The sequence below is a fragment of the uncultured Helicobacter sp. genome (genome assembly GCF_937906905.1).
GTDB lineage: Bacteria > Campylobacterota > Campylobacteria > Campylobacterales > Helicobacteraceae > Helicobacter_B.
Window position 1 is genome coordinate 1 of sequence record NZ_CALERY010000011.1, and the last position, 57,671, is coordinate 57,671.

55 protein-coding genes and 1 pseudogene (1 of these 56 running past the window's edge) are annotated in these 57,671 nt (G+C 47.6%); 43 read left to right on the plus strand and 13 right to left on the minus strand.

The annotated features are described in order from the left end of the window. Positions 1-204 precede the first annotated feature (204 nt). The 3 genes from Q0171_RS02670 to lptB all read right to left on the minus strand — a co-directional run bounded on the left by Q0171_RS02670 (position 205) and on the right by lptB (position 8,528). Complete coding sequence (locus tag Q0171_RS02670) at positions 205-6,252, minus strand: S6 family peptidase (protein WP_299326491.1); 6,048 nt, start codon at positions 6,250-6,252, stop codon at positions 205-207. Positions 6,253-6,473: 221 nt separating this feature from the next. Next, complete coding sequence (locus tag Q0171_RS02675; RefSeq protein WP_299326494.1) at positions 6,474-7,793, minus strand: RNA polymerase factor sigma-54; 1,320 nt, start codon at positions 7,791-7,793, stop codon at positions 6,474-6,476. An 18-nt stretch (positions 7,794-7,811) separates the two neighbouring features. Beyond that, on the minus strand, positions 7,812-8,528 hold the full coding sequence (gene lptB, locus Q0171_RS02680) for an LPS export ABC transporter ATP-binding protein (protein WP_299326754.1): 717 nt from the start codon (positions 8,526-8,528) through the stop codon (positions 7,812-7,814). Between the two features lie 391 nt (positions 8,529-8,919). On the opposite strand from lptB, the gene Q0171_RS02685 reads away from it, so the two are divergent. Then, positions 8,920-9,639, plus strand: coding sequence for a glycosyltransferase family 25 protein (locus Q0171_RS02685; protein ID WP_299326497.1), 720 nt, complete (start codon positions 8,920-8,922; stop codon positions 9,637-9,639). A 104-nt stretch (positions 9,640-9,743) separates the two neighbouring features. On the opposite strand, the gene Q0171_RS02690 is transcribed toward Q0171_RS02685, so the two are convergent. The 3 genes from Q0171_RS02690 to Q0171_RS02700 form a co-directional block, all read right to left on the minus strand. Next, positions 9,744-10,286, minus strand: coding sequence for a tRNA (adenosine(37)-N6)-threonylcarbamoyltransferase complex ATPase subunit type 1 TsaE (locus tag Q0171_RS02690; RefSeq protein ID WP_299326500.1), 543 nt, complete (start codon positions 10,284-10,286; stop codon positions 9,744-9,746). Next, on the minus strand, positions 10,276-12,528 hold the full coding sequence (locus Q0171_RS02695) for a DNA polymerase III subunit gamma/tau (RefSeq protein ID WP_299326505.1): 2,253 nt from the start codon (positions 12,526-12,528) through the stop codon (positions 10,276-10,278). Before Q0171_RS02695 ends, Q0171_RS02690 begins: the two co-directional genes overlap by 11 nt. Before the next feature lie 137 nt (positions 12,529-12,665). After that, positions 12,666-13,136: a c-type cytochrome gene (locus Q0171_RS02700; protein ID WP_317279202.1), complete on the minus strand. Its 471-nt coding sequence runs from the start codon at positions 13,134-13,136 to the stop codon at positions 12,666-12,668. Positions 13,137-13,197: 61 nt separating this feature from the next. Here Q0171_RS02700 and folD point away from each other — a divergent pair, with 61 nt between their 5' ends. The 9 genes from folD (at position 13,198) to ychF (ending at position 20,610) form a co-directional block, all read left to right on the plus strand. Continuing rightward, positions 13,198-14,055 (plus strand): bifunctional methylenetetrahydrofolate dehydrogenase/methenyltetrahydrofolate cyclohydrolase FolD, encoded by an 858-nt coding sequence (folD, locus tag Q0171_RS02705; RefSeq protein WP_299326507.1) that lies wholly within the window; start codon positions 13,198-13,200, stop codon positions 14,053-14,055. Positions 14,056-14,176: 121 nt separating this feature from the next. Continuing rightward, the gene (gene lepB / locus Q0171_RS02710; protein WP_299326510.1) at positions 14,177-15,106 is read left to right on the plus strand and encodes a signal peptidase I; all 930 of its coding nucleotides are present in this window, start codon (positions 14,177-14,179) and stop codon (positions 15,104-15,106) included. A gap of 37 nt (positions 15,107-15,143) precedes the next feature. Next, a complete protein-coding gene (locus Q0171_RS02715) occupies positions 15,144-15,809 on the plus strand; it encodes a site-2 protease family protein (protein ID WP_299326513.1) in 666 nt (221 codons plus the stop codon). Between the two features lie 8 nt (positions 15,810-15,817). Continuing rightward, positions 15,818-16,321, plus strand: coding sequence for an RpiB/LacA/LacB family sugar-phosphate isomerase (locus tag Q0171_RS02720; protein ID WP_299326516.1), 504 nt, complete (start codon positions 15,818-15,820; stop codon positions 16,319-16,321). 3 nt (positions 16,322-16,324) lie between these two features. Continuing rightward, the gene (locus Q0171_RS02725) at positions 16,325-16,663 is read left to right on the plus strand and encodes a hypothetical protein (RefSeq protein ID WP_299326519.1); all 339 of its coding nucleotides are present in this window, start codon (positions 16,325-16,327) and stop codon (positions 16,661-16,663) included. Between the two features lie 35 nt (positions 16,664-16,698). Beyond that, on the plus strand, positions 16,699-17,253 hold the full coding sequence (gene apt / locus Q0171_RS02730; RefSeq protein ID WP_299326522.1) for an adenine phosphoribosyltransferase: 555 nt from the start codon (positions 16,699-16,701) through the stop codon (positions 17,251-17,253). Then, positions 17,254-18,009 carry a DedA family protein gene (locus tag Q0171_RS02735; RefSeq protein WP_299326525.1) on the plus strand — a complete coding sequence of 252 codons (756 nt, stop codon included), beginning with the start codon at positions 17,254-17,256 and terminating at the stop codon, positions 18,007-18,009. It abuts the gene before it with no gap. Next, a complete protein-coding gene (locus tag Q0171_RS02740) occupies positions 18,003-19,508 on the plus strand; it encodes a leucyl aminopeptidase (protein ID WP_299326528.1) in 1,506 nt (501 codons plus the stop codon). The genes Q0171_RS02735 and Q0171_RS02740 overlap by 7 nt, the downstream gene beginning before the upstream one ends. Position 19,509: 1 nt before the next feature. Next, complete coding sequence (gene ychF / locus Q0171_RS02745) at positions 19,510-20,610, plus strand: redox-regulated ATPase YchF (RefSeq protein WP_299326531.1); 1,101 nt, start codon at positions 19,510-19,512, stop codon at positions 20,608-20,610. Between the two features lie 44 nt (positions 20,611-20,654). Here ychF and Q0171_RS02750 read toward each other — a convergent pair whose 3' ends face one another. The 3 genes from Q0171_RS02750 to Q0171_RS02760 all read right to left on the minus strand — a co-directional run bounded on the left by Q0171_RS02750 (position 20,655) and on the right by Q0171_RS02760 (position 23,504). Next, positions 20,655-21,374 carry a hypothetical protein gene (locus tag Q0171_RS02750; RefSeq protein WP_299326534.1) on the minus strand — a complete coding sequence of 240 codons (720 nt, stop codon included), beginning with the start codon at positions 21,372-21,374 and terminating at the stop codon, positions 20,655-20,657. Positions 21,375-21,813: 439 nt separating this feature from the next. Further along, positions 21,814-22,005 carry a hypothetical protein gene (locus Q0171_RS02755; RefSeq protein WP_299326536.1) on the minus strand — a complete coding sequence of 64 codons (192 nt, stop codon included), beginning with the start codon at positions 22,003-22,005 and terminating at the stop codon, positions 21,814-21,816. A 26-nt stretch (positions 22,006-22,031) separates the two neighbouring features. Then, positions 22,032-23,504: a sodium-dependent transporter gene (locus Q0171_RS02760; protein WP_299326538.1), complete on the minus strand. Its 1,473-nt coding sequence runs from the start codon at positions 23,502-23,504 to the stop codon at positions 22,032-22,034. A 205-nt stretch (positions 23,505-23,709) separates the two neighbouring features. On the opposite strand from Q0171_RS02760, the gene Q0171_RS02765 reads away from it, so the two are divergent. From Q0171_RS02765 to Q0171_RS02800, 8 genes are all read left to right on the plus strand, one after another. Then, positions 23,710-24,780: a tyrosine-type recombinase/integrase gene (locus tag Q0171_RS02765; protein WP_299326540.1), complete on the plus strand. Its 1,071-nt coding sequence runs from the start codon at positions 23,710-23,712 to the stop codon at positions 24,778-24,780. A gap of 209 nt (positions 24,781-24,989) precedes the next feature. Then, positions 24,990-26,183, plus strand: coding sequence for an acetate kinase (locus Q0171_RS02770; protein WP_299326543.1), 1,194 nt, complete (start codon positions 24,990-24,992; stop codon positions 26,181-26,183). Positions 26,184-26,195: 12 nt separating this feature from the next. Continuing rightward, a complete protein-coding gene (locus Q0171_RS02775) occupies positions 26,196-26,834 on the plus strand; it encodes an isochorismatase family protein (protein WP_299326546.1) in 639 nt (212 codons plus the stop codon). 150 nt (positions 26,835-26,984) lie between these two features. Next, entirely contained in the window at positions 26,985-28,055 is a 1,071-nt protein-coding gene (locus Q0171_RS02780; protein WP_299326549.1) for a Cj0069 family protein, read from the plus strand. Between the two features lie 100 nt (positions 28,056-28,155). After that, the gene (locus Q0171_RS02785; protein ID WP_299326552.1) at positions 28,156-28,278 is read left to right on the plus strand and encodes a hypothetical protein; all 123 of its coding nucleotides are present in this window, start codon (positions 28,156-28,158) and stop codon (positions 28,276-28,278) included. Positions 28,279-28,365: 87 nt separating this feature from the next. Beyond that, positions 28,366-29,652, plus strand: a complete 1,287-nt coding sequence (locus Q0171_RS02790; protein WP_299326555.1) for a glycosyltransferase — start codon at positions 28,366-28,368, stop codon at positions 29,650-29,652. Between the two features lie 74 nt (positions 29,653-29,726). Next, the gene (locus Q0171_RS02795; protein WP_299326558.1) at positions 29,727-30,587 is read left to right on the plus strand and encodes a glycosyltransferase; all 861 of its coding nucleotides are present in this window, start codon (positions 29,727-29,729) and stop codon (positions 30,585-30,587) included. 11 nt (positions 30,588-30,598) lie between these two features. Further along, positions 30,599-30,730, plus strand: a complete 132-nt coding sequence (locus Q0171_RS02800; protein WP_299326561.1) for a hypothetical protein — start codon at positions 30,599-30,601, stop codon at positions 30,728-30,730. Between the two features lie 83 nt (positions 30,731-30,813). Here Q0171_RS02800 and Q0171_RS02805 read toward each other — a convergent pair whose 3' ends face one another. The 3 genes from Q0171_RS02805 to Q0171_RS02815 all read right to left on the minus strand — a co-directional run bounded on the left by Q0171_RS02805 (position 30,814) and on the right by Q0171_RS02815 (position 33,997). Continuing rightward, positions 30,814-31,752: a hypothetical protein gene (locus Q0171_RS02805; RefSeq protein ID WP_299326564.1), complete on the minus strand. Its 939-nt coding sequence runs from the start codon at positions 31,750-31,752 to the stop codon at positions 30,814-30,816. A 116-nt stretch (positions 31,753-31,868) separates the two neighbouring features. Continuing rightward, on the minus strand, positions 31,869-32,711 hold the full coding sequence (locus Q0171_RS02810; protein WP_299326566.1) for an HDOD domain-containing protein: 843 nt from the start codon (positions 32,709-32,711) through the stop codon (positions 31,869-31,871). 131 nt (positions 32,712-32,842) lie between these two features. Then, a complete protein-coding gene (locus tag Q0171_RS02815) occupies positions 32,843-33,997 on the minus strand; it encodes an FkbM family methyltransferase (protein ID WP_299326569.1) in 1,155 nt (384 codons plus the stop codon). A 197-nt stretch (positions 33,998-34,194) separates the two neighbouring features. Between Q0171_RS02815 and dnaB the strand changes: the two genes are divergently transcribed. From dnaB to cutA, 17 genes and pseudogenes are all read left to right on the plus strand, one after another. Next, positions 34,195-35,703 carry a replicative DNA helicase gene (gene dnaB, locus Q0171_RS02820; protein ID WP_299326572.1) on the plus strand — a complete coding sequence of 503 codons (1,509 nt, stop codon included), beginning with the start codon at positions 34,195-34,197 and terminating at the stop codon, positions 35,701-35,703. Positions 35,704-35,802: 99 nt separating this feature from the next. Further along, positions 35,803-37,227 (plus strand): ComEC/Rec2 family competence protein, encoded by a 1,425-nt coding sequence (locus Q0171_RS02825; protein ID WP_299326575.1) that lies wholly within the window; start codon positions 35,803-35,805, stop codon positions 37,225-37,227. Further along, positions 37,224-37,976, plus strand: coding sequence for a hypothetical protein (locus tag Q0171_RS02830; RefSeq protein ID WP_299326578.1), 753 nt, complete (start codon positions 37,224-37,226; stop codon positions 37,974-37,976). The genes Q0171_RS02825 and Q0171_RS02830 overlap by 4 nt, the downstream gene beginning before the upstream one ends. Positions 37,977-38,153: 177 nt before the next feature. Continuing rightward, a complete protein-coding gene (locus tag Q0171_RS02835; RefSeq protein ID WP_299326581.1) occupies positions 38,154-39,863 on the plus strand; it encodes a DUF5644 domain-containing protein in 1,710 nt (569 codons plus the stop codon). A gap of 41 nt (positions 39,864-39,904) precedes the next feature. Next, positions 39,905-40,216, plus strand: coding sequence for a hypothetical protein (locus Q0171_RS02840; protein ID WP_299326584.1), 312 nt, complete (start codon positions 39,905-39,907; stop codon positions 40,214-40,216). A 22-nt stretch (positions 40,217-40,238) separates the two neighbouring features. Next, positions 40,239-41,336, plus strand: coding sequence for a TerB family tellurite resistance protein (locus Q0171_RS02845; RefSeq protein WP_299326587.1), 1,098 nt, complete (start codon positions 40,239-40,241; stop codon positions 41,334-41,336). Positions 41,337-41,362: 26 nt separating this feature from the next. Then, on the plus strand, positions 41,363-42,241 hold the full coding sequence (glyQ, locus tag Q0171_RS02850) for a glycine--tRNA ligase subunit alpha (protein ID WP_299326589.1): 879 nt from the start codon (positions 41,363-41,365) through the stop codon (positions 42,239-42,241). After that, positions 42,235-42,987 (plus strand): Nif3-like dinuclear metal center hexameric protein, encoded by a 753-nt coding sequence (locus Q0171_RS02855; protein ID WP_299326592.1) that lies wholly within the window; start codon positions 42,235-42,237, stop codon positions 42,985-42,987. The genes glyQ and Q0171_RS02855 overlap by 7 nt, the downstream gene beginning before the upstream one ends. 8 nt (positions 42,988-42,995) lie before the next feature. Next, on the plus strand, positions 42,996-43,700 hold the full coding sequence (locus tag Q0171_RS02860; RefSeq protein ID WP_299326595.1) for a C4-type zinc ribbon domain-containing protein: 705 nt from the start codon (positions 42,996-42,998) through the stop codon (positions 43,698-43,700). A gap of 6 nt (positions 43,701-43,706) precedes the next feature. Beyond that, positions 43,707-45,371 carry a glycosyltransferase N-terminal domain-containing protein gene (locus Q0171_RS02865; protein ID WP_299326597.1) on the plus strand — a complete coding sequence of 555 codons (1,665 nt, stop codon included), beginning with the start codon at positions 43,707-43,709 and terminating at the stop codon, positions 45,369-45,371. Between the two features lie 4 nt (positions 45,372-45,375). Beyond that, positions 45,376-46,101, plus strand: coding sequence for an RluA family pseudouridine synthase (locus Q0171_RS02870; RefSeq protein ID WP_299326599.1), 726 nt, complete (start codon positions 45,376-45,378; stop codon positions 46,099-46,101). Next, entirely contained in the window at positions 46,067-46,630 is a 564-nt protein-coding gene (locus Q0171_RS02875) for a hypothetical protein (protein ID WP_299326601.1), read from the plus strand. The genes Q0171_RS02870 and Q0171_RS02875 overlap by 35 nt, the downstream gene beginning before the upstream one ends. Further along, positions 46,602-47,078: a hypothetical protein gene (locus Q0171_RS02880; protein WP_299326603.1), complete on the plus strand. Its 477-nt coding sequence runs from the start codon at positions 46,602-46,604 to the stop codon at positions 47,076-47,078. Before Q0171_RS02875 ends, Q0171_RS02880 begins: the two co-directional genes overlap by 29 nt. Further along, a complete protein-coding gene (gene lgt / locus Q0171_RS02885) occupies positions 47,065-47,961 on the plus strand; it encodes a prolipoprotein diacylglyceryl transferase (protein WP_299326606.1) in 897 nt (298 codons plus the stop codon). Before Q0171_RS02880 ends, lgt begins: the two co-directional genes overlap by 14 nt. Further along, a pseudogene (locus Q0171_RS02890) lies at positions 47,942-48,220 on the plus strand (SMR family transporter); the annotation flags it as partial. The gene lgt and the pseudogene Q0171_RS02890, both read left to right, overlap by 20 nt. 414 nt (positions 48,221-48,634) lie before the next feature. Further along, positions 48,635-48,952, plus strand: a complete 318-nt coding sequence (locus tag Q0171_RS02895) for an SMR family transporter (protein WP_115012309.1) — start codon at positions 48,635-48,637, stop codon at positions 48,950-48,952. Positions 48,953-48,960: 8 nt separating this feature from the next. Then, entirely contained in the window at positions 48,961-49,302 is a 342-nt protein-coding gene (gene cutA, locus Q0171_RS02900) for a divalent-cation tolerance protein CutA (protein ID WP_299326609.1), read from the plus strand. Here the strand turns inward: cutA and Q0171_RS02905 are convergent. Further along, positions 49,299-50,084: a hypothetical protein gene (locus Q0171_RS02905; RefSeq protein ID WP_299326612.1), complete on the minus strand. Its 786-nt coding sequence runs from the start codon at positions 50,082-50,084 to the stop codon at positions 49,299-49,301. The two genes, cutA and Q0171_RS02905, sit on opposite strands and share 4 nt — an antisense overlap. Before the next feature lie 269 nt (positions 50,085-50,353). Here Q0171_RS02905 and hisD point away from each other — a divergent pair, with 269 nt between their 5' ends. The 8 genes in view from hisD to hemC are tightly spaced (at most 34 nt apart) and all read left to right on the plus strand, a layout consistent with a single transcriptional unit that may run on beyond the window. Next, positions 50,354-51,685, plus strand: a complete 1,332-nt coding sequence (hisD, locus tag Q0171_RS02910; protein WP_299326614.1) for a histidinol dehydrogenase — start codon at positions 50,354-50,356, stop codon at positions 51,683-51,685. A 34-nt stretch (positions 51,686-51,719) separates the two neighbouring features. Beyond that, positions 51,720-51,983 carry a DUF2018 family protein gene (locus tag Q0171_RS02915; protein WP_299326618.1) on the plus strand — a complete coding sequence of 88 codons (264 nt, stop codon included), beginning with the start codon at positions 51,720-51,722 and terminating at the stop codon, positions 51,981-51,983. Next, complete coding sequence (locus Q0171_RS02920; RefSeq protein WP_299326621.1) at positions 51,976-52,416, plus strand: hypothetical protein; 441 nt, start codon at positions 51,976-51,978, stop codon at positions 52,414-52,416. Before Q0171_RS02915 ends, Q0171_RS02920 begins: the two co-directional genes overlap by 8 nt. A gap of 22 nt (positions 52,417-52,438) precedes the next feature. Beyond that, positions 52,439-53,461 carry a polyprenyl synthetase family protein gene (locus Q0171_RS02925; RefSeq protein WP_299326624.1) on the plus strand — a complete coding sequence of 341 codons (1,023 nt, stop codon included), beginning with the start codon at positions 52,439-52,441 and terminating at the stop codon, positions 53,459-53,461. A 1-nt stretch (position 53,462) separates the two neighbouring features. Beyond that, positions 53,463-54,884, plus strand: a complete 1,422-nt coding sequence (hemA, locus tag Q0171_RS02930; RefSeq protein WP_299326627.1) for a glutamyl-tRNA reductase — start codon at positions 53,463-53,465, stop codon at positions 54,882-54,884. 9 nt (positions 54,885-54,893) lie between these two features. Further along, positions 54,894-56,759, plus strand: coding sequence for a proline--tRNA ligase (locus Q0171_RS02935; RefSeq protein ID WP_299326630.1), 1,866 nt, complete (start codon positions 54,894-54,896; stop codon positions 56,757-56,759). Beyond that, entirely contained in the window at positions 56,714-57,244 is a 531-nt protein-coding gene (locus Q0171_RS02940) for an FxsA family protein (RefSeq protein ID WP_299326632.1), read from the plus strand. Before Q0171_RS02935 ends, Q0171_RS02940 begins: the two co-directional genes overlap by 46 nt. Beyond that, positions 57,241-57,671: the 5' end (the start) of a hydroxymethylbilane synthase gene (hemC, locus tag Q0171_RS02945; RefSeq protein WP_299326634.1), read on the plus strand. The gene runs 619 nt beyond the window's last position; 431 of the gene's 1,050 nt are visible here — the first part of the coding sequence; its start codon is at positions 57,241-57,243; the stop codon falls past the right edge of the window. The genes Q0171_RS02940 and hemC overlap by 4 nt, the downstream gene beginning before the upstream one ends.

Sequence of the window (57,671 nt, forward strand, 5' to 3'; positions counted from 1 at the left end):
TGTTTTACTTCCGCCTACCGCTCACTCACATTTTGGGATTTTCTAGTGTTTGATTCATGGATTACTTCGCAACCGCTATCGCGCTTGCTCGCAAGTGAGAGAAAACGCTGCTAGTGTAAAACGAGGATTCTAGGCTTGTGCTTTGTGTTGTATATTGTGTAGATTGCCAAAGAAGCCACGCTTTGCCGCTCGGTGCAAGCCAAGCTAGAATTTATACTCTAGCTTGACATCTGCCTTGCCACCATAGCCGCCCTTGATGTCTGCCACGCCAGCTAGCCCATATTGCAGGGTAAATCCACGCCCCAGCTGCGCGCTGCCCACCAAGCCTAGCTGGAAAGTGAGATTGATAGGATTTAGCTCATAGCCGATAGAGTTTTGCGCATTGCTAAGGCTTACAAAGATTTGATTTGCGGAGCTATAGACATTCTGCCTAGCAAGGAAAGAGAGCGTATAGGACTGCTTCCTGCCAAGTAGGGCGTATTCTACCCCAGCTCCTAGCCCTAGATTAAAGGCGTTTAGTGCGTGCTGCTTGTAGTTTGTCCCTGTGTATGCGCCTATACCATTGTATCCCACACTTAGCAGCCCCACAGGCTTTAGTATAGAGTCAAATCTCTCGCCCTTTTTGAGCACGAAGCGGTATTTGTAGTAGGTGTGTGAGAGCAGCCCTAGTGAGTCTGCCTTGAGACTCTCGCTCCCTAGCACGCCGCTTAGAGCGCGCTCGCCCATAATCATACTAAAAGATAGGTTGCTTTGGATTTCATTGCCGCCTTTTTGGTAGAGCCCATAGAGTCCTAGATTCACAACCTTGGCGATGTCATTAAGCGTTTGGGCATAGTAGTTTGAGCCGCCAAACCCAGCCATAGCCCCGATAATCAAGCTATCATCACCAAAGCTAAATGTCCTATCATAGCCCACATTTGTGCCATAAAATCCCATAGCCGCCTTGCTCTCCCCACCTTTGGCAAAGCCCCCTCCAGCCACACTTAGCCACGCGCCGTTTTTCTTTCTCGCTTCTTTGGCGGCTTGGGCAGCTTCTTGGGCAGATTTTAGAGCTAGGGCGATATCTTTGCTATCATTGCTGGCAAGGCGCGCGAGCCCAGCTAGAGGCGTAGCATTGAAGCGGCTTTGCGCGTATTGGACTTGGGCGATTCTGGCGTTTATACTCTGGTCATTGGCGAGCAAGATTTGATCGCTTAAGCCTAGCTCGCTGTGGTGTGCTATCTCGCCTAAGTCATTATCGATACGCGCTAGATACCCATCTAGCTCTTTGTGCTGGTTTGCCGTGCCTGCCATTTGGATAAAGTCGTCTTTGGGGTTATGCTGGATTAGGATTTCTAGCAGCTTATCATCGCTGATATAGTTTTTTAGCTCATCGTAGCTACTTGGATCTTGCGTGGTAAATTTGACTTTGATCTCGCCATTTTCCACAAGCGTTACCCAGTAGAGCGGCGTGCTACCCTCCGCAAAGCTAAAGTAGATTCTCTTATCTGTGCGATTATCCGTAATGCTCCCGGCAGAAATAAGCGTGTAGTATTTATTGAGCTGGAAGTCGCCGGGCTTGTCGCCACTAGAATCTGCCTTGATACTTTGATCAAGCTTGACATCAATGCGCGTGCCATTTTCTAGGGTGAGATTTTTGCCCGTGTTTTGCACTTCGCCGCCTTGCATAGTGTTGCCCTCTAGCTTTAGCGCGTGGAATCTATCATCACTCGTGCCAGCTTGTGCTTGTAGCTTTAGCGGATCGGAGTTAGATTCTACTTGATTGGTGGGCGTGGGGGCTTGCTCGCTTGTGATTTCTCTAGTCATCATATTTGTAGCTGTGCCACTTGGCGCGGCTTTGTTCCCGGCACTTGCTGTAAGCTTGCCGACATTCTCTAGGCTTAGGTGCTGGGAGATAGAGAGATTTGCCTTGATGGGCTGGGCGATGTAGTTTGCCTGTGCCATATCGTGCTTTAGTGTCCCAAAGTGGATTCTAGAATTCTCATCAGTAGTTAGGCTTGTCTTACCATTATCAAACCCAGCGCGATTCATATCCCAGCTATTGACATAGACATTGCTGCCATTTTGGGCTTCAATGCTGAAGTTTTTCTGCTGGCTTGCGGGCTTTTGCGCGCTAGAGTCCTTTTCCACTTTGTCCAAATCTAGCGCGATGATTACCTTGCTTCCGCCTTGGGCTAGGAGCTTGCTAATCTCTAGCTTTGAGCCTATTTCTGTTTGGATTATGGTATCTCCGCTTTCATTCACGCCCAGAGTCCCATTGCCGCCAGCTATGCTAAAGCTAGATTCTCCGCCGATTGAGAGCTTTTTGCCCCCGCTTAGTATCGCTTCATTTGGCGTGGTGCTAAAGGTGGATTTGCTATCGATGTAGAGATTGTGATTAAGCGTGCCTCCATTTGCAAGCGTTACTTGCGCGCTCTCTTGTAGCCAGACATTTTGCCCATAGAATTGATTACTGCTGACATTTCCGCCTTTAAACACGAAGTTTGTAACATTAAACTTCGATTCACTTCCCACGCTTAGAGCAAGGCTTTTCAAGCTCTCCGCGATAATCGTGCCGACATTAAGGGCAGTATCTTTGCCATCTAGCTTAATGCTGTTGAAAGTATCTTTGAGCGTTAGGATTCCGCTGGTTGTGAGCTTCGCGCCGTTTTTTAGATCCACGCTTGCGGTGATATTGCTTAGGGTAGAATCTATTTGCGAGTCATCTGCGGTGATTTTGCCCTGATACTGCGAGGCTTCTAGGGCTTGCTCAAAGGCTTTAGAATCCTTTGCCAAAGATTCTTTAGCGTGCGCACTTAGCGTGATGTGGCTTTTCTGCTTGGCGGTGATGTCAAACTCCTGCTGCTTTGCTCCGCCTAGCTCGAAGTTTAATGCCACGCTTGAAGCATTAGATTCCAAAGTTTTGCCACTGCCCAAAAAGCTAGAATCCTTATCCACATCGACATTGAGCTGTAAATTTGTCGCCTTAAGGCTAGAGTCTAGCTTGCCTCCGGTGCTTAGCACGATATTGCTAACCTTGCCCTGCATAGTTTTATCAGCAAAGCAGCCCACGCCAGACTTGCCATTTTCGCAAGCTTGATTGAGTCCGCGCTGCGTTGTGCCTTGTAGCTCTATGCCGTCTGTGGCTTTCAGGGTCGCGGAATGCACCACTTCTTGCCTTTGCCCCTCTACTCTATCGCGTGTGCCACCGGCTGTGGTCTCTCTAAATCCACTGACGACAATCAGCGTATCATCTTGGGCTTGTGAGCTAATCTTGCCGCTCACACTTAGGCTAGAGTTTTTGCCATCTACGAGAATAGAGTTTTTATGCTTGCTAGATTCTGGGGTGGATTGTGCTTGTGTAGATTCTGCCCCCGTTGTCGTGCTAATATCTTTCAGCGTTATGGACTTAAGGCTAAGGGTAGATTTACCCATCACGCCGACATTGCCAGTGATGTCTGTGCTATCTCCTGTGATCTTGGAGCTATCTTTGACAAAAATATCGTAGTTTGTGGGCTTTGTGAAGCTACTTCCACCAATAGAGCTAAGATTTTTCAAATCAAAAGTCGATTTCTCAAAGCCTAGAGATTCTGTAACCTTAAGGCTCGAGCTGCCTGTGATATTTATGATGTCATTCGCAGCGCCATTAAGCCCTTTGAAAATAAGATTTTTCACATTTGCACTGCTGTTATCAAGCTTTAAAATCGCGCCGTTTGCGTGCGCCTCTCTATCAAGCGTTAGAAAATCTGCATTAAGCTTCGCGCTATTTTTCAAATCAAGCTTGGCGTTGAAGTCATAAATGTGTGAGTTTATTGTCGTGCCTGTGGCGTCAATGCTGCCTTTGAAGTGGATAGTTTGATTGGCAAGCTTCTGCGTTGCTTCTTTTAGCTTATTCTTACTCACTTCTTGCTGGTATTCAAAGCCATTGCCCGTGGTGTTTTCGCCGTCCTTTTTATCGATGTAGTGGTCTATATCTCCGCCAAAGTTAATCGCCGAGCTAGAATCTGCCTTGATTTTACCCTCCAAAGTCGCCTCACGCCCTATATCAAGCCTTGAGCTTTGCAAGTTAATCTCACCGATTTTAAACACTCTGTGATCCCAGTCGGGCTGCTCTAGTGTGCTTGGGCGACTTAGGTCCATCCAGTCGGGCAGTTTGCTGCCCTCGGCTTTTATAACGAGTTTTAAAAAATTCTTTTTTCCCAAGTTTGTCGTTATATCTTGATTTCGTATATACGCGTGGGTTGTGGGGTGTCCTTGTAGCACGACTTTGCCGCTATCTACCTGCAAGCCCTTGGCATTGACATTGCCGTCAAAGACGAGTGCGGCTTTGTTTTCATCAGTAGCAGCTTTCTCATCGCCTTTATAGACAAGATTTAGATTCCCATTTGTGCTTGAGTTGTCTTGTTTAGAATCTGTGCTTTGCCCAAAGCTCGCGTGGATAATGGTGTCAGCTTTGCTTTGCGTTTTATTTTTCTCCTTATCGTAGCCCAAGCCCTCGATAGTCATCGTGCTTGTGTGTTTCTCATCAGTGTTGATGATATTCGCGCGCGCGTCATTGCTAGAGATAGCATTGAGCGTGAGGCTATTGCCCTTTAGGTCGAGATTCCCACCACCATTGCCAAAGTAGATTCCTAGCTTATCTCTATGCTCTTGGTTTAGTATGAAGTGATTTGGGAGCGTAGAATCTAGCTGTGAAGTATCTTTAATCGCGCCAAAGGCTTGCGCCTTGCCATTTACCAGCTCCAAAGTCCCGCGCCCACTTGTGAGATACACGCCATTAAAGGCTTGAGACTCTGTATCAAACACCACTTTCCCATCGCCCACGCGCAAGTAGCCATACTTGCCATCATCTGGCGGCGTATCATACTTTGTGGTTATGACCAATGTGCCTTTGCCCACTTTATGCAGGGCGTCATTGACACCCCTTTTATCGCCAGTGCCATTACCCTTGATAAAGCCTAGCCCCCACTCTACTTTGACATTTTCTTCAATATCTAGCCCAGAGCCATTAAAGCCAAAGGGTTTATTGCCATTTGTGCTATTTGTGCCACTACTTGTGATTTTATAGATTGTTTCATTGCTACCATTATTTTGTTTAGCTTTAAACACAAGCCCACCCACACTACTCACAAGCAAATCCATATCCGCTTTTACATCAATACTCCCACCACCGCTAAAGACTACATCTTTATTTGTTTGCAGCTCTTTTTCGTTACTCCCATTTTTTTTAAATTTCGCAGTCTCTCCGTGTTTTTTCTCATAGCTCCAATTTTGATCTCCCTCTAAATCAAGCTCCCATTCATTTTCCTTTTTAAACTTCTCAAAATCCGCCTTTGTCGCCACTGCCACTGCACCCCCACCACCCGCTACCAAATCCGCCTTAGAAGTTACGCCAAGTAGTAGCCATTTTTGCTTCGTCTTATCATAGATGTAGAATCCACTTCCGCTATCGCCTGGAGTAATAAAATTTACCCAATCAAGATCGGTAAATTCTATAAGCTGTATGCCCCTAGCATTGATATTTTCATTTGCCTTTGAGTCTTCATAGGTGATTCCACCATTGATATCAACAGGGCGGCTGAAGCTCCCGCCACGCGTCCCGGTAATCGCAGCGATCCCAGCGTCTTTAAACCCTCCGCCTGGCGCATTAAAAAGCCCCAATTTCCCAGAGCCTGCTTGAAACACGATAAGATTGCCATTAGAGTCTGTCGCATGCTCCTTTAGATATTTCTTTAGATTTTGTAGATTCTGCTGCTCTTTTTGTTTGTCGATATTGCCAGAAGTATAATTTGCATCGGATTGCAGTCCCGCGTCAAAGATTTCTGTCTCGCCCTCTACGATATATTTATTAAACCGAGCGAAAGTTACATCATAGCCATAATTGTTGGATTTATTGTTTGCACTCATACTATAAGTTGTCTGCCCCCAGCGTCTTAGCTCCGGATTTTGTGCATTAACAAGTGGATTATTACTATCACCACTACTGCCTGCGACATGCGTGGCGGTGATGACGAAGTTGCGTCCAAGGGAAGTGGTATTGCCGTTATTGCTTCTGGCGGATTGATCGATGATAGGGGCTTCAAAGCGCACAGAGACGCCGGGCTGCTTGCTGGACTCTATCACCACGCCTTGTGCCCCAGCGGCAAACGCCCCCTTATTCTGCCCTAGGTCCAAAAAATCGCGGTAGAAAAAGGTATCGATATAGATATTTTGAGCTTGTGTCTGGGCTAAAAGCAGGGCGGATAGTGCTATGGAAATACGCAAGCCTCTCACTCATCTCTCCTTGTCTCTGTGCGGATATTTGCCACAAAATCGCGGTAGTGCCTTGAATGCCTTAAAAATTGCGCGATTATACAAAAAAAAAAAAAAAACGCTTTACAATAAAGGCGATTCCATAGAGTGGCAAGTAGATTCTGGTAGATTCTGGTAGATTCTGGTAGCGGGGCTGCTCCTTTGTAAGCGTGGCAAAGCAATCCACAATAAAAGCAGATCGCCTACACGCTTATCTCATAGAGCCTTTTGCGCTCGCTTGAGCTGGCGATATTGAGCTGCTGGCGATATTTGGTAATCGTGCGGCGCACAATTTTTAGCCCAAATCGCTCCTCAATCATGGAGAGAATCTTAATATCGCTTAAAGGCTTTTTGCGATTCTCGTTTTTGATGATTTCTAGGAGAAAATCTTTGATCGACGCATTGCTGACATCTCCGTCAATCGCCGTAGTGAAAAAGCTTTTAATCGCAAACACCCCGCGACCGCACTCTAAGTATTTATTCGAAATCGCGCGTGAAATCGTGCTTGGCGCGTAGCCTAGCTCCTGGGCGATGTCTTTTAGCTTCATGGGCTTCATCTCCCCGCCCATGAAAAACTCATACTGATAATCCACAATCATAAGCCCCACTTTTTTAATCGTAGCCTTGCGCATTTCTAGCGCGTCGATTAGGTCTTTTGCTTCTTTGACTTTGGATTTGATATAGGCTTGCGCGTCGCTGGAGTGCTTGTTTGGAGTAAATTCACCATCTAGCAGTCTCTGCTCTATCGCACTTCTATCAAGCTCGATTATCGGGTAGCACTCATCATTGGTGCGCACGATGATACTTCCCTCTTCCTCATGGACGAAAATATCTGGAATCTTGTAGGCGTCCTCATGCGCGAAGTCCAGTGCTGGGGGGTTTTTGAAGCTGCGGATTGTGTGCATGGCTTCATTGTAGCGGGGGTGTTTTTTAAATTTATGGTGCATATCAAGCTCGGCGATGATTTTCTGGCAGAGGGCGTAGGTCTCGTTATCTACTTCGCTGGATTCTAGCTGGAAGTAAAAGCTCTCAATCACATCGCGCGCGCCCACACCACGCGGCTCTAAGAAGCAAAACCGCTTACGCACTTTCTCATACTCTTGCTCGCTTATCTCCAGTCGCCTAGCAGCTTGCGCACTATCATCTTGAAAATACCCATCTGCGCCAATCCCCTCGATAATATCAAATGCAATCACCCTGCTAAGCTCTGTTGGGAAAAGTGGCGGAGCGATTTGGCGATACAAATGCTCATACAAGCTCTCCTCTGCGATTGTGAGCTGCTCGATTTTGTCCGTGATCCCAGCTTTTGGTAGATTGTTTCTAGGCAGGGAGCGAAATGTCGAGCTAAAGTCCTTGCTAAGTGGCGATTGAAGCGAGAGGAATGGGTTCTCTTTGGCATAGTCTTTTAAGATGTCTTCTACCTCGAGCAAATCGCTTTGCAGAATCGGTAGCCAGCTTTTTAGCGTGGTGGAGAGCTTGCCTTTGAGATTTTGCCGAAGTCGCGCACCACCTGCTACTGCCATACTGCCCTACACTTTTACCTATGCTTTGAAATGTTCGCCTAGGTAGTATTTTCGCACCAGGGCATTTTCATAGATTTCTTGCGCATTTCCGCTAGCTAGCAGTGTGCCAGACTTGATCACATACGCGCGATCGCACACAGAGAGTGTCTCGCGGACATTATGATCAGTGATAAGCACGCCAATCCCCATGCCTGTGAGGGTTTGAATGATTTTTTGTATATCAATCACCGCGATTGGATCCACCCCGGCAAATGGCTCATCTAGCAAAATAAACTTTGGCTCTTTGATAAGCGCGCGCGCAATCTCCACACGCCGCCGCTCCCCGCCAGAGAGGCTTAGCCCCTTTCTCGCGCGGATTGGCTCGATGTTAAAGGCTTCTAGCATTTGCTCGATTTTGTGTGTTTGGGCTTTTTTAGAGGGGAATGTCGCTTCGGCTGCGAGAAAGAGATTGTCCTCCACGCTTAGATCTTTAAAGATACTTGACTCTTGTGGCAGGTAGCCTATCCCCATGTTGGAGCGCTTGTGTAGAGGCTGCTTTGCAAGGCTCTTGCCATCAAGCAGCACCTCACCGCTACTTGGCTGCAATAATCCGCAAATCATGTAGAATGTCGTCGTTTTCCCCGCGCCATTTGGTCCCAGCAGCCCTACGACCTCGCCGCTTTTGACTTCTATGGAGACATCATTGACGATTTTGGTTTTTTTGATGTGTTTGGCAAGGTGTCTAGCCTCAAGCACATGAGTCAAAGGGCGATCAACACCAGCTTGTGGCGTATGGTTTGCTGCTTCTGGTGGGGTTTGGGATTTTGACACTTTGCTTCCTTGGACTAAGATTTAGAGATTCTGCTTTGGACACTTGCTATACCGCTCATCATGCGCGTGATTTTGCGCAATCTTATACTCTTATGACTTAAATTTCAAACCAGCGTGCAATCTATCAGCAAACCCTAGAATCCACTTTTTTTATGGATTGCTTCACTACACTTACAAGCGATAGAAAAAGAGCCCACCCTAGAATCCACTTTGCAAGCGATCCGCCCCATGCGCCTACACAAAATCAGCTATAATGGCGCTTCGCTAAATAGCCCCAATCCAGTAGAGCAACACACAAACGCACCAAGGAGCGCACATGAAGCTATTTGTCATCAATCTCGCTCGCTCTGCAACTCGCCGCAAACGCATGCAAGCGCGCCTAGAAGCCCTAGCACGCAATCCGCTTTTCACAGAGCTTGGACTGGAGTGGGAGTTTTTCGCTGCGAGTGATTCTAGGAGTGAAGAGTTTTGGCGCTACAAGCAGAAATTTAGCGCGCGCAAATGCTTTCTCTGGCATGGCAGAATCCTCATCGATAGCGAAATCGCCTGCTATGCCTCGCACTATCGATTGTGGCAGGAGTGTGCGGAGCGCGATGAGCCAATCATCGTGCTAGAAGATGATGTATGCTTCGCGCCGCATTTCTTAAGTGCGCTACAAGATATTACGCGCACAGATTTTGGGCTCGTGCGCTTCTATACACTTGATAGGAAGCGCGATAAATATATCTATCAAATCAGCAATTCTCCCTACCACTACTCTCTAAAAAACACCAATGGCACACAAGGCTACTACATCACACCGCACGCAGCTCGTGCATTTCTCGCGCAAGAGTGCTGGGATAGTCCTGTGGATATTTTTATGGAGTTTGTCGCGCGTCATGGTGTGGATAATATCATCTACAAGCCCTTTATCATCACCGAGGACGAAGCTACCTCGAGCGCCTCGACAATCACAAACCCCGATGGAAGTGCCAGGACGATTAACAAAGAGCCGGTAAGGGGGGGGCAGCCATACCTACTAGCTGGAGGCTTTTAAAACCTCTGTATAGAAACTCTATCCAGCTACGCCGCGCACTTTTCAAGCTCACCTACACACCGCCCAAACTCACATACCGCGCGTGAAACAAGCGCAAAATGAGCTTATAGATAGAGTTCGTAGATTCTAGATTCTCCAGAATCTTGCTTGCTAAATTCCCCCCTAGAATCCAGGCTAGATTCTAGGGTCAAAATCTTTACCACCATACACGAAAACCCGCTCTCTAAGAGCATATCCACTAGATTCTCGCCCCACTCGATACAATGCAGTCCCTTTTCACCAAGCCAGTCTAAAAGCCCAAGCTGCAGCACTTCTTCGCTTGTGCGGTGGTATAAGTCATAATGATACATTCCGCCATAGTCGTGCATTAGGCTAAAAGTGGGTGAAGTAGCACTCGCACTAGAATCTAGACTTAGAGACTCTGGGCTGGATTGCGCGTTAGATTCTCTATGGGATTGCGTGCTGGGCTTTGCTGCGGACTCTCGTGCGCGCAGGCAGGTAAGCAGTGCTTGGGTGAGCGTTGTTTTGCCACTGCCTACTTCGCCACTTAGGATAATGATAGGGCGATTGCAGTCCAAAATATCGCGCGCGATAGATTCTAGCTCGCCTTGCCCTGCGCATAGACGCGCATGCAGTTTATGCGCCATTATGCTCCACTCGCATGCTTGTAGCACCAAAATGCTGCTTGATACCTTGGATAAGAGCGTGGTTTTCTTGCTTGAAAGTATCGTTTGTGGAGCTGGTAGATTCTGGGCTTGGCGCAGAAGGATTGGCATAAGCCCCGCTATCCGCGCCACCAGCTGGAGTTTGGGCTGGATTTTGAGCGGGAGTTTGGACGAGCTTGTCGCGACTCCATGGCACTTCGTTCAAAATCTCTGGGGCAATATGATCTGGGCGGATTTCTTGCATGCTGTGGAGAATGAGATCTTTTTGCGTGATAGGCGCTTGACTTGGAGGATTGGTGGGCTCTCCAGAATCTAGCGCGGAATCTCTGGGGCTTGGCACACTAGATTCTGGGGTGCTAAATTTGGCTATGCTAGATTCTGGCGCGGGCTGTGGGGCTTGCGTTTGTGCAGGGGCTTGCGTGTGATCTTGTGCGTGATCTTGCGTAGAGATAGGTGTGGCGATATTTGGCGCAGAATCTACACTAGGCGCTGCGCTTGATTCTGGCTTGGACTCTGTTTTGGATTCTGGCTGGAGATTTTTTATCACAAGCTCTGTATCTGGCGCGAAGACTTCTTTGGCAAACTCGCGTATAAGCCCGAAATACTGCCGTAGCACAGCGCGATCTGCCTCATCTCCATTGCTACACCAATACAATGTGCTAGGAGTATTGGGCGTAGGTGCTGGGACAAACTGCCCAAAATGCACCGAACGCTTAAACGCCTCTCCAAGCTCATAGGAGCGATCAGCGATTTTTGCCACAAGTGTGGCAAATGCCTGCTGATAAATCGCCTGTGAGCTCGCTTGATGGGCGCTGTTTCCGCTAGGGCTTTGGGGCGAATTTGTATGGAAGTCCTCTTGTGCTTGGGGTTGTGGGGCATGGGTTTTAAGCGCACTTGACTCCGGGGCAGTTGTAGCCGCGGGCGCTGTGCTACTAGAATCCAAAGCCCCTGCACTCGCGCCAGAATCTAGCGCACCAGCCACTTGCGCAGAATCTGGCGCGTCAAAGCCCCTTGACTCCGCCTCGCTAGATTCTGCTTTACTCGATTCTGTATTGCTAGATTTTGCACTAGACTCTAGCACGCCCAAACCACCGCCTGCATTGCTAGCACCCAGAGAATCCACACCAGAATCCACACCAGCATTTGGCGCAGTAAAAATCCCGGGCGTAGATTCTAGGCGCGCGATGACATCGCTAATATCTTTTAGCTTCATAGCTTCGCGCATTTTTAGACTTATGAGCAGCAGGACAAAAGCACCATCGGGATTTAGGTGCAGGAGAGATTTCGCCTGACTCAAAATCCCCAAAAACCTATCGATAAGCAATAGCGGGAAATCTTTGGACTTGCTAAGTAGCATGTCTTTAAGAAAAATCAGCATTTCATCAATAATCATCTCGCACTCATACTCGCCAAGAACCTCAAGGCAGCGCACAATCGCTTGCTCATCATCGTGCATAATACTTGCGAAAAAATCTTGGAGATTTTTAGGATCTACAATCCCTAGCATTTGCGTTACTTGGGGGATTGTCAGGTATTTGTCGCAGTAGTTTATCGCCTGGTCAGTGAGTGTTAGCGTATCGCGCAGGCTACCCCCGCCGCTGCGTGCGATAATATCAAGCGCGCCAGGCTCAAACCCCACGCCCTCTTTTTCTAAAATCATCTCCAAATGCGCGATGACGGCTTTGTGCGGGATTTTTTTAAAGCGAAAATGCTGCGTGCGGCTTAGGATTGTGGCAGGAAGCTTTAGTGGATCGGTGGTAGCTAGGATAAACTTCACATACGCTGGAGGCTCTTCAAGTGTCTTTAGCAGCGCATTAAAGGCTTCTTTGGTGAGCATATGCACTTCATCGATGATAAAAACCTTGAAACGCGACATGGTGGGGGCATATTTGGTCTGCTCGATGAGATCGCGGATACTATCAATACTGCGATTTGACGCCGCGTCCATCTCCATGATATCGATATTTCTCCCCTCCAGCGTGGCTTTGCAAATATCGCACTCCCCGCAAGGCGTGCTTGTGGGTCCCTGCTCACACTCTAAGGCGCGCGCGAAGATTCTAGCCGAGCTTGTCTTCCCGCTACCGCGCAGTCCGCTAAACAAATACGCATGCACGACGCGGTCTTTATCCAGTGCCATGGAGAGCGTTTGAGATACGGCTTCTTGCCCGACAAGATCGCAAAATCGCTTGGGGCGGTATTTCAGTGCTAGTGCTAGGGAGCTCATGATTATTTCCTTATGTGTTACCCATTAAACTTGGCATTGTATAACAAGATTCCATAGCTAGATATTAAGCACTAGTCTTTACAATTTATCGCGCAAGACTAAATCCCCCAAGCCAGAGAGCCCAACGCGAAGTCATGCTAGCGAAAAGTCTTGTTGCGCGAGGTGATGTAAAGGTAGATTGCATTTATTTCTTCATCAGTGAGATTGTAGCGGGGCATGACGCCATTATCCTTGCTTAGAGCGATTTTGAACGCAGGAAAAGTAAGGTTGTTGATACGCGGAGCGATGATGTGCTTTTGCTTGCCTTTGTGGGTGTAGGAGGCAAGCAGATTCTCCTCGCCATCGCGCCCGTGGCATTTCACGCAGCCTATCCCGCGCGGATTCTCATAGAGATTTGCACCATATTCTTGCGGTGTGATGAAACTATCATCGTGCAGGCTAGATTCTATCTCCTCGCGCTGCTCTGGCGTGTATTGCTCTTGCTGTGCGAAAATGAGACTAGGAAACATGGCAAACGCACATATATGCAAAAAAACTCCAAGACGCAAGAACACTCTAAAGCGATTGTAGATTCTGGGGCGTTTGGCTGTGTGGCTTTCTGCTCGCATATTTTGCCTTTAAGGTTTTGCGGGTATAATAGCACACTTTTAGCACAAGTGAAAGGCGCTTATGACCCTACTAGATGGCAAATCCCTCTCCCTCCAAATCCAAGATACACTCCAATCCATCATAACCAAGCTCCCAAGCGCACCGAAGCTTGTGGTGCTGCTTGTGGGCGATGACCCAGCCTCGCATGCCTATGTAGGTATGAAAGCCAAAGCTTGCGAGCGAGTGGGGATTGTAGGCGAGGTGCTGCGGTTTTCTCATGATGTAGAGGAGAGTGAGATTCTAGCGCACATAGAGCGGCTAAATCACGATATAAGTGTGCATGGCTTGCTCGTCCAGCTCCCCTTACCCTCTCATATCAACACTACCAAAATCCTAGAATCCATCTCGCCCCATAAAGATGTCGATGGATTCCACCCGCTCAATGTCGGTAGAATCCAGTGCAACACCGAGATAGATCGCGCATTCGCACCTGCTACGCCGCTTGGAGTCATGCGACTACTCGAGCATTATCATATCGATGTCAAGGGCAAAAATGTCGCAATCATCGGTGCGAGCAATATCGTAGGCAAACCGCTTGCCGCGCTCATGAACAATGCTTGTGCGACAACAAGTCTCTGCCATATCCACACAAAAGATATCAGCACCTACACGCGCGCAGCAGACATTATCTGTGTGGGCGTGGGCAAGCCAAATCTCATTAGCGCAGATATGGTGCAAGAGGGGGCAATTGTCATTGACATTGGGATAAACCGCCTAGAATCTGGTGCGCTGGTAGGAGATGTGGAGTTTGAAGCAGTCGCGCCAAAGTGCAGCTTCATCACGCCTGTGCCAGGAGGTGTGGGACCTATGACAATAGCAAGCTTGCTAGAAAACACGCTAAAAGCCTATCGCCTGCTAGAATCTAGCGCAACCCCTTAAAAATCCCACATGGAGATTCTGGGGTAGGTTTTCCCAAGCACGCTGCAAATATGCTAAATATTGGCGTGCTAGTATGTTGGGGAGATTGATCCCAGAATCCACTAAATCATAAAGGATACAAATGAAAGCCTTTTTCAACGCATTACTACGCTTTAGCTCGAGCTGGACGGGGACGATTGTCATCGTGCTAGGTCTCATTTTTTTCGTCGCACAAGCCTTTACAATCCCATCGCGTTCTATGGTCGGCACACTCTATGAGGGAGATTTTCTCTTTGTGAAAAAGTTCAGCTACGGAATCCCAATCCCCAGAATCCCATGGATTGAGCTGCCTGTTTTTCCCGACTTTAAAGGCAATGGACATGTAATCGAGGGGGCTCGCCCTGAACGAGGGGATATCGTAGTGTTTATCCCCCCACATGTAGAGAAGACCTATTTCGTCAAGCGTGTGTTCGCCACGGGTGGCGATGAAGTGCTTTTCACGCCAAATGGTCTCTATCTCCACCCTAAAGAGGGCAATGACTATGTGCGCGAGCATTTTGGTGATAGGCAGATTCTGGAGATGGGCGGCAAGCTTTTCGCGCTCGATCCATTTGCGGCTATGCATCATGGAATCAATACCGATGAGGGCTCTTCAGCTTTCTTGGAGATGGTGCAGCGCTACACAGGCGCGCTCATCGCCAATCGCTCGCCCTATGACTACACGCAAAATGACCGCGCCATCGCCATGGAGCCTAGAATCAAAAATGGGCAGATTGGATATTTCTACAAGCAGATTCCAGAAGATGAGTCATTTATGATAGGTGATAATCGCAATAACAGCGAGGACTCTCGATTCTGGGGGAGTGTGGGGTATAAAAACATCATCGGTCAGCCATGGTTTATCTATTTTAGTATGAATCTCACAGGCAGCCTTGAAGCCGATGCGCCAAACAACCCAAAGCAGCGATATAGCGTGCGCTGGGAGCGAATGTTTAAAGGTATGGATTCTATCGAGGAGCAAGCAAGAGCGCGCAAATCCAACTCAATCGATCAAGAATACTCCAAACAATGATTGTGCAAATACCACAGAGTAGCTAGGAAATAATCCCATGGGCGATATACTAAGCACACAAGAGCTGATAAAACTTTGCTGCATGATCATTGCTCTGCTTATCAGTATCATAGGGCATGAGATTATGCATGGGCTTGTGGCGTATCACTATGGAGACTCTAGCGCCAAAGATGCCAAGCGCCTAAGCCCAAACCCTCTGCGCCATATCGATCTTTTTGGCTCGATTATCCTGCCAGGAGTGCTTTATCTCACTCAAGCGCCCTTTCTCTTTGGCTGGGCGAAGCCTGTGCCTGTGGATATCGAGCATATTATACGCACGCGCGGATTTTCTGCTGCCACAGGCGTGGCACTTGCGGGCGTGGCATATAATCTAGCCCTGGCTTTTGCCTGCTCACTAGTGCTTACAAGCGGAATCATCGAGCTTGATAGCAATGCAGGCGCAATCGCTACACTGCTGCTACTCTATCTCGTGCAGTATAATATTTTGCTTTTTGTGTTTAATCTCCTGCCTATTCCGCCACTTGATGGTTCGCGCGCGCTGCTTTTTGTCGCACTGAAATTTGGCTGGCTCAAGCTAGCGAGACTCCTAGAATCTATCGCGCCTTTTGGGATATTTATTATTTTTATCCTATTATTTATCCCGGGTTTATCGAGAATTTTATTTTATCCTGTTACAATGCTTTTGCAATTTTTACTAGGCTAGGTGCAGAAATGATCTTTATCGCTTCAGATCATGCGGGGTTTATACTTAAAGGTTTTGTGAAGCAGTGGCTAGAGGCACACGGATATGAAGTCTGTGATCTAGGCGTGGAGAGTGAGTCGCGCGTAGATTATCCAGACTACGCCAAGCTACTTTGCCAAAAGCTCCTTGAAGCCAATGCAAAATCCAAGCTAGATTCTAGGACAGAATCTAGCACTACACCTGCTACGAGCCCAGAATCCAATCAAGGGATTCTCATCTGTGGTAGTGGGATAGGCATGAGCATGAGCGCTAATCGCTTCCCTGGTATCCGCGCTGCTCTTTGCACAAGCGCCTACATGGCACATATCACCAGAGCACACAATGATGCCAATGTCCTCTGCCTTGGCGCTCGTATCAGCGGGGAAGGCGAGGTAGAATCCATGCTTGAAGCGTTTTTCACCACGGAGTTTGAAGGCGGGCGACACAGCTGCCGTGTCGGGAAAATCGAAGCGGAGATAATCAAAAAGGACTAGGCAATGGATTTGGCGCTAAAGTGGTTTGCTGGCACGATTTTTGTTCTTTTTGTCCTCTATATGGTGGCTAAAACCATGTTCTATAAATCTGTCGCACAAAAAGAGGAGCGCAATGCCGCAGCGATGAAACTCACGCTCCAAGAGGCTGAAATCCTTATCCAAAAGCACCAGCTTCAGCTTCAGCGTGCGCTGGGGAATATCGATATCCTAACCCAAGAGATGAATTCCCTGCGCAATGAGATTAAAACGCTCAAACAGCGTAATTCCCAATATCGTGTCGAGACAGATAAATACCGCGCGCGCATCAAGGATCTCGAGCAAAAAATCGAAGCCCTACTCTAAAGCGATCAATATCAATCAAACTCAAAGGAGCCAGCATGACCCCCACACTTCAGGCACTTTCCGCGCAGCTACGCGAGAATCTACGCGAAATCCCAGACTACCCAAAGCCCGGAATTTTGTTCTATGACATTACCACGATTTTGGAGAATGCCAGCTGCTTGCATAATATTATTAGCTTCTGGCACGAGCGCTATAAAGATGAGCATATCACACATGTCGTAGGCATAGAATCTAGGGGTTTCATCTTTGGTGCAGCGCTCGCGTATGCGCTTGGCGTTGGGCTTGTCCCCGTGCGCAAAAAGGGTAAGCTCCCTTACAAAACATTCTCGCAAGACTATGCCCTAGAATATGGCACCGACACGCTAGAAATCCACCAAGACGCCTTTGCTAGCACGCTAGCTAAAGGCGAGAAGCCTCGTGTCGTGCTCGTAGATGATCTACTAGCTACAGGTGGGACTGCGCGAGCGAGCGTGGAGCTTATCAAGCAAGCTGGTGGCGAATGTATTGAGGCATGCTTCCTTGTCCGCTTACTCGAGCTTCATGGCGAAAAAAATCTCACAACAAATTTCATTGCTATTTTGGACTGCTAAATGCTCTTTATCAAAAAACACGCCAAAATGCTGCTTACATGGGGGATTCTAGGCGGAATCATTATCGCGCTTATCTACTACATGGCAAGCACAGATTTCTCACTTGAAGAAGCCATCATCACGCTCTGGGATACCTATGTCGCAGATTGGGGCTATGTGATTTTGTTTTGCTGGAGTATTTTAGAGGGTGAGCTTGGGCTGATATTTGCCGGTATCGCTAGTCATACTGGGCATCTTAATGTGTGGATTGCGATTTTTGTCGCAGGGCTTGGGGGATTTGTAGGCGATCAAATTTATTTCTACATTGGGCGATTTAATCGCAACTATATCCAAACCCGACTTGCCAGCCAGCGTCGCAAGCTAGCCCTAGCGCATTTGCTCTTGCAAAAATACGGCTGGAGTATTATTTTTATCCAGCGCTATATGTATGGCATGCGCACCATTATCCCCATAAGCATAGGGATTACCCGCTACTCTGCGCTGAAGTTTGCGATCATCAATCTCATTAGCGCGTGGGTGTGGGCAGCCATTACGATTCTGCTAGCGTGGATATTGGGCGATAAGATTCTTGAGCTCTTGCAGCTTTTCAAATCCCACCCCTACATCTTTATCATTTTTGCCTGCGCGCTTATTGGCACGGCGTGGTGGTTTCTCTCATCGCGCACGCAAAAAATCGACAAAAGGATCGACAAGCTCCAAACCCAGCTCAAAACCAAATCCACTAAACCAATCGCTACAAAGGACACATCATGCTAAAATTCTCCACCCACAAAGACTCACTAGCACATATCGAAGCTGACATCACGCTTGTGTTTATTATCGATAAAAACTTCAAGCATAAGTGGATTGACAAAAGCTTCCTAGAATCTCTCGCCTACAAAGCAGATATGCCACTTCTCCACCAAGAGGCAAAAACGCTCTATCTCCCAATAAAACAGCTCGATAAAGACTGCGTGCGCGAAGCTGGGGCACAGGCTGTGCGCTACCTTAGGTCATATCCTTTCAAAAAAGCAAAGATTGGCTTTTATACCCCAGAATCTAGCAAAGAATCCAAGAAGCAAGGAATCCCCAATGCTAGCGCAAAGACTGCTATAATGGCGGAATTTGCGCTAGGAGCAATGCTAGGGGCGTATTGCTATGATACCTTTAAAGCAGACAAGCAGTCTCTAAGCCTGTGCCACATCGCCATAAGCCTAGAGACTGCAGAATCTAAGCAGCAAGACCACGCAAAGCAGCTCGCCCAAGCACTGGAAGCCGCCATTGAAGAAGCTAAGATTCTCGCAGAATCTGTAAATATCGCGCGTGATCTTGTCAATACTCCACCACAAATAGCCACGCCAAAATACATCGCCCACACTGCAATAGACCACGCCCAAGCCCTGCAAATCTCGTGCAAAATCCTAAAAAAAGACGCGCTCAAAAAAGAAAAAATGGGCGCATATCTCGCAGTGGCAAAAGCCTCAAATAAATCCCCACGCCTTATCCACCTAAGCTACGCGCCCAAAAATGCCAAGCAAAAAGTCGTGCTAGTGGGCAAAGGACTCACCTATGATAGCGGGGGGCTAAGCCTCAAACCAGCAGACTACATGGTAACAATGAAAGCCGATAAAAGTGGGGCATGCGCGGTGCTAGGGATTATGAATGCCATAGCCAAGCTAAAGCTCCCCATAGAAGTGCATGGGATCATGGGTATGGCAGAAAATATGATTGGCGGGAATGCGTATAAGCCTGATGATGTGCTTATCTCGCGGGAGGGCAAAAGTATCGAAGTGCGCAACACCGATGCGGAAGGGCGACTCGTGCTTGCAGACTGCCTAAGCTACGCACAGGATTTAAAGCCCGATATTTTGATTGACTTTGCTACGCTCACAGGTGCGTGTGTCGTGGGGCTTGGCGAATACACAAGCGGGATTATGGGGTATAATCAAGCCCTACAAGAAGCATTTGAGCAGAGCGCACTAGAGTCTGGCGAGCTCGTCGCCAGACTGCCTTTCAACCGCCATATCAAAAAACTCATAGAATCCAAAATCGCTGATGTAAGCAATGTTAGCACCTCGCGCTATGGTGGCGCGATAAGTGCTGGAATGTTCTTAGGGGAGTTTATCCGCGAGGAGTATAAGGAGAAATGGCTACATATCGATATCGCTGGTCCTGCATTTGTCGAAAAAGAGTGGGATATCAACCCCTATGGTGCGAGCGGAGCGGGTGTGCGTGCTGGTGTGCAGTTCTTGCGCGACTTAGTGAGCAGGGGTTAGCATGGGGCTTTCAATTGGGATTGTAGGGCTACCAAATGTAGGCAAATCCACGACATTTAACGCGCTCACAAAGGCGCAAAATGCAGAGGCAGCAAACTATCCTTTCTGCACCATTGAGCCAAACAAAGCCATCGTGCCTGTGCCAGATTCTAGGCTTAACGAGCTTGCCAAAATCGTGCAGCCAGAGCGTATTCAGCACTCTGTGGTTGAGTTTGTGGATATCGCAGGGCTTGTGCGTGGGGCAAGCAAAGGCGAGGGGCTAGGCAATCAATTTTTAGCAAACATTAAAGAAGCGGATATGATTTTGCATATTGTGCGCTGCTTTGAGGACTCTAATATCACGCATGTGGAGGGGCGCATTGATCCAATCGGTGATATTGAAATCATCGAGCTTGAGCTTCTCTTTGCTGATATGGCAAGTTTGCAAAAACGCATTGAAAAGCTAGAGCGAGAATCTAAAGCCCAAAAGGGCGCAAATGCCCAGCTAGCAATCGCCAAAGAACTGCTCGCGCATTTGGAATCCAATGCACCTGTGAAAACCTTTAGCAAGCGCGAAGATGAGGCATTTATCACCTTAAATAGAGAGCTGCGCTTTCTCACAAACAAAGAAATCATCTATGGCGCGAATGTGAGCGAAGAGGAGCTAGAAGCTGATAATGCCTTTGTGGCAAAAGTGCGCGAACACGCTAGCAAAACAGGGGCGATTGCCATTAAGCTTTGTGCAAAAATTGAAGAAGAAATGGTGGGGCTTGAAGAGCAAGAGCGAGCGGAATTTCTCGCAAGTCTTGGTGTAAAAGAGAGCGGGCTAGAGCAGATTATAAGAGAGGGCTTTGCGAGACTTGGGCTTATTAGCTATTTTACCGCTGGGGTGAAAGAAGTGCGCGCATGGACGATTCGAAAGGGTGATAGCGCGCCAAAAGCCGCAGGCGTGATTCACAAAGACTTTGAAAAAGGCTTTATCCGTGCAGAGACTATCGCCTATGAAGACTTTATCAAATACGGAGGCGAGACAAAAGCCAAAGAAGCTGGCGCTATGCGCACCGAGGGGAAAGACTACATCGTCCAAGATGGCGATGTAATGCACTTCCGGTTTAATGTGTAGGGATACATTCTGGATTCCCACTTTTGAGACAAACTTTTAGCCATCTATCTTACATACAATAGCTCTGCTCTAGCTATGGAAATCACTCGCTCCTTGTAATACCACAGCAGCTCGTAGCGCCCATTCTCTAGCGGAGGCTTGATGATAAGAGGCTTGGCTTGCTTGGCTGCTTCGCGATAGATTAAATCGCTCATATCAAGCCCCCTGGAATCTCCGCCATGATAGCGCACACAATCAGCCCCAGAAAAACGCGCGACACACTTCATCGCCCCCTCGCGCACAAACTCCGCCACAAGCCCAAGCTTGCTTGCATTTTTTGCAACAAACTCCGCCTCACTAGAATCCTCATAACTCACCACAAGCCCAGCTCCAGAAGCTTGCGCGCCCAAAATCACTCCAAGCATATCTTCCATACTATCAATCCCACTCACGCGATATACAAGTGAGTTTATGGGGACATACGCAATGAGATATGCACAATACTGCTCGCCACTTGCGCACTCATGCGTGAGCTTAAACTCATGCTCGCGATGATAGACATAGCTTTTAGCCTTTTGAAGTGCGGCTTTTAGAGCTTCTACTCTCGTGGATTCTTGGGTGGATTCTGGCTGCAGCTGTGCGATAAGACGCTTAAATCTCTGCTCGATAATACTTTGAGAGAATTGTTTTTCTGGCTGTATTTGGGTAGCTTGCACAAACTGCCAAAGGAAATTTCGCCCGCCAATCTTGCGCGAGAATCCATTGCTAGCATGCCCGCTTGGCACTTTGATGATAGCATATCCTGCATACGCGCAAACTCTGTCCCTAGCAGGTAAAATGCCCTGCCCTTTATGCTAATGTGTGAAACCGCGGGAGAGTCCAGCGCGCCTTTTACACGAGCGAGATTCTCTTCTATAATAGCATTGCTAAAGGCACTTTTAGCGATGAAGTGAAAATTACACAAAAAGCCATGCTGGGATTTGGCACTAGATTCTAGCTCATCAAATGAGTCTAGCAGCAGAAGCATAGGCTGAGAATCCTTGTGGATTTGGCGCAGGAACATAGACACACTAAGCTGGGGGACATACCGCCCCACGCGCAAAAATACAAAAAGCACGAGCTTCTCACGCCATGTGAAAAAATCCCCAAAGCTATATCGTCGCAGGATTTTAGCGATGAGCTCAAAATTATGCGCCATACCCCCTCCAGCGCGCATGCTTGATTCTAAAAGCTTGGTAAATAACACTTGAGATTGGGGGTTTTCGATAATATGGCGCATTTTGTTGTAGAAGTTTTTTCTTTTTTAGAGAAAGAGCCTCGAGCACCCTGCTGCAAGAGCTTGGCAAACTCAAGCGCACGCTCTATAAGTGCTTCATGCTCTTTGTTTGTCATGGATTCTAAGGGTTTTTTGGACATTGCGCGCCTTACTTAGGCTTGACTACTCAAGCATGGGAGACTTGAGCCATTTGCGTAGCTTGAGAAGATTGAGCAGGCTTGGGCTTAGATTCTGGCTTGATGTCTAAAAGTCCGCCGATGAAAATCGCAATAATAAGCACCGGGATACAATAGCGCACATAGTAAAACCAGCCTTTAAGCAACCAGCGCGGGGCAGAAGTGCCATTTGATAGCTCTTCAATCGCTTCATCTTTGAGCACAAAGCCCACAAAAATACTCGCTAGAAGTGCAGTTAGCACAAATAAAATATTCCCGCTGATAAAGTCAAAAAAGTCAAACACACTTTTGCCAGCGATACTTACATCGCCAAGCAGCGAGGAGCTAAGCGCACATGGGATATTCCCCAGCACAAAAACCCCCAATAGCGTATAATTTATAGCCTTTTTACTAGGAAGTTTATATTTCTCTTCAAGCACGGCGATGATGACTTGATAAATCGTAATCGAAGTGGTGAGCGCAGCAATTAGCAGCAAGGTAAAAAACACAATAGCAAAGAGATTCCCAAAATGCATGTGTGAAAATGCGATTGGCAAAACTTTAAACACCAATGATGGACCAGAATCTGGCGCAAGATTAGCACTAAAGAGTGAGGGGAAAATCATAAACCCAGCCAGCACGGCGATGAAAGTGTTGATCACACCTGTGAAAAGCGAGGTTTTGATAAGGTTTTCTTGCTTATCAAGGTGCGAAGAAAGGGTGATCATCACGCCAAATCCAAGTGAAAGTGCGAAAAACACCTGACCAATGACATACAAAAATAGCTCTGGGCTAATAGCACTAAAATCTGGGACAAGATAGAATTTCACGCCCTCCATCGCACCCTCTAGCGTGAGATTGCGCGCGACCATAAGCAGCAAGCAGAGCAAAAGTAAGGGCATAAGATATTTGACAGATCGTTCAATCCCATCAATAACCCCCTTGCGCAGGATAAGCCAATTTATCGCGACAAAAACCAGCGTATAGAGCGTGATTTGCCACGGAGTGTTATTGATATGAGACTCATAAAAATCCAGCGCCGCAGCCTTTTGTAGTGGCATGCTTAAATCAAGCCCACCAGACAAACCACCATCAGCAACAGCACCCACCACACCCCGCACAATATGCGCGATATAGGAGATAACCCACCCGCCAATCACCATATAATACGCTAGAATCCCAAACGCCCCGAGCACCCCCATATAACCACAGATCTTCCAGAATCCTGCGATTCGCCCCTTATGCTTACCCTGCACACCAAAGGCATCGATTGAATTTGTATGCGCACGGCGACCGATGACATTTTCCACAAGGATAATAGGAATCCCCACAAACAGCATTGCCAGCACAAACACCGCCACATACGCGCCTCCGCCATGCTCGCCCACAAGATATGGGAAGCGCCAAGTCGCGCCAAAGCCTATCGTCGCGCCTGCCACGGTAAGAATATATGTGAGTCGATTTGACCAGATTTGTCGCCTCATCGCTCCAGCTCCTTTGTATAGTATAAAATCACACAACCTCGCACAAGCAAGATCCCATGCAAAATCTTAAAGTCAATCTAGGGATTCTACTTTTTTAAAGCTTTTAGTTTTATTGTGTCTGCAATATATTTGCACAAATGCTATAATTTACATCGTTTTCTGCGGTTTCCTGCGACAGATATGAGCTTCTCCCAAAAGGCGGTGCATGACCTATCCCCTGCAATCCCACTCCACACTGCTTGGCAATTATGTCTTCTGGCTTAGCAAGTTTTTTATCCATAAAATCACCACACTTTCAAACCGCCATATCCATGACTCCAGCGCCCTACACCAAGCCATAGAATCTATCCGCGATGCACGCTCTCTCCACCAGCTCGCAGAAGCCATCAAGCACTCCCGCAACAGCGGCATGACAGGGATCAATACCTACGCACTCCCACTGCTTGGGCTTGGGGAATTTCTAGCAGATTCTAGAATCTGTGATTTAGAAGAAATCGATGAAAGCTTGCTTGCAGAGTTTATCACCCTGCGCACCGCGCGTCTCTCCAATGCCACTAAGCGCAATTATCGTATCGCGCTGCTTGGGTTTTTTGGCTTTATCGACAAGCACAACGAAGATGAAAGCGGCAAATCCTATATCTTTAATATCGAGCTAAAAAATCTCGCAGGCACACGCGGACAGAGTGGCGTCAAGCTCCCGACATTTCTCAAAACCGATGAGCTAGAGCGTTTCTTGCAGTCAATCGACACCACCCCACTAAGCCCCAAAATGCAAGCGCGCGATCGATTGATTGTGAAATTTATCATCTATACTGGAATCCGCGTAAGCGAGGCAATCAATCTCCAAGCCCAAAAAATCATCAAAGAAAACAATATCTACATGCTCACAATCCAAGGCAAAGGCGACAAATACCGCGTAGTGATGATAAAATCTAACCATATCCAAAGCCAGCTAGAATCTTGGCTTCACATACGCCATACAATCCCAAATATCCAAAACAACCTGCTTTTTTGCAACAAAAACGGCAAGCCCCTAAGCCAGCCCTATGTCTATGGAATCGTGCGCAAAATGCTCCTAAACATCGGGATAAAAAAGGAAAAAATGGGCGCGCACATGCTACGCCACTCCTTTGCCACCCTGCTCTACCAAAAGCATAAAGACCTAGTCCTCGTCCAAGAAGCCCTGGGGCATGCGGATTTAAATACAAGTAGGATTTATACACATTTTGATAAAGACCGATTGATAAAAGCAGCAAATCTCATGGATAATCTTTAAAATCTAGTGCGTATTAGTTTCTAGGCTTTAGAGATTTAGCCCTTGCATAGCAGAATCAGTGTAGAATCTAAACATCTCCACATTTTCTAAAATGTGTTAAAACTACACAAAAAGCCAAATGCCCGCACAAAATTTATACACCTTAAGTTTAAATCCCCTACACTAGCTAGTGATTGCTTCATGCCAATACACCACAACAAGGAGAGTAAATGAAAGTTTTAGTCATCAATTGCGGGAGCTCATCGCTGAAATTTCAACTCATAGAGACAAAGAGCGACAAGGTGCTTGCTTCTGGAATGTGCGATAGGATAGGGATTGAAGGGAGCGAGATAAACTACAAAAATGAGCAAGGCGAGAAATCCACCACCGCCACGCCTATCCCCACTCATGCCAAAGCCATAGCACTTGTGCTATCGCACCTACAAGAGAAAAACGCCGTAAGCTCGCTTAGTGAGATTTCAGCTGTGGGACATAGGGTCGTGCATGGCGGGGAGTTTTTCAAAGAATCTGTGCTTATTGATGAAAATGTGCTTAGTGAGATCAGCGAATGCGCCACTCTCGCCCCCTTGCACAATCCAGCCAATCTCATCGGTATCCGCTCCTGCCAAGAGCTCATGCCAGAAACACCTATGGTCGCAGTGTTTGACACAGCATTCCACCAAAGCATGCCTGCTAGAGCCTACATGTATGGCGTGCCTTATGAATGGTATGAGAAACACAAAGTGCGTCGATATGGATTCCATGGCACAAGCCACAAATATGTCTCTCGCAGGACAGCGGAGTTTCTCGGGCTTGATTATCATAACTCCAAAATCATCGTCTGCCACCTTGGCAATGGCTCATCAATCTGTGCGGTAAAAAACGGCAAATGTATCGATACGAGCATGGGGCTAACCCCACTAGAGGGACTTATCATGGGCACGCGAAGCGGGGATCTAGATCCTGCGATTCTCGAATACATCGCAGATCGAGAGAAACTTAGCGCAAAAGAAATCGTCAATATCCTTAACAAAAAATCCGGTGTGCTGGGGATTTCTGGGCTTTCAAGCGATTTTCGCGACTTGCTTGATGCAGATCTCAAAGGCGATGAGCGTGCTAAACTCGCGCGCGCAGCGTTTGCTTACCGCGTGCTTAAGTATATCGGCTCCTACTGCGCGGTGCTCATTGGCGTAGATGCGATAAGCTTCTGCGCAGGTGTAGGTGAGAATGCCAAATTTATCCGCGGCATGATTGTGGAGCATTTGGAGTTCCTAGGCGTGAAGCTCGATGTAGAAGCGAACAATGCCTGCGGGCAAGAAGCAATCATCTCTACAAAAGACTCCAAAGTCAAGGTCTGCGTAATCCCCACAAATGAAGAGCTCGTCATCGCCCAAGATACTCAAGCAATCGTCTCTAAACTCTAGCAAGGGGTGCTTATGCAGGCATTTTCCCACGGGCTTTTTACACCAGAATCCGCACTGCTTGTAGTCATCGATATCCAGGAGCGACTGCTACCTGCGATGAGCAAGCAAGAGCAGCTTATCCATAAATCCTGCACACTTATCAAAGGTGCGCGCGCATTAGAAATCCCTATCATCATCACCGAGCAGTATCCAAAAGGGCTTGGCAAGACCGATGAGCGCATACTCTCTGCACTGGATTTTGGCAATCCGCAATCCACTTCAGGCTCTCTAGGGATAGATTCTCGCGCGCCAAATCCCTACGAGCCAGCTAGAAGTGGGGTGCAGATTTTCGAGAAAGTCAGCTTTAGTATCTTTGGCGATGAAAACATCACCAAAGCGATTGCGCAGCACAACGCAGCCACGCTTATGATTTGCGGGATTGAAAGCCATGTATGTGTGCTCCAGAGTGTGCTGCATGCCAGGAAGCTTGGGATTGATGTCTGGGTCGCCCAAGATGCGCTTAGCTCGCGCAGCCGTGATAACCACCTAAACGCTCTGGATCTCATGGCGGCTTCTGGCGCACACATTAGCAATGTAGAATCCCTCCTGTTTGGCGCCATGCACACCGCCAAGCACAAAAGCTTCAAAACTATCAGCGCACTTATCAAATAGCTCCACACTAAAGCCACAAAGCCAGAATCCAAACATAGCGCTCACCACCCTGTTTAAGCGTGGCTATACCTATCCACAGCCACGGGGTGCTTATGGCGTTTTTGGCGGTTTTGTGGTATGCTTTGGGCTATCTTTCTATAAGGAGTTGTGATGAAAAAGAACATCGTGTTTTTCGAGGCAAAAGGCGGGAGCGACAAGGGTCCTGATGGATATAGAAAAGACACTATGCCAATGGTCAATGCCCTAAAGGCAAAGGGCTGGAACGCTGAAGTGGTGTTTTTCACCGATGATATTTTGCGCAATGAGAGCGAGCGCAATGCGATTTATGAGCGTGTCAAAGCAAGCGCAGATGGCTATGTATCGCGCGTTAATCCGGGGAATTTGAAAGAGGAGAAGCTCTACTTTGATGTGCTACGCAAGCTCTGTGATGATGGGCTTGTGGGTATGTCCCACCCTGATGCGATGATTGGCTATGGGGCAAAGGACGCGCTTACAAAGCTAGCTAGCACAGATCTTGTGCCTGATGATACTTATGCCTACTATGATATTGCGACTTTTAAAAGCACTTTCCCAAAAAGCCTAGCCAAAGGCGAGCGCGTGCTGAAGCAAAATCGCGGCTCCACAGGGGAGGGGATCTGGCGTGTGCGCCTAGAATCTGCAAGCGATTATGGCAGGGTAGAATCTCTCCCGCTAGATACCACAATCATCTGCACAGAGGCTAAAGATAATCACACTGAAATACGCAAGCTTGGGGAGTTTATGGACTTTTGCGAGCAATATATCATCGGTGATAATGGAATGCTTGTGGATATGTCGTTCTTGCCGCGCATTAAAGAGGGCGAGATTAGAATCCTAATGCTCTATAAAACGCCTGTATATGTCGTGCATAAAAAGCCAGCTGAAGGGGGCGATGCTTTTTCTGCGACACTCTTTAGTGGTGCGAAATACCGCTATGATGAGCCAAAAGACTGGCAATCGCTCATTGATTGGTTTTTGGTGCAATTACCAGAGATCCGCTCAAAGCTTGGCAACTATGATCTGCCATTGATTTGGACAGCAGACTTTATCCTAGATACTGATGCAAATGGCAAGGACAAATATGTGCTAGGTGAGATCAACTGCTCTTGTGTGGGCTTCACAAGTCCAGCGGAGTTTATGGAGAAAATTGCCGTAATGGTGGGCGATAATATCGTAGAAATTGTGAGTAGCAAAAAGGCGTAATTTACGCGCAAGCCACCACAAGTGGTTTGCGCTTTCACTCACTACATCAATGCTTACTTTTGAGAAATTGGCGAGCGGTGGTAGCCCCTCATTGCGAGCTTTGCGGTCCGCAAAGCTCGCAATCCACAAGCTAGAATCTAGTGCAAAAGTGGATTCTAGGATTTTGAGGCTAGAATTGTGGCTTTGCGAGTGCGTGCAAGGGCGCATACTAGAGCGTATGTAACCGCAGCACGCGCGAAGCAATCCGCGATTCTAGCCCAAAAGCCGAATCCCACCAGCGCAAAAATCCACCAAACACAAAGGAGACCCAATGAAAACCCTTGCCATAATTATCCCTATCTATAATGTAGAGCAGTATTTGCTAGAGTGCTTAGAGTCCTTAAGTGCGCAGAGCTATGGGGAGTTTATAGCGATATGTGTCGATGATGGCAGCAGCGATTCTAGCGCGCAGATTATCACCGAGTATGCCAAGCGCGACTCACGCTTCACTCTCTTAACGCAAGAAAATCAAGGCATAGGGGCTACAAGAAACACAGGGCTTAAGTATGTCTATACACACTTGCCCCAAGTGGGCTATATCGGCTTTATGGACCCAGATGATGTGGTGGGCATAGACTACTATGCCAATCTCATCTACACCCTAGAATCCAATGCCACGCAGATGGCGACCACGCGCGATGTGTGCCGGTTTTTAGATTCTAGCTATGATAGCGCGATGTTTGCCATAAGGCAGCCTAAGAGCAAAGGCATTATCCGCAAGGTTACAAGCAAAAATATCGCGCGCAAGATTGGAGCTCCGCACAGCGTATTTGCCCGCGACTTGCTACAAAACTTGCGTTTTCCAGCAAGTCGTTTTAACGAAGATATTGGCTTTAGCGTGTGTGCGCACGCTTTGGTTGGCAGAGTGGCGTTAAGCAAAAATGCGCGGTATTTTTACCGCGTGCGTAGCGGCTCGCTCACGAGCAAAACCCACCCACCGCAAGAGTTTTTCCAAGTGTTTGGCTTTGTGTATGAGTTTTTTGCGCAGCACGGATACCTAGAGTCCTACCGCTTGCCCACAGATTTGCTCCGCCCCAATCGCTTCGCACAGCTAGATTCTAGCTATTTGGCGCAGCTGCAAGAGTTTTTGCGCTCTTTGGAGCTTGGTCAAAAGACTTTGGAGAAAAACAAGCCCCTAAAGATCGCCCTACAAGCAAAAAGCCTAGAAGAATTTATGGCTAGGACTAGGAGCTTTAGAGAGTGGAGGGCGGATAAATTCTGCTTGCATCTCACCAAAAACCGCAAGACAATCATACTCTTTGGCAGGACGCTCCTAGATACTTCTGCGGCTTTGACACTGCCAAAAGCCCCCAGCCCCACAAGCTCGCCAAGTCATCAAGCAAGCCCACGCATAGCTATCATCGCTAAAGACATCACAGAAGCAGGCGGGGGCGAGCGCGTGGGGGTCAATCTAGCAAATGCCTTTGTGGAATGCGGCTTTAGCGTGCAAGTCATAAGCCTTTTTAGTAGTAATGATGTGCCAATCTATCCGCTAGATTCTAGGGCGGAGCTACTCTCTCTCTCTCTCGTAAGCCGCGCGCACAACACCCTAGCATAAGCCCAAATACACACGACCCTAAAGCCAATCCCCCAAGACGCCTAAGCAAGCTCGCTAAACTCTGGCAGAAGCTCTTGCGCCCCTTGCTTGCTTATAGGGTGGATAGGGCATTGCTAGCGTATCAGCCTGCTATCGTGCTAAGTAATGATGGCTGGTATATCCCCCGCGCCAAGCTAGATGGCACGCGCTATGTGCGGCTGTGGCATTTAAATGCGCCTAAGCACTTAAGCACGCGTAAAAGGCGCAATCTAGCCAAGTTTGACACTTTAGTCGTGCTTTCACAAAAAGAGCTAGCCACTTGGCAGAGCTATCATCACTGCGTGCGGGTAGTCCCAAACTTCCTCCCCACGATTCCGCAAATCCCTACCACCTCTAGCGATTCTCGCAGCAAAGTCGTGCTATCTGTGGGGCGGCTAAGTGGGGAAAAGGGCTTTGATAGGCTGCTTGATATTTGGGAGATGGTGCAAGAGCGCGCCAAAGATTCTAGCGCATTAGCGCAGTGGGAGCTGCATATCGTAGGCAGTGGGGGACTGCAAGAAACGCTAGAATCCACTATCGCGCAAAAGGGCTTAAGCTCTAGCGTGCGGCTGCTTGGCTTTAGGCAGGATATGGAGAGTGTGTATCTAGGGGCTAGTGTGTATGCGATGTGTAGCTATTTTGAGGGCTTTGGTATGGCACTAGCAGAGGCGTGTAGCTATGGGCTAGCAGGCATTGCCTTTGACATTGCTGCTGGTCCTAGCGATATTATCGCACAAGGTAAAAGTGGGTATTTGATAGAAGATGGCGATAAAGAGAGCTTTGCCACTAGGCTGTGTGAGCTAATGAGCGATGAGACAAAGCGTGCGGAGTTTGGTGCGAATGCTAGGGAGCTTATGGCGCGAAACTTTAGCAAGCAAGCGGTAGTGCCACAATGGCAGGAGCTTTTTAATTTTTAGGCGATTGAGCTTTGAGTATCCATTGCGGCAGCCTCCCCCTATCCGTCATCGCCAGCGGACCTGTGCGCGTGGCAATCCATTCCTACCCTGTCATTGCGAGACTTGCGGCAGCAAGTCGTGGCAACCCACAAGCCAAAATCTAGTGCGAAAATAGAATCTAGCAGCGCAAACCCTAGAATCCACTTTTGTAGGCATTGGCTTTTGGGCTTTCCTTTTATCTGTCTTTTTACTCTGCTGTGGATTCTGGGATTTTATTGTCTTTTAGCACCTTGCCAAATCCCAGCGAAATACCGATGAACAAGTTTGTCGCGGGCTTGTCGATATAGCGCCCTTTAAGCAGATAGAAGCTTACAAACGGCGAGACGCTGAAATTCCCCCATAGCATAGTGTCAAGCCGCACATTGAACTCTAGCTCATGTTCTGGGTTGCGCAGAGTTGGGTAATTGTTTAGGATATAGTAGCGGTAGTTTAGTAGCGAGATTAGCCCCACTCCCTCGCGAAGCTCTTTGTTGATAGATAGCCCAGTCTCCATGCCCATAGATTCTATAGGTGCGCGCACATCGCTAAAATCCTCCTCACCAAAGACATTGAGCTTAAGATTTTCAATATAGCGCCCATCAAACAATCGCACGCCAAGTGCATAGCGGAAGTATTTTTTGCGGTAGGTAAGGTTTGGCGAGGGGGTAAATTCACTCTGCAAGCTTAGCTGGATATAAGGACCTATCTCGCCGCCATCGACCTTTTCTAAATGCCAGATCCGCTGTGTATAACCAGTGGAGAAGAGAATCCTATCGAGTGTTTTATTGCGCACGCGCTGTTTGGGCATGGGGGATACCATGGTCTCGCCATATTCTGCGAGCAGAGAGTTAAAAAACACAAAACGCTTGGTATAGTAGTCTGCAAGCATGTAGCCATAAAACTGCATAATCAGCTGGGAATCCCCGCTCAAACGGCTATTGGCAAATTCCTCGTAGGCATCTTGGTTGGCAATTTTAGTGGAGGAGAAATTGATAGAGAGGCGCGAGATGTCGATAAGCCAGCCCTCACGATTAAGATCGATATCAAGTTGCTTTTGGTTTATCTTTGGTGGAGTGGGCGCTGCGAGTGCGTGCGTGCATAAAATCAACAAAAAAACGATGATTGAGCAAACAAGCCAGCGCCGCAATGGAATCTCTATAAACTATTACGCTACAAAAGCATTGGAATCGCTAACCGCACTGCTATATACTCTTTCAAGCTCTCTTGTGCATTTACCCTGGCGCTATCCCTGCCCAATGCACACTACTTAGCTTGGGGTTTGAAATTTGGAATATGTTTGATGAGATTTGCCTCATCAAAGCTCACATCTTGCTGCACAGCCTCTTTAAGCAAAGCAAGCGCTTCGTTTGTATTGTAGTCATTTCCACCCTCATAAGGCTCGAAAATCCTATTTGCAATAGCTAGCGCATAGGCATTTTTCTTGATGCTTGGTGGAGCGGAATGTGGATTTATCACATAAACCACCGTCTGGATAAGCAGCTCATCAAACTTCCAGTGATCAAAACAATACGCCAAAAATGAAATATGATCCACCCCGAAAAAGTCCTGCTCCACTAGCGCAATATTTTTAAATTCATTTGCCTTAAGCGCAGCAAGAAACTCTTTGTCTTTCCTGGATTTAATAAGCACACTGGAAAAGAGAATCATACCAAGTCGCAGCAGCATAGCGCATGGGATAAGCGTCTGGGCGAGCTTTTTATCCTCTTCATTCAACCAGCTTGAGATGAAATCCACTTCCTTAGCGCAGTTACCCACGAAAAGATTTGTATCAAGCCCATAGGGACTTACATTGATTTTAATCCGCGATCGCAGAGAATCCGCCATGATGATGTTTTTGACATTTTCAATCCCCAAAAGCGCGATAACTTGGTTGATCGTAGAAATCTCTTGTGAGAATCCATAGTAAGCAGAGTTGGCGGTTTTAAGTAGGTTTGCTGTGGCAAGCGGATCTTTAGAGATGATATCCACCACGCCACTTAGCTCGATTTTTGAACCCTTTTCATCAATATAGTCGCGCAGCTTGATGACCGTGTCTGGGAGTGGTGGGAGATTCTGCTCAACAAGTGTGAGAAGCGTATCGTTCATTATTTATCCTTTGCAAGCCGTTTGGGCGCCTATTCTACCTAAAATTCCTAGTATTTGCGGTTAAATCTCATAGAATCTAAACCCAAATCCACACCCACCACCAAACGAAATACGCACAACCAGAATCCAGCTTAGTCTAAAATCTCGCAAAAAAGCGCCGTTTCTACCGAAATACTATGGCTAGTAGGGCGATGTATGCGGAATGTATAGCCTAGATTCCAGGATTCTAGCATAGGCTTAATCTCTAGAAAATGCTCGATATTGTGATAAATGCTAATAAGCATAGCAGGCTTTTGCGTGCAGATTGTATTTTTCGCGCCTTTTAAGAACTCTAGCTCAAAGCCCTCAATATCGACTTTAATAAAGCCCACGCGGAGATTATGCTCTGCCACATAGCTATCAAGCGTGATGATTTCTATCTCCTCATGCACACCATTTTCCCAAGGGTTATTAGAAATCAACGACGAAGAGCCACCATTGACACTAATTGTCATTTTATCAGGCTTACTACCCAGCCCCTTATTCACCGGGATAATACGCGTGGTATTATTGAGTCTCAAGGTCTCTTGCATAAGGGTGAAATTTCGCCTGGTGGCTTCGAAGCTATGGACATTTTTATCCGTGTATTCTTGCAAGATTAGCGCGCTATCACCGATATAGCCACCAGCATCGATAATATCTTTGCCTTGCAGATATGCTGGATTTTTTAGCGTATCTAGCCCATGTCGATACCAAAACACCTCATCAAAATGTTGTCCTGGTAACAAGTAGCCATTGTATTGATAAATCCCTGCTTCATTGCCATGTGCAGGCTTGATACAAGAAATATTAGGAAGAAACTCACGATAATGTGCCTCAAGATCCTTACATTCCTCTTTCGTGAGGCTATTGATTGATTTTGTTGGACTTTGCGAAGCCTCTATGGTGCGCGCGATGATTTGATAGACTCGATTTGTGCTTTGTATATCAAGCCCTTTTGTAAGGGCTTGGAGACGAGAGAGAATATCGGGAGCTTGGAGTGTAGGGAGGATATTTTCAAACCATGGATCTAAAAGCATACAATAGGCTTCATGCTCCTGTTTTCTACTAATCGTGATACCACAAATCATTAGGCGATAATTTATAATCGCCCCCCCCCCCCCGTTTAAATGCCAAGTTGATGTGATAGCTTTTTGCACAAGTGGGAATCCAAACACAAGTAGCGTGATGACATTGTCCTTTCGTATGAGTGGGAATCCAAAAATCTTTCGCACAAGCGTGCCGCCTTTATAATCGTAAAATCGCATAAATACTCCTTCATGGGTTTGATTAAGCCAGAATCTTAGCCTATGCAAGCTTAATTTTGGTATCTTGGTAATTCCACTCACGCTGTGGCTAAAGCTTTGAGTTTTAGCCAAGCCTGTGTGAAGTTTGGCTATGATTGCGTGTTGTCCAAGCTAGAATCTAACGCTATACATCATCATACATCATCGCAAGGCAGACCATGAAACAACTTGATGACACAAGCACCTATTTGCTTAATGTCGAGCGCGGGCTCATCGCGGCATTTTTGTTTGACGAGCAGGTATTTACCGAAGTGCATGACACGCTTATTGTTACGGATTTTCTTTTCGTGCCACACCAGAAGCTCTATGAAATTTGCCTCGAATTAAAGGTCCAAAATCTCCCTATAAACGCGGATTTCGTCGCTTCCAGAGTCAAGCAAGAAAAGCTTATTAGCGAGGAGGATTTCTCCCATATCATCGCCACAAGCCCAATCGCCAATGTCGCTGCCTACATCAAGGAAATCAAAGCTGCCTCCATCAAACGCCAGCTCGCAAGCCTGGCAAGCAAAATCGCCGCGCGCACCAGCGATGTGAGCTTAGAGAGTGATGAGCTGCTTGATGAGATTGAGAAAGAAGTCTATGCTATCTCGCTTAAAAGCGCGCACACAGAATTCCAGAGTGTGCGCTCTATCATCGATGACACTATGGAAGAGCTTATCAAGATGAAAGAGCTTGGCAATAGCGAGCTAGTGGGCGTGGATACCGGGTTTGCCGGGCTTAATAGATACACCACAGGATTTCGACAAGGCGAGCTTATCATCATCGGTGCGCGCCCAGCCATGGGGAAAACAACGCTATTTCTCAACATGATCCAGCACACGCTCAATCATGGCGATGCAGTGGCGATATTTAGCCTAGAAATGCCCGCCACGCAGCTGATGTTTCGCATGCTCTCCTCGCTGACTTCTATCCCACTCCAAGACCTGCGCAAAGGCAATCTCGATGATAATCAATGGGAGAAGCTCAATCAAACCACAAGCATGCTACTCAATAAATCTCTCTATATCGATGATGGTAGCTCGCTGACGATAGGACAGCTACGCTCCAAGCTGCGCAAGCTAAAAACCCAAGTCCCAAGTCTCCAGCTCGCAGTTGTGGATTATCTCCAGCTCATGAGCGGCAGTGGCTCTAGGAGAAGCGATGCGGCAAGGCATGAGGAGATAAGCGAGATCTCGCGCGGGCTAAAGACGCTTGCACGCGATTTGCAAATCCCCATCATCGCGCTATCCCAAGTCAGTCGCGCAGTAGATACACGCGAAGACAAACGCCCCCAGCTCTCTGACTTGCGAGAATCTGGCTCAATCGAGCAAGACGCTGATGTGGTGCTGTTTCTCTACCGAGAGGATATCTATGCGATAAAATCCCTGCAAAACCAAATCGAGCAAATCCAAAACAACCCGCGCGATGATGCCAAAGACAAAGACAAGCTCAATAAGCTTAGAGCCAAGCTTAATGAGCTGCGCGAAAAAGATATTGAAGAAAATGTCGAAATCATCATTGCCAAAAACCGCAATGGCGAGACGCGCTCGATTAGAATCCAATTCAATAAGCCTTTTATTCGCTTTGAAGACAAAGCCAAAGCCCAGGAGTTCTCCTATGAGCCCACAATCGCTAAGGGCGATATCGGTGATATCGGTGGAGACAATATCGATATTGTGCCAATCTAGCCATAGAATCTAGCGCGCTGGATTCTGCACTCTATGCTCTCCTGTATGCCATTCAAAGACACCCCCATAACCCCACACGCTCACCCAAACGCATAAATCATGGCACAAAAATCCACACGCTCACCCTTTGATATCCCGCTCTTTAACCAAAAGCAGTGGAATATAGCTCTTATGGTGCTTGCATTTATGCTATGTGTGCGCGTGGGGGTGGATTATGCACTCTACCAGAATCTCCCTTTTGAAGAGCCTGGCGAGATAGAAGCCCTAGTCATCTCCCAATACCAAAAACACAAAAACGCTAAACCTTACTGGGTGCTAAAACTCTCAAGCAATACTCATACACTCTACACCACTTCAAAAGAGGATTTAAAAAACCTGCAAGGACGCAAAATCCGCCTATATGGCAAAATAAATAGTCAAAAAGATTGCAGCTTTCTGCAGTATTTTCGCAGCTGCTTTTTTGTGGGATTCTCAATCTCCACTCTCCCACAAAGAGAATCCACCACTCCAATCAAAGCCTATATCGCAAGTCAGCATACAAAGCAATCCGCAAACGAGCATACAAGCCAAGCCACAAATACCAATCATGCTGGGCTTTTCTCTGCGCTCTTTCTAGCCACCCCGCTGCCAAAAGCCTGGCGCGATGTGAGCAATACCCTAGGCTTAGCGCATATTTTTGCCATTAGTGGCTTTCATCTGGGGATTATTTCATTTGTGCTTCTTGTGCTGCTTACCCCGCCCTATCGCGCACTGCAGAGGCGATATTTCAGCTATCGCAATGAAGCTTATGATTTGGGCGCAATCGTGCTTATCTTGCTTTTTGGCTATCTTGTGATTTTGGATTTTGCGCCATCGTTTTTGCGCGCGTTTGTCATGGCAGCAGTGGGCTTTGCGCTCTATCTCTCCGGGCTAAAGCTTGTAAGCTTTAGCTTGCTAGGATTGTGCGCATTGCTTTGTGCCATAGCTTTCCCTAATGTGGCTTTTAATCGTGGATTTATTCTCTCTGTGACTGGGGTATTTTATATTTTTGTCATACTGCGCTATATGCTAGAGCCATCACACAAGCCTGATAGCACTGCCCAGAATCTCCATGCAAATCCCGCACAAGACTCTACGAACAACGCTGCTAACTATGGCGCTTGGGCTAGGATTTTACTACGCGTGCTGTGGCTACATGTGGGGGTATTTTTGATGATTATGCCTGTGGTGCATGTGTTTTTCCCCTATTTCTCGCCATGGCAGCTTGTCTCTATCCCTGTGAGCATGGCGTTTGTGGTGCTTTTTCCTCTGGCGATTGTGCTGCATATCTTTGGAGTGGGCGGGACACTGGATTTTTGGCTTGATATGGCGCTTAGACTAGAGATTGAAAGTGTGGATATTATTACGCCATGGTGGTTTTTATGCGCGTATCTAGGAGCTAGTGTATGGGCGATGTTCTCGCGCGCTGGATATTATGCGCTACTTTTGCTAGCGGCGGGATTCTATGGGGCGTGCTTGTGGGTGTATGGCACAGGAGAGATATGATAGGGAATGTCTTTTGCTTTTGCTCTTTCAAATTTGTAGAAGTGAAATTTGCTTTGGAGTATCGCGTGAGAGTTATCTTGTCTATAAGTGGGCTTATCGCTTTTGTCCTGCCAATGCTACTAGGCTGTGCGGGGAATCTTGTGCAAATGCAATACGCATCAAGCCTAAAACAACCCTACGAGCTCAATATCAATGCCCCAGTGCTCATCAAGCATGTCAATGGAGATTTACTCGCAGCATCATATATTCCATTTGTCATCGAAATGCTCCAGCAGCGCGGGTTTAACTCAATCTACACCCAAGGACAGATTCCCGATAAGACCGCGCGCAATATCATCTACATCGCTCTTGTAAAAACCACGCGCACTTTCCCCACCTCAAGTATCCAATATGTCCCCTCTAAAATACTCAATCGCACCGCCTGCTTCAATCACGAGGGTATGTATTATTGCCGCAAAGAGACATTGCCTATCATCACAGGCTATGCAACTTGGACTAATCTCCTTGCTGAATACCATTTCATCATGGATTGGTATGATAACCACATGAAAAAGCGGATTCTCTATATCGATGGCAGTATTGCCGATGGCGCATGTATCTATGAGGGGATTTATAAAGATCTCATCGCCCAAACAATCTCGCGTATCGATTTCAATCGCCCAGAATCCTACTCCTACTCCGCCCCACTCTCTTACTATGGCATGAGCTGCCTTATCCAGCGCACCAAAATACTAGGCGTGAAGCGATAAGCACGCGCAGCAAACACAAGCAGTAGAGATTCTCCAATGCAAATCTTCCCAGAATCTAGCCCATAGCCTTATAGATGTCTGTCTTTTTTAGCATGAGTTTTACGATAGAAGTTTTGGTATAATGGACAGCATGTAGCCTAACCGAATCTAGCGTTATCACCACCCAGGGAGTATCACATGCAAAGTGTAGAATTGTCGATTTTCCGCTTTTTCGCGCAAGAAAGCTATGAATATTATTTCCAAAAATACCCCATCTCCTACGATGCCAGTCTCACACTTTTTGACGCACTGGAATCTATCCCGGGTCTTGCGTTTGACAAATCCATGGGGCTTAGAGTGCAAGGACTTTGTGTGTTTGCAGATGTGCAGCTACAAGAGCTTGTCGATAAATTTGGGGTGAATCTACGCATAGAGCCCTTAAACCAAAAATATGTAGAAAAAGATCTCCTTATCAATAGAGAAGCAATGTATAAGCGCTATGATGAGTTTTTCGCCGCGCATGATTTCATAGAGCCAAGCCACCGCTATGAGCTCCATAAATTTCTATGGGCAAATCTCATCTCTCTACGCGATGATAGCGAGTATCTAGGAGATGGGTTTTTCCTCTATATGCATTGGCTGCTTGAGCGCTACCCTAAGCATTTTGACACTCTTATCCACACGCTCGCTGGCTCACAATCTGGTGTCATGAGCTATGTCCCAGTCGAAGCACTCATCTATACACCAAACCCCCACACAAGAGCAATCTCACCAATTATCAAGCAGCTTATCGACAAAGTCGCGCGCTTTGGTATTTGCCCAGGCTGTGGGTGCGCGTGGATAAGCCAGCTAGAATCCATGCGACCAAAAGCGCTGACACAGCCTCTGCTCCCAGCCTCATTAGAATCCGCACTAGAGCCTAAAAACTCCGCACAGAGCGCAGAATCTACGCCCAATCGCTGCATGCTGTTTGACGCCTATACACTTAGAGAAGCAGCGCCCATGATTACTAGCGCTCGCGCCCTACTCCACACGCTTGGCGTTGAGCTAGTAGATTGCGCCAAATTTGGAGGCTTTATACCTTTTGGCGCAAAAAGCGGGAATTTCTATGCCCATATCCTTGAGCCAGAGACATTTATACAGCGCATTTTCTATAATCTCATCATCGCGCACAAAGCTAGTGCCACACTTGTATTTGGGGATTTGGAGCACTATGCGTATGCGAAATGGGCGCTAGATCGCGCACAGGAAAATCCAGCACTCCAAACCAAAATAGCACGACACTTTGGCGATGCAATGGAAGCTGTAAGTATTGATAGCCTACTGAACACTCGCGTGAAGTTTATCGGCGATCTTGTATGCAGTGATACAGGCTCTTCGCTTGTGGATAATCTCACATTTGCCACCTATCCAAGCACACTTCTAGAATCCCCCATAACACTCCCATACGGGCGTAATAATCTCCTGGGCATACAAGAGCCTAAGTCCAGCAACACATGCCCCAGCACACCAAACCAGAATCCAAAAAATGCAAGCGACTTACTGCTAGGTCTTATCCCCATAGCACACTCTATAAAAACCCCAGCACAACGACTTGGCGGAAAGTGGCTTAGCGTGCTTGAATGCGCACAAGATTTTTCCCACCTCTATGAGTTCAATCGTGAAGCCTATTTCACCCAGAGTGCGCGCGTGCGCTTTGCATGCATAGATTCTGGTGCAGATGTAATTATTGTCTCAAGTGTGGCGCAGTTTAGGGCATTTACTACACATGCTCGCGCAGGGGCAGCAAGTATTGGGCGCGATGATGTGCAAATCCCTATTCTCTACCCCTCCCAGCTTGCCCTACTCGCACTTGGACAACATGCAGGGTGTGATTCCCGCACATTGCGCACACTCGAGCGAGCCTAGCACATGCTGCAAGACGCGGGAGCACTCAAAGGAGTGCAGGGGTGAAAGTTTTTTTAAAAATCTTGCTTGCTTCGCTGATTGCTGGGGTGTGGCACCAGATTGATAATGAATCTGCGGGCGTGGCAATCGTGCTATTTCTCTTTGTCTTAGCGGTGCTTTTGATGAACCCAGTAAAATTCCAATCCCCTGAAAAACGCGAAGAATACATACAAAAACTCCGCAAGCAAAAGGAGCAAAAGCTCGCCATAGCCCAGAAGCAAAAAGAAGAGCGAGCACGCTTGAAAAAGGAAAAGCAAGATAGAGAAGCCCAAGAGCAAAAAGAATTCCACGCGCGAATGAAAAACCGATCCTAAAACCACACCACAAAGGACTAATATGAGCATTTTACTACTAATTTTAGCAGGCGTTGTAGTGTATTATCTCTACATCACCCTACAAGAATACCTAAAAAACCCAACCACAATAACCCCCCCCACAAAAGAGCCAAGCCCTACCCCTTATCCACTAGAATCCACCCCCTATACCGCGCAAACCCCAGAGCAAAAGCTGCAAAACTCCTATGAAGGAGCTAGCATAACACTGCTAGCATATATGCTACAAGCAGGAGTGCGCAAGCAGGCAAAGCCCACAAGTCAGCAAAACTCTAGCCTACTAGAATCCACTTTTACTCCTTTGCAAATAGGGCTTATAGAAGAGTTTGTCCGCTCTTTGTCGCTGCATTCCACGAAGCCAGAGTATGAGCAGAATCTACGCGCTTTACTCGCCCACTACGCACCTGCCTACGCCCCAGCCCAAGCCAAACAATCTAGCCTAGATTTTAGCACCCTAGAGCAGCCAAGTATCGCTCATCTTGCTGGAATCTTTTTAGACAATACTTATGGCGAGTATAAAAAGCGTTTGCAGTTTGTCGAGCTTTTGCTAACTCTTGCGTGGAGCGATAGAGAGCTAAACCACGATGAGCAAGACATTATCCTAGATATTGCGGCATTTTTGGAGATTGATAATGCCGATTTTAACGAGCTGTATGAGAGCTTTGAAACACTAGAGCCTAGCCCAAGCGATGAAGCACTAAAAGCCGCAAAAACCCTAGAGCAGCTATTTAGCGAGCAAAAGGAGCAAGATCAAGCAAGCTTGCAGCAAGTCTTTTTCGCCCATATTCAAAAACTCTGTGCCAATGCGCGCAAAAAGGACAAGCCCCAAGCCGCGCTGCTGCCCACACTTTTGGCGTGCGAGCAAGCCTATATAGACACATTGCAGCAGCTAGAATCTAGCTCAAAATCGCCCAAATCTCGCACGCCCAAAGCTTCTAAATCTCCCAAAAGTGATGATAAAAGCCACGATGAGCTAGAATCTACCCTAGAATCTAGCCCCCAACATTCTGTGGATTCTACAGACTCTGCGCCATCCACCACCCCACAAAATAAGCCCCAAACTAGCGTGAAAAAGCGCGATAGCAGCTGGGATAATATCTAGCCTAAAATCTAGCCCAAAGGATCACTATGGCATTTAGCTTTTCTACGATTATTTTGCGCTTGCAGGAGTTCTGGGCGCAGCAGGGCTGCGTGATTGTCCAGCCCTATGATATTCCAGCAGGGGCGGGGACTTTCCACCCAGCCACTTTACTACGCTCGCTAGATTCTACCCCGTGGAGTGTGGCGTATGTCGCGCCCTCGCGCCGCCCAAGTGATGGACGCTATGGGGAGAATCCAAACCGCCTAGGCAGCTACTATCAATTCCAAGTGCTTATCAAGCCAAGTCCTAGCAATATCCAAAGCTTATATCTAGCTTCTTTAGAGCTTTTAGGGATTGATAACACAATCCACGATATACGCTTTGTGGAGGATAATTGGGAGTCGCCCACACTTGGGGCGTGGGGGCTTGGCTGGGAGGTGTGGCTTGATGGTATGGAAGTTACGCAATTTACCTATTTTCAGCAAGTGGGGGGGATTGTGTGCGAGCCTGTGGCAGTGGAGATCACCTATGGGCTAGAGCGGCTTGCGATGTATATCCAAGGGGTAGAATCCATTTTTGACATTGCGTGGAATGATAGTGGCGTGCGCTATAAAGATGTGCATTTGCAGGGTGAGTATGAGTTCTCACGCTATCATTTTGAGGTCGCTAGCGTGCCAATGCTCTTTGATCTCTTTGCCAAAGCCCAAGATGAAGCTAGAGCCTGCTTAGCTGCCAAGCTCCCGCTCCCAGCCTATGACTGCGTGATGCTCTCCTCGCATTATTTTAATATCCTTTTAGCGCGCAAGGCGATTTCTGTAACCGAGCGGCAAAGCTATGTGCTAAAAATCCGCGAGCTTGCCAAAGAATGCGCCCTACTCTACAAAGAGCAAGAGCCAGAGCGCGCTAAGCGATTAGAGCAATGCTAGAGACTCTAGCTACCCCAATGCAAGTGGGCGAGATCTATGCGATCCTTGATGAGCTAAGCCCCTTTAGCCTGCAAGCAAGCTGGGATAACTCTGGGCTAAATATTGGAGCAATGGGGCAGGAGGTAGAATCTATCGCGCTAGCTTTAGAGCTAGATTCTACTATGGCACAGGCTTTGAAGCCAAATACCCTGCTTATCACCCACCACCCGCTTATATTCTCCGCGCTCAAATCCCTAGACACCGCCACCTACCCCGCCAATCTCATCGCCACACTTTTGCAAAAAAACTGCGCCCTCATCGCTATGCACACAAACTTTGACCACACGCATTTAAATGCCTATTTCGCCCAAGAGATTCTAGGCTTTGCCACCACAGAGCAAGGCATAGCCCAGCACTGCCAGATCGCCCCCACACCGCTGCTAGAGCTTGCTAAATCGTGTAAAAATGCCCTATCCCTAGAGCATATCCGCTTCGTGCAGGCAAGGGAGAGCATAGAGCATATTTATATTGTCTGTGGCTCTGGGGCAAGCTACGCTAGGGAAATCACCACGCCACATAGCTGCCTAATCTGCGGTGATGTGAAATACCACGATGCAATGATTGGCAAAAGCAATGGGCTAAGCTTCATCGATGTGGAGCATTATGCAAGTGAAAAGCATTTTGCAAAAATCCTGCAAAGCCTTTTGCAAATTAAGAATCTCGGTGCTACAATACTGCCTAACTTTTCCCCATTTTCTTACCTATAAGGACATTTATGAATAAACATTTGCAACAGCTCATACAAATTGCACAAATTGACAAAGAAGCCGACGCGCTTGTGCCTGTAATGCAGCAAAAGCACGAGAATCTAGATAAGCTACTTGCCACCAAGCACGAGCACATCGCCACCCAATCCCGTCTCGCCGAAGAAAAAGAAGAAAAACTCCAAGCCATCGCGCGCAATGAAGCAGTGATTACTGAAAACAACGCCAAGCTAGAGTCCATTACCCAGCGCATTAAAGACGGCTGCTCCGATAGAGAAGCGCGCACGCTTGCGATTGAAGAAGACTTGGCAAAGGAGCAAATCAAGCACGCCAATAACGAAATCGAGCGAATCAACAAAGAGCTAGATTCTATCCCACCAAAAGAGCAAGAAATCTCTCAAGCACTCATCGAGCTAGAATCCACTATCCAAGAGGAGCAAGCGAAAGTCGATGAAGCAGTCAAAGAAATCGCTCAAGAGCAGCAAGCAATCTTTGCGAAAAAAGAAAAGTGTATCGCAACAATGGATCAAAATATCATCGTATTCTATGAGAAAATCCGCAAATGGGCGAAAAACACTAGCGTCGTGCCTATCACACGCCAAGCGTGTGGGGGCTGCTTTATCCGCCTAAACGATCGCCTACTAGGTGAAATTATCCATAGCAACTCTATCACCACTTGTCCGCACTGCGGCAGAATTCTCTACGCGCAATCCTAGCCTCCTGTGTTTCGCCGCCTAGCTCTTATCGCTTATCGAGCGCTGTGCGCGATTGCGTGGCTTTTGCTTATGCCACTACTACTCTATCTTAGCACCAAGCCTAAGTATCGTCGCTCTATCCCTGCTCGGTTTTTCCCATTTTTGCGCGTTTTTACACTAGAATCTAGCGGATTTTGCAAGGATTTTTACCCACATTTTTGGCTGCACGCCTGCTCCTTTGGAGAGATCAAATCCCTAGAGCCAATTATCCAAGCCCTAGCCCAAGCAGCCCCCACGCGCAATATTTTGCTTACCACCACCACGCAAACCGGCTTTGATCTCGCTCAAAGCACCTATATCAATGAGCCTAGAATCCGCGTGGAGTTTCTACCATTTGAGATATTTCTACCCTTTTATGCCCGCCGCTTAAAGCAGCTGCAAGCCCTTGTGGTTACCGAAGCAGAGCTATGGCTAGAGCTTTTTTATACCACTAAGGCATTAGGCGCGAAAACACTACTGATAAATGCTAGGATCTCCACGCGCTCCTATCCCAAATACCGCCGCTTTAGATTTTTTTATCGCTTGCTTTTTAGCTGTGTTGATGAGGTTTTCTCCCAAACTCAAGCCGACTCCACGCGCCTAGCCGAGCTTGGTGCGCGCCACATAGAAGTGCTTGGCAATCTAAAGCTCCTAAGCCCCATTCACATAAGCCGCACCTATCAAAAGCCCCAAAATCGCCTAGTGATTGTCGCTGCCTCCACGCATAAGGGGGAAGAAGAGCTGGTGCTGCAAGCCTTTAGCACGCTTAACAAGCTAGAATCTAGCGCAAAAGTGGATTCGGCTTGTGGGCTAGAATCCCAAGGCGGCTTTACAGAACAAGCCGAAAACAAAACCGCCGCAAGTAAAAAAGCCGCCGAGATTGAAAACCAGCCGCAAGCCCCAGAATCCACTTTTGAAAACGCCACAAATTTAAACGCCTCTGCACAGGATTCTAGGATTTGCGATGAGAAAACAAGCGAAGCGCTCGGCGATAGCCGATGTTTCTTTAGCAAATCGGCGCTTTCAAGCGATTGGCAAGGGAGTTACCTAGAGAGTAATGACCGCAGGCAATCGCGCAGAATCGCCGATTTATCGCGCAAAACAAGCGAAGCGGTGCAAGGCGCAGCCGCAGCAGGTTTCTTTAGTAAAGCCGAATCCACCAAAAGCGCGGCAAAGCCAACGCCCAAAACGCAAAAAGTGGATTCTAGCTTACTAATCCTAGCCCCCCGCCACCCAGAACGCTTTACCCAAGTAGCTTCCCTGCTAGCAAGCTACCCCTTTGCTAGTGCGCGATTTAGCCACGACCCAAACGCGCTTACAAACCCTAGCCTTGATGTCGTGCTGCTTGATACACTAGGCGAGCTAAACAACTGCTATGCCATAGCAGATATAGTGATTTTAGGCGGCGCATTTATCCCAGCAGGGGGGCATAACCCACTTGAGCCAGCATTTTTTGGCACCAAGCTTATTAGCGGCAGAGCGATTTTCAACCAAGAAGCCCTTTTTGCCTGTGTTGATGGCTACACCTTATGCGAGGCAAGCGAGCTAGAATCCACTCTCCTAGCCCACCAAAGCCTACCGCACACTAGCTATAAACACACCCAAGCAAGCCTCTCCACACTTATCCAAGCAATCACCACGCATAAGGACTAGCCAAATGGAAAAAGCCTACAAACTCCTAAGCCTGCAAAAGCACATCTCCCACAGCCAAGCAAAATCGCTCATCGACAGCGGACTTGTGAGTGCCAATGGCAGAAAGCTAACCCTAGCACGCACCCTGCTAGACCCTAAGACAAGCTTCCAGATCCAAGACATCGCGCCACTGCGTATCATCGAGCAAAAGGGCGATTTGCTCGTGGTCGATAAGCCAGCATTTTTAGAGAGCTATGCAATCCAAGCGCGATTTCAAGGCTATGAGCTGCTCCATAGGCTTGATAGAGAGACAAGCGGTGTGCTGCTGCTTGCTAGGAGCCAGAGTCAAACAGCCTTAGAGATTATCCGCGCTTTTAAAGCACGCAAGGTAGAGAAGATTTACTACGCGCTTGTGAGTGGCATTATCCCAGAGTCTAGCACCATCAATGCCCCTATCCTTACCAAAAAGGGCAAGAGTGCCAAAAGCAAGGTGCATAAAGATGGGCTAGAAGCGATCACCCACATCACCCCAGAATCCATTGTAGGCAAAAAGACCCTGCTACGCGTGAAAATCGAGACAGGCAGGACCCACCAAATCCGCGTGCATTTAGCCCATATAGGACACCCAATCCTAGGCGACACACTCTATGGCGGCGCAAATGCCGCGCGCCTTATGCTGCACGCAAGCGATATTGAGCTACTAGGAATGAAGTTCCATGCGCCACTGCCAGAAGAATTTCGCATTCGCTAGCCTAGAATCTAGTCTCAATGCGATCTCTTCACATTTCTTGCCAGCCTGTCGCGATGAGATTTATACACTACTCTGGGAGATAGGGAGCAATGCTCTCAAATATGGTGTGCGCGATTTATATGCTCCTGTGCAGCTCGTGCAAGCCCAAAGTGCAAAATCCATATTCCCCAGCTATCTTGCACACTGCGCTGCTGGGGTGCTATATATCCTTATCCAAGAATCCGCCACAAGAAAATCTGCCAAAACCCTACACCTCTGCTTTTGCTACCAAGTGCCAATCACTCGATTCTCCAAAAGCCCGCAAGCAAGAAGCATGAAACAGCTATCGCAAACATTAACCCCAAAGAATCCGCACCCAAGTAAATCAAGCCCACACCACAATGGATTGGGGCATAGGCTAATTAACCATTACGCAAATGTTTTTTGCTACAATGCCCCAAAATTGTCTATTCCTTGCGCTCATATCCGCGCCATATCCCTGCATATCAAAGGAACCTATCTTGCTTTTCGCCATGGTAAAACGCAATGACACTACCTATCTCTGCTGTGAGGGGCGCATAAAAAGCTACGAAGACTATCTGGCGTTTGCCAAAGGGCTAGATGATCTCATCGCCCAGCACATCGCATTAGAATCCAGCCCAAAGCAATGGAAAATCATGCTGCTTGATACATTTCCTATCAACTCCTACGCATTAGGTCATCTCCTACGACTCAAGCTCTATAATCACTATGATTTCGCCCTAGCCACAAATAACTACCGCGTGCTTGAGACACTTGAAATCGTGGAGTTTCACAATCTATTTACCCTTAGTGTGGAGCATGACCCACGCTATACTAAAGCCAAAGACCTAAAAGAAGCCCAAAGTCCCCAGAATCCAAAGGACGCCACAGACCCTAAAAGCCCAAATAATACTGCAAACACCCCAGATCAACCACACACAAAAACAATAATCAAGGATACACATGCAAACATATAGCACATGGAATACGATTTACTCACACTTTGATCCCGTAGCTTTTAGTGTATTTGGTGTAAATGTGCATTGGTATGGGATCGCGTATGTGTGCGCGCTTATTTTCGCGCTTTTTGTCGCGCATTTTTTTATCGCCAAATTCCCCGCACGCTTCCCCATATCTAAGCAGCTTTTAGATAGCTACTTTCTCTGGGCGGAGCTTGGCGTGATTATAGGAGCTAGGCTTGGCTATGTGCTTATCTATGATCCTGATAGATTCTGGTATCTAGCCAATCCACTAGAGATTTTTAGCCCATTTGATAGTCGCGGGGAGTTTGTGGGGATTCGGGGAATGAGCTTCCACGGCGGGGTGATTGGATTCTTGCTTGCTTCGGTGATTTTTGTGCGTATAAAAAAAATCGCCCTCCTCCCACTTATGGATCTAGTCGCTATTAGCGTACCTCTAGCCTATGTCTTTGGGCGAGTGGGGAATTTCTTAAACCAAGAGTTGTTTGGCAGGATTGTCCCAGCCGAAGATAGTATTGGGCAGGTGATTGGTATTGTTATCAATGGCACGCTGCGCTACCCTAGTCAGCTGCTAGAAGCTCTGCTAGAAGGGCTTGTGGTGTTTGTCATCATCATAATAAGCTCGCGCGTAAAGCTCCTTACAAATGCACTTATTGGCGTGTATGGGGTGAGCTATGGGCTTATGCGATTTGTCGCAGAGTATTGGAGAGAGCCAGATCCGCAGCTTGGGCTATTTGGCTCTTTGAGTATGGGGCAGATTCTCTCTTTGATAATGATTATCCTAGGGGCTTTAGTTATCATCTATGCTATGCAAAACAACCTACGAAACAATTCACAAAACAATGTGCAAGGAATGCGCAATGCTTCATCTAAATCCTAAGCTCCTAGCGTGGCTATGGCTACTGCTTGCTATCATCACAGAAGTGCTAGGCTCAAGCTTTTTGAAACTCGCACAAAGTATGAGCTATGGCTTTTTGGTTACAGCATTTTTCATCTGTGTGTCCTACTACTTCATTGGGCTAGCGATTAAGCAAATCAGCGTAAGCGTAGCGTATGCGATGTGGGAAGTGCTGGGGGTTATATGTATTGTTTTGATTGGGATTTGGTATTTTGATGAGAATCTAGCTATCGTGCAGTATGCTGGGATTGCGTGTGCGGTTGTGGGGATCTTGCTCATCAACTTTGGCGAAGTGGATTCTACGGATTCAGCTTGTGGGCTAGAATCGGTGATTTCTTCGCCGCGCTGCGTCGATAGACACCCCAGTCTTATCTCCTTGCGCAGCTTGAAAAGCACCGATTCTAGCTCCACAATCTTAGAATCCCAAACACAAAAAGAAGCAAATACCCCAAAATCCACAAAAAGCACCGCTAGCACCACCGCAATTCCTAGAATCCTTGAAGAAGAAAAAGGGGCTGAGTGTGAAAACCCAGCCAAAAATCAAAAAGTGGATTCTAGCAGCCCAAGCTACAAATCTTTTATCGCCTTAAGCGCAGGGCTTATGAGCGTAGTGGCTCTCTCGCTTCTAGGCTATGCGTGGCATAGCACGCCTGCTATGCTTGGCTTTGCGTTTGTGTGTATCGCAGCGGTGCTTGATGTCGTGGCAAATTTACTGCTAAAAGCCTCAAATGGCTTCTCTAAGCTAGGCTATGGGCTAGGCGCGGTGGCAGTGGTGATTGGGGCATTTTATCTGCTTATGCTAGCCCTAGATTCTATGGAGCTTGCAGTGGCGTATTCTAGCTGGGGGGCGATAGGGATTATCGGCACGATTGCTGGGGGGAGAATCTTATTTGGCGAGCGGCTTAATGCCATAGGCTATGTGGGGGTCGTGCTAGTTATCGCAGCCGTTGGGCTACTGCACGAGATTATTTAAGGCAAGCTATGGACATCTATATAATCCTAACCACCACCAGCAGCAAAAAGGAAGCAAAGTCTATCGCCAAAGCCCTTTTAGAGCATAACCTCATCGCCTGTGCGCAGTGGAGCAAAATTAAAAGTCTCTATCGCTTCAAAGGACAAATCCACTGCGACAAAGAATATCTCCTCACGATAAAAACCACCGCCCATGCCCTAGAATCTGCTAAAGCCCTGCTACTAGAGAAGCATAGCTACAAGCTCCCAGAATGCGTGGCAATAAAGCTAGATGACAGCACGCCAGAATATCTGCATTTCGTGCAAAAAAATTGTGAGAAGCTTTCCAACAAGCGTGATAGCAAGGACTAGAATCCAAGCCCTACTTCAATCATCGCACTGAAAACATTGTGCGCAGCAATGAAATACTGCATGCCATCATGACTAATCGTAGGCGAAGCTGGAAGATACTGATACTTACCACTAAGTCGCACATAGCTGTGGAGACGATCAGTAATATCAAACGCCGCTCCCACATGTGCCAGCACGCTTGAAGCAGCTCCTGCACGCGCTAGAAGGTTTAGATTCTGGCTTGGGTAGAATCGATATGTAAGTCCCGGATCATACACATATCCCGCACCATATTCCAACGCCACACTTTGACTTAGCGGGATTTTGCCCTCTAGCTCCCCACCAATACCAAAGCTCCTATGCGCCGCATTGATTCCATGACTCACAATCCTGCGATCATCGTAGTAAAATATCACATTTACATACAAAGGCACGCTCTGGGTTAGGATATTAAACCCAAAGCGCGGTAGTAGCTCAAAATTCCCCACCATGCGTTCCTGCCCTGCAATACCTAGTCCAAATCGCGCAGCAAGCGAGACTTTAAAACGCTTATACATCTCATCTCCACTTATAGCAATAAATCCACCAAGCGTATTGAGATTCTGCCCTTGTAGGCTATCAGCATAATACACCCCACCAAACCCGATACGCCCAAAGCTCGAAGCCGTATCTGTGTAGCCAGTAATCGAGCTAGCTGCATGCGCACTCACACCAAATGCAAACACTCCCATCAGCGCCCCCGCTAACGCATCTCTAGTGATTTTACCAAGCCCGCTAAACACATTTGCATGAAACTCTCGCATGAACACTCCTTATATATAAATCTGTCATAGATACCCAACCATTCTAAACAAAAATCATAAAATTTCCAAATTCTGTTAAGGGCATAGGAAATCTATAACCGATCACAACATAATCATATCGACCAAACTATCACAACTAGCCATGATAAGTAGCGCAAGCAGCAATTGCGCCTTAAGAAGCGCCTACTTAAAATGCCTTTAGCGTTAGGTTTTGGTGCTATAATGCACGCTCCATGATACACTGATACTAATACCCCAAAGGCATTTCCATGATAAAGATACTTCACACTAGCCATGCTAGCTTTGCAAGTGAGTTTAACGCGATTCTTGCGCGTGGGGGCGATGATCTAAGTGATGCGCAAGAACATATCCGCCCGCTTATGCAAGCGATTTTTGAGCAGGGCTTGAGCGCAGTGCTTGAGCAAGTGGAGCGCTTTGATCATTTTAGGGCACACGATCTCGCCCAGCTCACAATTACGCCACAAGAGTGCAAAAGCGCGTATGAGAATCTTGATCCAGAATCCAAAACCGCTCTGCACATCGCTTATGAAAGGATCCACGCATTCCACACCAAGCAGAAACAAAAATCCTGGCTGGATTTTGATAGCCATGGCAGCATACTAGGTCAGCTCTACACGCCAATCGCGCGTGCAGGGCTCTATATCCCCGGTGGCAAAGCCGCCTACCCAAGCTCTGTGCTTATGAATGCTATCCCAGCAATCGTAGCAGGCGTAGAGGAGATCATGGTCTGCACGCCCACACCACAAGGCATAGCAAATCCCCTACTTCTAGCTGCACTGCATATTTGTGGTATCACAGAGATTTACCGCGTGGGTGGCGCAAGCGCAATAGCACTCATGGCACATGGTCTGCAAGACACGCAGGGTAAAATGCTTATCAAACATGTCGATGTCATCAGCGGTCCAGGGAATATCTATGTCGCCGCGGCAAAAGCCCTTGTCTATGGCAAAGTAGGGATTGATATGATCGCAGGACCTAGCGAAATCGCTATCATCGCAGATTCTAGCGCAGATCCTATGATAATCGCGCGCGATTTACTCTCCCAAGCCGAGCATGATGAAATGGCATGCGCATTTGCTTTCACCACAGATTTCACACAGGCACAAGCAGTGGAGCAAGCACTTAGAACGCTTATAGAAACACTCCCTAGAAAAGACATCGCCAAAACCAGCCTAGAGAATCGCGGCGCGATTTTTGTCTGTGGCGATATGAGCGAGTGTATCGAGCTATGCAATGCTTTAGCACCCGAACATTTGGAGCTACTGCTTGAAAATAGCTTCTCTTACCTGCCACGCATTAAGGCAGCAGGCGCGATTTTCCTAGGGGCATACACACCAGAATCCATAGGCGACTATCTCGCAGGACCAAACCACACGCTCCCCACAGGTGGGTGCGCTAGGTTTTTCTCCCCGCTGGGTGTGGATACATTTATGAAAAAAAGCTCAATCATCAGCTTTAGCAAGCAAGGCATTGACGCACTTGCTAAGCCCTGTGCGAGCCTAGCGCGGCTTGAGGGGCTTGAGGCGCACGCACTCTCTGCGCTTGCCAGGTTAGATTCTGCACATGATTGTGCGCAATGAGAATCTAGCTTTACACTACAACAAAGGAGCAATTATGTGGGAAGAACTACATGACTTAGAAGTGCTTGAAGGCGATCCTGTGCAAAAGTGGAGTGAGATTATCCTGCACGCCTCACCCACACTAGCTAAAAAGGAGCTCGATAGGATTCTAGAACTCCTAGCCACCTATGAAGTGGCGTTTGAAGAGAGCGGTGCAGATATGCGAAAGTTTATCCACACACACCAAGAGCAAATCACAGCGCAAAAGCGCAATATCGCCATAGAATCCAGTGCAAATATCCTAAGCGAGAATGAATAGCCAAATGCTGTGCGCTGGATTTTGGCGCGCACCTCTTTGTGTATTTTTGCGCGTAGGCTTTGGACTGGTGCTGTTTGCTTTGTGTGCGCATGCAGCAAAGCCTGTATGGGATATCCAAGAGGAGCTTTCATTAAAAAAAGATGAGCTCTACACACAGGAGTTTGCTCTCTCTGGCATACCAAAAACGCTCAAACTCTACTGGACACTCTATAAAAACTACGGACTTGTCGTGCATTTGCAATACGATAAATTCCCCTATCAATTCGTGCTTTATACGGATTATAAGCGAAAAAGTTTTACACTTCCACTCTCACAGGGCAATGACATTGATAAAGACGCATATTTACTCTTAAGCTTCAAAGATTTTGATGATCAAGAGAAAGTGGCGCATTTGGGGTTGTTTGTCATGCTGCCCAAACGATCTTCTCCCTAGAATCTAGCACAAAGGAGTAGAAATGGCAAAAGCCAATAGTGCCGAGCAATACAAAGCACAAGAAAGCGAGCTACTACGAGCGGTGCAAGCGCAGTGCGATACATGGATAGCACAGCTAGATTCCACGCATGTCAGCAGCATGTATGCCACAATAAATCAAGGCAAAATGCTGCGCTCTAAGCTCATCATCGCCATTGCTGCGCCGCATGTAGAATCTACACTAAATGCTAGCGCGCCAGAATCTGCATTGGATTCTGCTCCTAGCCAGAGTTCAGGATTGTCATTGCGCGAGTCTGTCATCAAGCTTTGCGCTATTATCGAGCTAATTCAATGCGCTTCATTACTGCATGATGATGTGATCGATTCTGCGACTTCTCGGCGCGGGAATGTAAGCGTCAATGCCGCATTTGGCGATAAATCTGCCATTATGCTAGGCGATATACTCTACTCCAATGCCTTTGCGCAGCTCTGTGGATTCTCCAGTCAAATTGCGCGCGTAGTGGCAGAATCTGTCAGCGCGCTTTCTCTTGGCGAAATTGAAGATGTCGCATACAGCCGAGCATTCCAGCCAGATTTGGAGATTTATTACAGAATCGTGCGCAACAAAACCGCCGCGTTGCTTGCCAGCAGCGCCAAAGCTGCTGCGCTGCTTGTAGGGCGTGATGCAAACGCCTATGAAGCCTATGGACTAAATCTCGGTATGGCATTTCAAATCATCGATGATCTCCTAGACATCACGCAAGATACGCACACACTAGGCAAACCCGCGCTCAATGACATACAAGAGGGTAAAAGCACCCTGCCCTATATCCTTCTCTATGCTAGGCTAGATTCTAATGCCAAAGAAGAGTTCCTGCGCTGCTTTGAGAGCGCAGATTCTGCGAGTATCGCACGCATTCAAGCCATGCTAGCAGAATCTTGCGTGCTAGCAGAATCCAAACAAATCGCAAAAGACTTTATCCACAAAGCCCTAGAATCTATCCGGCATGAGCGCAATAGCAAGCTAGAATCTATCGCTAATGCGCTTATTGAAAGGAATCACTAACATGCAGCTCCGCTACCTTACCCTAAGCTTCTCGCACAAAAGCACGCCAATCGCCCTGCGTGAGAGACTAGCACTCCCCCAAGATCGCCTAAGTGATTTTATCTTAAGCCTACGGGACAAAGTCCCAAGCCTCCAAGAAGCTCTTCTGCTTAATACCTGCAACCGCGTAGAGTTCTATCTCTGCACACGCGCGCCGCAGGAGTGTATTACCGCAGTGCTTAGTCGATTTGGCGCGTATGTGGGTATAGAGCTTTCCCTGCTAGAATCCCATTGTAAAAGCGCGCTTGATAGCGAAGCAGTGCATCATATCTTTAGCGTGGTGAGCGGGCTGGATAGTATCGTGCTAGGCGAGACGCAAATCGTAAGCCAGATGAAAGAAGCTTATAAACTCTGTTTTGAGCTAGGAGTATGCGGGCAGGAGATAACAAGGCTTATGCACTTTGCTTTCCGCACAGCAGCTAAAGTGCGCACACAAACAGCCATCGCTAAAGCCCCTCTCTCTATCGCTTCAGTATGTGTGAAAAAGTCCCTAGAATCCGCCCCTAAGCGTGCGCTCGTGCTTGGGATAGGAGAGATGGGGCAGTTAGTAGTGCGGCATTTGCTGGATTCTGGCGTGAGTGTCTATATGAGCAATCGCACCAAATCCAAAGCCATAAGCTTTGCTACCACACTACTAGAGGAGAAAAAAATCACCCAAATCACGCATGTTATCCCAGGTGATTTATCTCCAGAATCTAGCGCAGAATCTAAATCCAATCCAAACCCCCAGCTAGGTATCATCGAGTGGCAGGATATATCCACATGCCTAGGGAGTTTTAGATTTGTCTTTAGTGCCACAAGTGCGCAAGAACTTATCATCACGCAAGACATGGCACGCGCGCTAGATTCTAGTCGCATAGATGTTGCGACGCACGCTACACAATCCACACCCCCTCGCCAATGGTTTGATCTCGCTGTCCCGCGCGATATCGATGAGGCATGTGCGAGCGATAGGATTGCAGTGCTTTGTGTCGATGATTTACAGCAGATCATCGAGAAAAACCGCTCGCAGAAAAAGGCGCATGTCCAAGAAGCCTATGGACTTATTGGCATGGCGGTGCGCGAGTATTTCCACTGGATAGAGAGTCTTGATGTCCTCCCGCTCATCAAATCTATGCGCCAAAAAGCCAAAGAAGCCTCCCTCCAAGAAGTCGCGCGCGCGGTGAAAAAGGGCTATCTCCCCAAAGAGCAAGAAGAGGAAGTGCTGCGGATTTTGCACAATGCCTTTAATGTCTTTTTGCATAACCCAACGCTAAATCTCAAAGACCTCTCCCACCATGAAGAAGGCGATATCATCATCGAAGCCTTGCAAAAAGTTTTCACCGACAAAACACAATCCAACCTGCTCAACCGCTATAAATGCGAGTATGACACGACTTTATAAGGAGCGTTTATGCTGTATTCTCGTATGCTTATCCCCACGAGCAAAGAAACCCCCAAAGACGCAGTGCTAAAAAGCCATAAGCTTCTCCTACGCGCAGGCTATATCCACCAAAGCGGCAGTGGGATTTACAGCCTGCTACCACTTGGCAAAATTGTGCTAGACAAAATCGCCACAATCGTGCGCAATGCCATGAATCAAGCAGGCGCGCAAGAAGTGTTGCTAAGCTTTGTAACCCCTGCAGAGCTGTGGATCGAGTCTGGGCGCTATGAAAAATACGGCAAAGAACTACTGCGCTTTTGTGATCGCAAAAACAATGCCTTTGTGCTAGGACCAACGCATGAAGAGAGTATCACCCAGCTTGTCAAATCCTATGTCAAATCCTACAAAGCCCTCCCGCTTAATCTCTACCAAATCCAGCTCAAATTCCGTGATGAAGTGCGACCACGCTTTGGGCTTTTACGCACACGCGAATTTCTTATGAAAGATGGTTATAGCTTCCATAGCTCGCAGCAAGATTTAGTGCGCGAGTTTCATAACATGTATAACGCTTATAGTAAGATTTTTAGCGAGCTAGGGCTGGAGTTTCGCGCTGTGGAGGCGGACTCTGGTGCGATTGGAGGGAGTGGGAGCAAGGAGTTTATGGTGCTAGCAGATTCTGGTGAGGATACGCTAGTCATCTGCCAATCTTGCGAATATGCTGCCAATATCGAGGCTGCCAAACGCGCTAAGCGAGCTGCGCCAGAGCCTGAGCCCAAAGCCCAGCTTGCCAAATTTAGCACGCCAAATGTCAAAACTATCGATGAAGTGTGCGCATTTTTCCACATTGCCCCCTACTATGCGCTAAAAGCCGTAGTGAAAAAATTCACCTACAAACTCGATGCTAGCAAGCAGGATTCTCATACACCAGAATCCACCCAAAGCAATATCAGCACAGATTTTGCAGTGTTTTTCCTGCGCGGTGATGATAGCCTAGAGGAGATAAAAGCGCTAAATGCTCTTAGTGTGCAAGGATTTGACGCACTAGAGATTATCGATGCTAGCGAGCCAGAGCTTGAAGCCCTTGGGCTGCATGCTGGGAGTATCGGTGCAGTGGGCTTGCGGAATCTTATAGGCAATCGCCCAATCATCTTTGATGAAGATTTGCGTGAAAGCAGCGGGCTTATCTGCGGTGGCAATGAAAAAGACACGCATATCGTAGGCGTAGATCTTGGAGAGTTTGCCTCTATCACCTATGCCCCGCTTGCAAGCGTGCGCGAGAGCGATATCTGCGCATGCTGTGGAGGCAAACTCACACATAAAAAGGGCATAGAAGTAGGTCATATCTTCCAGCTAGGGACAAAATACTCCAGCGCAATGGGAGCGGAATATTTGGGCGAAGACGCTCGCCCAGCACCTTTTATCATGGGCTGCTATGGGATTGGTATCTCGCGATTGCTTCCTGCGATTTTAGAGCAAAAGGCTGATGAGAAAGGCTGCGTGTGGAGCGCGGCAAGTGCGCCATTCATGGTGCAAATCATCATCGCAAACTGCAAGCAAGAGGAGCAGCGGCAATATGGCATGGCACTCTATGAGAATCTCCAATCGCGTGGGATTACCACACTCTGTGATGATAGGGACGCGCGATTTGGTGCGAAAATGGCAGATTTTGAGCTTGTAGGCGCGGCAGTGTATGGCGTGGTCGTGGGCAAAAGCCTAGAATCTGGCAAAATCGAGCTAATAGCGCGCGATGGGTTGGAGCGCAAAGAGATAGATTCCCACAATGCAGCAGAGCAAATCGCAGCGCTTGTGTCAAATAGCATACAACCAACAAACAGCGCGCATGGAAACGCATGCCAACACACCGCGCAAAACCAACCCCACCAAGGCAGAGTCTAATGCGTGCGCTGGTGCTATGGCTGGGGTTTGGGTTTGTGGCGTTGGAGCTACTTGGGTTTAGCATGTTTGTGAGCCGCTTTGGATTTGTGTGGCTGGTAGTGGAGATATTTCTCACAGGGATTTTGGGACTTAGATTCCTAAGCACTGCACTCTCACGCTTAAATCTTGCGCTCAATGAGCTTCTCATCAGTCTAACACAAGAGAGTATTTTCTCTCTCCTTAGCCGCAGTATGCTTGGGGTGTTTGGCGCATTTTTACTGCTATTGCCTGGGATTTTTAGCGATATTATGGGTGCAGTCTGCCTGCTTTCTAGCGCCCTCCTAGCCAAATCCACTAAAACCTCCACACAGGATTCTGCATCGTGGGATTCTGCATTTGCTGCGCATTTGCGCAAGCAAGGCTATCAAAACAATATGCGCCAAAATGACAATGACGAAATCATCGATGTGGAAGTGCTAGATTCTACACAGGAGAAAAAATCATGAGAGAGCTAAAAATCGGCACACGCGGGAGTGCGCTCGCGCTTTGGCAGGCAAACCATATCAAAGATCGTCTCCTGGAGCTAGGCATAGAATCTAGCCTGCAAATCATCAAAACCAAAGGCGATAAAATCCTAGATGTCTCGCTGGCAAAAATCGGGGGCAAAGGACTTTTCACCAAAGAGCTTGAAGAGCAGCTCCTAAGCGGGGAAATCGATCTAGCCGTGCATTCGCTAAAAGATGTCCCAGTCGATCTGCCAGAATCTTTGACACTAGCGTGTATCACCCAGCGCGAAGATGTGCGAGACTGCCTTGTGAGCTATCACTATCCCAATCTCCTTGACCTCCCAGAATCTGCAAAAGTCGGCACAACATCGCTTCGCCGGAGTATGCAGATAAAAGCCCTGCGCCAAGATCTCTGCACGCTCTCCTT

Excerpts from the sequence above, each read along its gene's own strand:
- Q0171_RS02675 (WP_299326494.1), bottom strand. The coding sequence starts at position 7,793 with ATGGCAGTAGCAGGTGGTGCGCGACTTCGGCAAAATCTCAAAGGCAAG.
- Q0171_RS02685 (WP_299326497.1), top strand. The coding sequence starts at position 8,920 with ATGAAGCTATTTGTCATCAATCTCGCTCGCTCTGCAACTCGCCGCAAA.
- Q0171_RS02690 (WP_299326500.1), bottom strand. The coding sequence starts at position 10,286 with ATGGCGCATAAACTGCATGCGCGTCTATGCGCAGGGCAAGGCGAGCTA.
- Q0171_RS02695 (WP_299326505.1), bottom strand. The coding sequence starts at position 12,528 with ATGAGCTCCCTAGCACTAGCACTGAAATACCGCCCCAAGCGATTTTGC.
- Q0171_RS02700 (WP_317279202.1), bottom strand. The coding sequence starts at position 13,136 with ATGCGAGCAGAAAGCCACACAGCCAAACGCCCCAGAATCTACAATCGC.
- folD (WP_299326507.1), top strand. The coding sequence starts at position 13,198 with ATGACCCTACTAGATGGCAAATCCCTCTCCCTCCAAATCCAAGATACA.
- lepB (WP_299326510.1), top strand. The coding sequence starts at position 14,177 with ATGAAAGCCTTTTTCAACGCATTACTACGCTTTAGCTCGAGCTGGACG.
- Q0171_RS02715 (WP_299326513.1), top strand. The coding sequence starts at position 15,144 with ATGGGCGATATACTAAGCACACAAGAGCTGATAAAACTTTGCTGCATG.
- Q0171_RS02720 (WP_299326516.1), top strand. The coding sequence starts at position 15,818 with ATGATCTTTATCGCTTCAGATCATGCGGGGTTTATACTTAAAGGTTTT.
- Q0171_RS02725 (WP_299326519.1), top strand. The coding sequence starts at position 16,325 with ATGGATTTGGCGCTAAAGTGGTTTGCTGGCACGATTTTTGTTCTTTTT.
- apt (WP_299326522.1), top strand. The coding sequence starts at position 16,699 with ATGACCCCCACACTTCAGGCACTTTCCGCGCAGCTACGCGAGAATCTA.
- Q0171_RS02735 (WP_299326525.1), top strand. The coding sequence starts at position 17,254 with ATGCTCTTTATCAAAAAACACGCCAAAATGCTGCTTACATGGGGGATT.
- Q0171_RS02740 (WP_299326528.1), top strand. The coding sequence starts at position 18,003 with ATGCTAAAATTCTCCACCCACAAAGACTCACTAGCACATATCGAAGCT.
- ychF (WP_299326531.1), top strand. The coding sequence starts at position 19,510 with ATGGGGCTTTCAATTGGGATTGTAGGGCTACCAAATGTAGGCAAATCC.
- Q0171_RS02755 (WP_299326536.1), bottom strand. The coding sequence starts at position 22,005 with ATGTCCAAAAAACCCTTAGAATCCATGACAAACAAAGAGCATGAAGCA.
- Q0171_RS02760 (WP_299326538.1), bottom strand. The coding sequence starts at position 23,504 with ATGAGGCGACAAATCTGGTCAAATCGACTCACATATATTCTTACCGTG.
- Q0171_RS02765 (WP_299326540.1), top strand. The coding sequence starts at position 23,710 with ATGACCTATCCCCTGCAATCCCACTCCACACTGCTTGGCAATTATGTC.
- Q0171_RS02770 (WP_299326543.1), top strand. The coding sequence starts at position 24,990 with ATGAAAGTTTTAGTCATCAATTGCGGGAGCTCATCGCTGAAATTTCAA.
- Q0171_RS02775 (WP_299326546.1), top strand. The coding sequence starts at position 26,196 with ATGCAGGCATTTTCCCACGGGCTTTTTACACCAGAATCCGCACTGCTT.
- Q0171_RS02780 (WP_299326549.1), top strand. The coding sequence starts at position 26,985 with ATGAAAAAGAACATCGTGTTTTTCGAGGCAAAAGGCGGGAGCGACAAG.
- Q0171_RS02790 (WP_299326555.1), top strand. The coding sequence starts at position 28,366 with ATGAAAACCCTTGCCATAATTATCCCTATCTATAATGTAGAGCAGTAT.
- Q0171_RS02810 (WP_299326566.1), bottom strand. The coding sequence starts at position 32,711 with ATGAACGATACGCTTCTCACACTTGTTGAGCAGAATCTCCCACCACTC.
- Q0171_RS02815 (WP_299326569.1), bottom strand. The coding sequence starts at position 33,997 with ATGCGATTTTACGATTATAAAGGCGGCACGCTTGTGCGAAAGATTTTT.
- dnaB (WP_299326572.1), top strand. The coding sequence starts at position 34,195 with ATGAAACAACTTGATGACACAAGCACCTATTTGCTTAATGTCGAGCGC.
- Q0171_RS02825 (WP_299326575.1), top strand. The coding sequence starts at position 35,803 with ATGGCACAAAAATCCACACGCTCACCCTTTGATATCCCGCTCTTTAAC.
- Q0171_RS02830 (WP_299326578.1), top strand. The coding sequence starts at position 37,224 with ATGATAGGGAATGTCTTTTGCTTTTGCTCTTTCAAATTTGTAGAAGTG.
- Q0171_RS02835 (WP_299326581.1), top strand. The coding sequence starts at position 38,154 with ATGCAAAGTGTAGAATTGTCGATTTTCCGCTTTTTCGCGCAAGAAAGC.
- Q0171_RS02845 (WP_299326587.1), top strand. The coding sequence starts at position 40,239 with ATGAGCATTTTACTACTAATTTTAGCAGGCGTTGTAGTGTATTATCTC.
- glyQ (WP_299326589.1), top strand. The coding sequence starts at position 41,363 with ATGGCATTTAGCTTTTCTACGATTATTTTGCGCTTGCAGGAGTTCTGG.
- Q0171_RS02855 (WP_299326592.1), top strand. The coding sequence starts at position 42,235 with ATGCTAGAGACTCTAGCTACCCCAATGCAAGTGGGCGAGATCTATGCG.
- Q0171_RS02860 (WP_299326595.1), top strand. The coding sequence starts at position 42,996 with ATGAATAAACATTTGCAACAGCTCATACAAATTGCACAAATTGACAAA.
- Q0171_RS02870 (WP_299326599.1), top strand. The coding sequence starts at position 45,376 with ATGGAAAAAGCCTACAAACTCCTAAGCCTGCAAAAGCACATCTCCCAC.
- Q0171_RS02875 (WP_299326601.1), top strand. The coding sequence starts at position 46,067 with ATGCGCCACTGCCAGAAGAATTTCGCATTCGCTAGCCTAGAATCTAGT.
- lgt (WP_299326606.1), top strand. The coding sequence starts at position 47,065 with ATGCAAACATATAGCACATGGAATACGATTTACTCACACTTTGATCCC.
- Q0171_RS02895 (WP_115012309.1), top strand. The coding sequence starts at position 48,635 with ATGCTTGGCTTTGCGTTTGTGTGTATCGCAGCGGTGCTTGATGTCGTG.
- cutA (WP_299326609.1), top strand. The coding sequence starts at position 48,961 with ATGGACATCTATATAATCCTAACCACCACCAGCAGCAAAAAGGAAGCA.
- Q0171_RS02905 (WP_299326612.1), bottom strand. The coding sequence starts at position 50,084 with ATGCGAGAGTTTCATGCAAATGTGTTTAGCGGGCTTGGTAAAATCACT.
- hisD (WP_299326614.1), top strand. The coding sequence starts at position 50,354 with ATGATAAAGATACTTCACACTAGCCATGCTAGCTTTGCAAGTGAGTTT.
- Q0171_RS02915 (WP_299326618.1), top strand. The coding sequence starts at position 51,720 with ATGTGGGAAGAACTACATGACTTAGAAGTGCTTGAAGGCGATCCTGTG.
- Q0171_RS02920 (WP_299326621.1), top strand. The coding sequence starts at position 51,976 with ATGAATAGCCAAATGCTGTGCGCTGGATTTTGGCGCGCACCTCTTTGT.
- Q0171_RS02925 (WP_299326624.1), top strand. The coding sequence starts at position 52,439 with ATGGCAAAAGCCAATAGTGCCGAGCAATACAAAGCACAAGAAAGCGAG.
- hemA (WP_299326627.1), top strand. The coding sequence starts at position 53,463 with ATGCAGCTCCGCTACCTTACCCTAAGCTTCTCGCACAAAAGCACGCCA.
- Q0171_RS02935 (WP_299326630.1), top strand. The coding sequence starts at position 54,894 with ATGCTGTATTCTCGTATGCTTATCCCCACGAGCAAAGAAACCCCCAAA.
- Q0171_RS02940 (WP_299326632.1), top strand. The coding sequence starts at position 56,714 with ATGCCAACACACCGCGCAAAACCAACCCCACCAAGGCAGAGTCTAATG.